Here is a 57,069-nt window from a genome sequence, read left to right as displayed (position 1 = left end):
CACTCCCCGCGCTCGGCGCCGTCCCCCGGGCTGCGCCGCCGGCGCCCGGCCCGCGGCGGCCGGGGCGCCCCCGGCCCCCGCCACCCCCCGCCGGCCGGGCCGGTCGCCGGAGCGGTCGAGCTGCCGGAGGGCAGCTGGTGGGACCGGGACGTGTGGTCCTGGCGACCCGGTGAGCTTCAGGCGGCGCCGTGCGAGGCGGTCCAGGTCAGGCCGGTCAGGTAGGACGGGGCGTCCGGCGGCAGGTGGACGGTGTGCAGGGTGGTGCGGTCGTCGCCGCTGGTGTAGCCGATCAGGCCGTCGGTGAGGTTCTCCAGCGCGCCGAGCCGCACGCCCCACTGGTCGTCCAGCCAGGCGGGCCGGGGCGGATCGGTGCTCGGGTCCAGGGCAGCCAGGCCCACCCGGGCATGCCGCAGCCACAACGGCAGCCCGCACCAACGCCCTTGCCTCACGAGCCTCGAAGTGCACGCCCGGCGCGGGGAGTGCCGCAGCGCGTCCGGAGCGTGCGCGGATGGGTGACGGAGTGATGCGAGTCTGGCTGATAGGCATCGTCTGCGGCCGAGTTCGACAGGTGCCCCGAGACGCGTTCGGGTCGCCGGCGGCGCGAGTTCCTGGAAGCCGCGGGGGTGGGACGCCGCTCGGGGAGGTGGTGATCGACTCGGCGTGCCCTTCCGTCGGGGCCCGTGCTGCGGGCCCCGGCGGACGACGGGCCGGCGAGGAGGGGGTGAGACGGCCGACCTGGCGGCGGCCACAGCCGTCCTCAAGCAGGGCTACGTCTGCACCCTCGCCCACGTCGACCCCGAAACGGGCGGGCCGAGGTGCGTGTCCATGGTCTACGCGTACCACGAGGAGGGGGACGAGCGGCGCCTCTATCTGCACGGCTCCATCTACTGGCCGCCGCAGGCCGAGCTGGCGCCCTCGCTGCGGCAGCTGTGGAACGACGCCGGGGTCCACGTCTGCCTGGCCGTCACCCTGCTCGACGGCCTCATCGTCGGGCGGCGATCAGTACCTCCCTCAACTACCGCTCCGTGGTGGTGGACGGCATCGCGCGGAAGGTCGATCCGGCGGACCGGGCGAAGGCGTTCGAGGCGCTCAGCAACCAGGTCATCCCGGGCCGGTGGCCCGAACTGCGCCCGATCAAGGACGGCAAGGGCGGCAAGGGCGGCGAACTGGACTCGGACGGGGAGCACATCCCCGCCACCGAGGTCCTCTCCGTCAGCCTGACGGAGGACGCGACGGTGAACGTCAAGCGGCACCACGCCGCCGAGCCGGAGCACGAGAACCAGCAGGACTGGGACCGGGACCACGGCAACGCCTGGGGCGGTGTGCTCCCGATGCGCCAGGTGTACGGGCCGGCGGTCCCCGACTCGCACGTCAAGGACAAGGACGCCGACCCGCCGGACCCCGCCCGGCGGGTCATCGGCAGGACCACCTGGGTTCTCCTCGTTCCGGTCACGTCGGATCAGCGGGCGTCGTTGGCATGCGTGCATTCGCGGTGCGGAGGGGGGAGTCCACGCGGAGCATCGGCGACCGACGACAAGCCGTCGAGGTGCGTGCTCCGGCGACGCCCGCCCGGCGTGATCCGAAAGAAGAAGATCTTCATATTCCGGTTCAGGCTGCGGCCTTGGGCAAAGAGCTCAACTGGTCGGGGGACGGTCCGGGCGCGAAATCCGCTGGCCGGAGGGCATCGTCGCCGCGATGATGCGGACATGCGCACCTTCGAAGAGCTGATCGCCGAGGCCGAGGCCGTGTCCGTGGACGGCTGGGACTTCTCCTGGCTGGACGGCCGGGCCACCGAGGAGCGGCCCTCCTGGGGCTACCAGCGGCTGCTGGCCGGGCGGCTGGGCACGGCGACCGCGGCCCTGGACGTCCAGACCGGTGGCGGCGAGGTGCTCGCGGGCGCCGTACGGCTGGGCGGGCGCCCGCCCGTGCTCGCGGCCACCGAGTCCTGGCCGCCCAACGTGGCCCGCGCCACCGACCTGCTGCACCCGCTGGGCGCGGTGGTGGTCGCGGACCCCGACGAGCCGCCGCTGCCGTTCGCCGACGGGGCCTTCGACCTGGTCAGCAGCCGGCACCCGGTGCGGGCCCGGTGGACGGAGATCGCCCGGGTGCTGCGCCCCGGCGGCACGTACTTCGCCCAGCACGTGGGCCCGGCGTCGGCCTTCGAGCTGGTCGAGTACTTCCTCGGGCCGCAGCCGGAGGCGCGCGAGGGCCGCCGCCCCGAGCGGGAGAGCGCCGAGGCGCGGGCGGCCGGGCTGGAGGTGGTGGACCTGCGGTCCGAGCGGCTGCGGATGGAGTTCCGGGACATCGGCGCGGTGGTGTACTTCCTGCGAAAGGTGATCTGGATGGTCCCGGGCTTCACCGTGGCCGGGTACCGGGACCGGCTGTGCGAGCTGGATGCCCGGATTCGGGCCGAGGGGCCGTTCGTGGCTCGCTCGGCGCGCTTCCTGATCGAAGCGTGCAAGCCGTAGCCGGCCCACCGGACGCCGGCGCGCAGGGCAGGGGCCCGGCGGGCCGGCGTCGACGCTCAGGACTGTGCGACCAGGTCCAGGTACGCATCGTGCCAGAGGTCCTCGTCGCCGTCCGGCAGGAGCAGAACGCGGTCGGGCCGGAGGGCCTCGATGGCGCCGGGGTCGTGGGTGACCATCACGATCGCGCCCGGGTAGCTGCCCACCGCCGTCAGGACCTCCGTGCGGGAGGCCGGGTCGAGGTTGTTGGTCGGCTCGTCCAGCAGCAGGACGTTGGCGCCGGAGTGCACCAGGGCGGCCAGGGCGAGCCGGGTCTTCTCACCGCCGGACAGCACCCGGGCCGGCTTGTCGGCGTCGTCTCCCCGGAAGAGGAACGCGCCGAGCACGTGCCGCAGTTCGCCGTCGGTCAGGCCGGGTGCGGCCGCGGCGAGGTTGTCGCGCACGCTGAGTGCCGGGTCGAGGGTGTCGTGCTCCTGGGCGAAGTAGCCGAGCCGCAGGCCGGAGCCGGGGACGATGCGGCCGGAGCCCGGTGTCTCCCGGCCGGCCAGGACGCGCAGCAGGGTGGTCTTTCCGGCCCCGTTCGGGCCGAGCACGACCAGCCGGCTGCCGCGGTCCACGGCCAGGTCCAGTCCGGTCAGCACCGGCCGGCCGCCGTAGGACTTGGCGAGGCTGATCGCCCCGAGCGGCATCCGGCCGCACGGGGCGGGCTCGGGCAGCCGGATCCGGGCGGTGCGCTCGGCCTGCCGGACGGGTTCGAGTTCGGCGAGCATCCGGTCGGCCCGGCGGGCCATGCTGCGGGCGGTGGTCGCGGTGGCGACGTTGGCCCGCATCCGGTCGGCCTGCGCGTGCAGGGAGGCGGCCTTGCGTTCGGCGTTGGCCCGCTCCCGGGTGCGGCGGCGCTCGTCGGCGGCGCGCTGGGTCAGGTAGGTCTCCCAGCCGGTGTTGTGGACGTCGATCGTGGCGCGCTGCGGGTCCAGGTGGAAGACCCGGTTGACGGTCTCCGCGAGCAGCCGCAGGTCGTGGCTGATCAGTACCAGCCCGCCCTGGTGGGTGGCGAGGAAGCCGCGCAGCCAGGCGACGGAGTCGGCGTCCAGGTGGTTGGTCGGCTCGTCCAGCAGCAGGGTGCCGTGGTCGGCGAACAGGATGCGGGCCAGCTCGACCCGGCGGCGCTGGCCGCCGGAGAGCGTGCCGACGGGCGAGCCCATCAGGTGGGCGGGCAGGCCGAGCCCGGCCGCGACCCGGGCCGCCTCGGCCTCGGCGGCGTAGCCGCCGCGGGACTGGAACCCGGCCTCGGCCCGGACGTACGCGTCCATCGACCGGCCTTCCTCGGCCGGTGACCCGGCGCGGGCCATCGCCGCCTCGGCGGCGCGCAGCGTGCGGACGGCGGTGTCCAGGCCGCGGGCGGACAGGATGCGGTCGGTGACGGTGACCGACGGGTCGGCGGCGCGGGAGTCCTGCGGGAGGTAGCCGACGGCTCCGGTTCGGGTGACGGTGCCGGCGGCGGGTGCCAGCTGCCCGGCCAGGGTGGCGAGCAGTGTGGTCTTGCCGGCACCGTTGCGGCCGACCAGGCCGATCCGGTCGCCGGGGGCGATGTGCAGGGTGACGTCGGACAGCAGGAGGCGGGCGGCGACGCGCACGTCGACACCGCGGGTGGTGATCACGGGATAACGCTCCGAAACGGCTAGCGAACAGACGGGTGGCGTGGAAGCGGTCCGTCGGCTAGGAAATTCGGGGCGTAGACATGGGGCCACAGTAGTGGGAGGGGTGGACCGGACGCATCCGAATTAACGGGGCGGTGCGGGGTGGTCGGCCGCGGCGGGGCCCCGGGTGCCACCCCCTCCGCCCGGGGCGGTTCGGTTTCGGCCATGCCGGAGGCGGATGGCGCATGGGGCCTCCTTGTCATGGTCGCGGCGCAATCGCTTGCATGTCCGCATGGGCCGACGCGATCTCGTACTCCTGACCGACCACAGCTCGACCGAAGGCAGCCGGCAGGTGCTCGCCGCCGCCGCGCGGACGCTGACCGGCCGGGAACCCGTCCAGCTGGACGCCCGGCACTTCATGACCGGCGGCAGCGGGCTGATCGAGGCCGACGACGCGGGCGGAATCCGGCTGGAGGCGGGCGGCCGGGCGGTGACCGCCGACACCGTGATCGTCTACGAGATCCCGCCGCACCGGCGCCGCGCGTTCGAGGACTGCCAACGGCGGCTGCGCGGCTTCGGCGCCCGCTCGCTCGGTACCGACGCCGAGGCGTGGCGGGCGGCCACCGAGAAGGACGCCACGGTCGCGAGCTTCGTCCGGGACGGCGTGCCGCACATGCCCAGCATCGCGCTCTCCAGGCCGAGCCCGGAGGCCGCCGTCGACGCCTTCGCGGCACTCGGCGGCGACGTCTGGGCCAGGCCCTGCATCGGGATGGGCGGCGACGACGTCTTCCACCTCACCACCCGCGCTCAGCTCGACGCCGCCGCACGGCACTACGCCCGGGCGGGCGCGGACTGGCTGATCGCCCGCGACGCCCGGAACCTCCTCCCGGACGGGCGCCGCCACCAGTACCGGGTGGTGGTGCTGCAGGGGCGCGTGGTCCGGGTCGTCGAGCACGTCCAGGCGGACCCGGACGCGCCCTGCAACGAGAGCCGGGGGGCCGTCTCCACGCTGCTCGACTACACCGAACTGCCGGACGGACTCGCGGAGTCGGCCATCGCGGCGGCCGCCTCCACGGGCCTCGACCTCGCCGGGGTGGACCTCGCCGCCGAGAGCGGCGGCGTGGTCTTCGAGGTCAACGTCCACCCCGCCTTCGGCCGGCGCGGCCTGGAACAGGTGGCGTTGCCGTACGTCGCCGCGCACCTCGGCGAGTAGCGCCGGGGCATCCCGCCGGCGCCCGGGGCATCCCGCCGGTGCCCGGAACGCCCCGGTGAAACACCCCGCCGGTGCCCGGAAGGCTCCGGTGCCTGCCTCAGGCCCGCAGGACCGCCGCGAGCACCGACGGCCGGAACAGCGCCGACGGGGGCGCCACCAGCGACATCACCTCGTGGAACACCGCGGTGACCGCCGTGTCCAAGGTGCTGGCCGCCAGCACCTTGTCGAAGAAGCTGTGCTGGAGCCCGATCAGGGCGCCCGAGGGCGCGCCGGTGGTGGCGGGGAAACGGGCGTCCTCGGCGCAGGAGATCACCCAGGGGATCTTGGACGCCACGGCGACGGCGCGCCGTGCGGCCCGGGCGGTGGCGTGTCCGATGCCGCCGTGCCGCTTCGCGGTGCGGCGGAGCTCCCGGGCGCAGAACAGCGCGACGGTGACGCCCTGCCCGTACACCGGGTTGAAGGTGCTCGCGGCGTCGCCGACCACCACCAGCCCGTCCGGGCAACTGCGCTCGTAGTGCCGGCGCACGCCCGGGCCGGGGTGGAAGCCGCGGACCTCGCCCGCGGGTTCGGCGTCCCGCAGCATCTCGTGCAGGAGCGGGTCGCGCAGCAGGCGCAGGTGTTCGGTGAACCCCTCCTCGCCGGCCGCCGGCTCGGCGCCGCGCATCCCGGCGAGGCTGACGATCCAGCGGTCGCCCTCGACCGGCAGCAGCACGCCCATGCGCTGCGCGTCCGGCGCCTTGGTCTGGAGGTAGGCCGCCCGGCCGACGGTCTCGGACCCGTCCGGGCGGTGGAACATCCGGGAGACGTACGCGACGCCCGCGTCCACCCGCTCCTCGGGCACCGGCGGGCAGCCCAGCTCGGCGAGCCACTTCGGCACCGAGGTCGAGCGGCCCGTCGCGTCCACCACCAACTCGGCGGGTATCTCCCGGACTTCGCCGCGCTCCTGGCCGCGCTCGCGGACCTTCACCCCGGTCACCGCGGTCGCCGTGCCGAGCAGTCCGACCGCGTCCGTGCCCTCCAGGAACTCGATCGCGGGATGGGCGCGGACCCGGTCCAGCACGAACGAGTCCAGCAGCGACCGGGTGCAGGAGAGGAAGCCCACCTGCGCCGGGTACTCGGCCAGCCACCCGGCGGAGCAGAGCCACTTGACGTCCGAGGCGGCCACCCGCTGCGCGCCCGCGGCCATCAGCTCCTGCTTGATGCCGGGCATCATCTCCTCCAGTAGCCGGTGCCCGGCCTCCAGCACCAGGTGCGCGTGCCGGCCCTGCGGCACCCCCGCCCGGAACTCCGCCCCCGCCGGGTACCGGTCCCGCTCCACCACCACGATCCGCTCGGCGAACCCGCGCAGTGCCCACGCGGCCGCCATTCCCGCGAGCCCGCCGCCGATCACCACTGCCGTACCCCGCCCCGGGGCCCTGTCCGAAGAAGTCATGACACGTAGCGTAGTGGCGTGCTCGCCTCCCTGTGATCACTTCGCTGCCGATGAACAGCCCTGCCCAGTGGGGCCGTTGACGGCGCACGGCGGCACCGGACGGCCCGCGGGGCGTGCGTGGGGCGTGCGCGGGGGCGGCCTGCGCGGGCGCGGACACGGTCCGGGGGCACGGGCCACGGCGGGCCCTGGATGCGACCCCGGCCGTAACCCCGGTCGGGGCCCGGGTCGTGCGGGTACTAGACTCGACGGGATTGTGCTGGCGCCCCTCCCGGTGCGCAGGCGCGCGGAGGCGAGGAGGTGAGGGCCGTGGAGTGCAGTAGTACGGGTCGAAGTCGGCCCCGCCCCCGGTTGTCCCGCACCACTCGCGGCCCCCGGCACACCTCCTCCCGTACGGCTCCCGCGCGGCACTGACCTCGTCCTCCCGGCGAGGCGCCGCCGGTCGCGCCGTGCGCGTGGCGGCCGGCCGGGCGCCTCCGGTCCGCCGTGTCCCCTTGCGGCGGCCGGGCATCCACCGTGGAGGTCCCGCCATGTCCGACTGGCGTGTGCGCGCCGTGCGCGCGAGCAAGCGTCCGTTCTCCCGTTCCGTCGTCCGGCCCACGGACACCCAGCCCGCGCCCGAGCACTCGATGGACCCCCGGCCCGACCAGCCCGTCGAGCCGGTGACGCTGGAACGCTCCGTGGTGGACGCGGCCGTCTACCGGGACGGCCGCCGGACGGACGCGCCCACGGACCTCGCCGACATCTACCGCACGCTGCCCGACCGGCCCGGCACGATGGCCTGGATCGGCCTCTTCCGTCCCGCCGAGGCGCAACTGCTGGAGGCCGCCGACCGGTTCGACCTGCACGAGCTGGCCGTCGAGGACGCCATCGTCGCCCATCAGCGGCCGAAGCTGGAGCGCTACGGCGACACCCTGTTCGTGGTGCTGCGCGCCGCCCGCTACCTGGACGAGGCGGAGGAGGTCGACTTCGGCGAGATCCACCTCTTCGTCGGCCCCGACTTCGTGCTCACCGTCCGGCACTCCCAGGCCCCGGACCTGTCGGCGGTGCGCCGCCGGCTGGAGGCCGACCCGGAGCTGCTGGCGCTCGGCCCGGAAGCGGTGCTGTACGCGGTGCTGGACGCCGTGGTCGACGGCTACGCGCCGGTGATCGCCGGCCTCCAGCACGACATCGACGAGATCGAGACCGAGGTGTTCGGCGGCGACCCGCAGGTCTCCCGCCGCATCTACGAGCTCTCCCGCGAGGTGATCGAGTTCCAGCGGGCCACCCGCCCGCTGCTGGAGATCATGAAGAGCCTGGAGGCGGGGTTCGGCAAGTACGGCACCGACGAGGAGCTCCAGCGCTACCTGCGCGACGTCGCCGACCACGCCACCTACGCCGCCGAGCGGGTGGACGGCTTCCGGCAGATGCTCCAGAACATCCTGACCGTCAACGCGACACTGGTCTCGCAGCGGCAGAACGAGGAGATGAAGCAGCTCGCCGAGGCGGGGCACGCGCAGAACGACGAGATCAAGAAGATCTCCTCCTGGGCGGCCATCCTCTTCGCGCCGACACTGATCGGCACGGTGTACGGGATGAACTTCGAGACGATGCCGGAGCTCAAGTGGGTCTTCGGCTACCCGTTCGCGATCGGGCTGATGGCGCTGGTGTGCACCGGGCTGTACCTGGTGTTCAAGAAGCGGGACTGGCTGTAGGCCGGAGCCCCGGGCCCCGCTGACCCGGGCCCCGCGCCCCCGGGGCCGCTTCCGTGCGTGGGCACCGCATCCCGCTTTCCTCACCGGACGGTGACAACTCGGCCTCGTTCCAAGGACGTTCGGTGCCGACGCGGGATCGGAGGGGGACCCTTCCCCGGGAGCGGGGAGGAGGTCCGGATGCGGGCGATCGCGGGGATGATGACGGCGGCCGTGGTGATGGGGTTGCTGCTGGGTGGGGCGGTGAGCCTGCTGCTGTTCGCCTTCACCGACTGGTTCGACCCGATCGCGCGGTGGGTGCACGTGCACGGCTTCCTCCTCTGGGGCCACGGCAGACCTTAGACATCAGCCGGGCAGCAGTCGCTCGTACTCGGCCTCCGGGTCCAGTTGGCGCCGGTACTCGACGTGCAGCCGGACGGTGCCGTCCGTTCCGGCCAGGCGGTCGAGCGGGCCGTCGCCGGCCGGGAGCGGGTGGGGCTGCGGCCACTGCTGTGCGAGGACGGCCAGCGGGGTGCCGTCGGCGGTGCGGACCACCCAGGTGGCGCGGCCGCCGCCGATCAGCGGGAGCCGGGGCCGGGGGAGGCCGAGGGCGGTGAGCGCTGCCGGGGTGTCCAGGTGGTCGGGGAGGGTGAGGGTCTCGGCGTGCGGGGCGTCGGCGTCGTCGCCGGCCGCGACGCTGTCCCGGGTGAGGAGGATGCGCATGGCGGGAGGATAGGCCGGAGCCGTGGGCGAGCGCTCGGAGTGTGGCCCGCGGGGGTGGCGGCGGGGCCTCACCCGTGTGCCGGATTGACAATGGGCATTGCCGTACCGGCAAATGGCAGGCATGGCCGACGAAGACTTCGAGAACGTCCTCACCACGGTGGGCCCGCGGCTGCGGGCGCTGCGGCGGGAGCGCGGCACCACGCTCGCCAAACTGGCCGCCGTCACCGGCATCTCGCTCAGCACGCTGTCCCGGCTGGAGTCCGGGCAGCGCAAGCCGACGCTGGAGCTGCTGCTGCCGCTGGCCCGGGAGTACCGGGTGCCGCTGGACGAGCTGGTCGGCGCCCCGGCCACCGGCGACCCGCGGATCCATCCGCGCCCGGTGACCAGGAACGGCCAGACCATCGTCCCGCTCACCCGCCACCTGGGCGGCCTGCACGCCTACAAGCACATTGTGCCGCCGGGCCGGAACGCCGGACCCGAGCTGGAGCTGAAGGTCCACGAGGGGTACGAGTGGCTGTACGTGCTGTCCGGACGGCTGCGGCTGGTCCTCGGCACCCACGACCTGGTGCTGACGGCGGGTGAGGCCGCCGAGTTCGACACCCGCACCCCGCACGCCTTCGGCAACGCGGGGCAGCAGCCGGTGGAGTTCCTCAGCCTGTTCGGGCCGCAAGGGGAGCGCATCCACGTCAGGGCGCGCCCGGGAACCTCTGTTCGGTAGGTTCGTTCCTGACAGGGGGTCTTCCTACCGGCTCCCGCCAGGCCATCGGGAGGGGCCGAGGAAATGACTGTGCAGCAGAGCGCGGAGTCCGGCGAGAGCGGCGGAGCCGGGGAGCGTGCGGAGGCCGGGTACGGCCGGGCGGAGTCGGGTGCGGGCAGCGCGGTGGCGGAGGGTGCGGACGCGGGCGCCGGTGCTCCCGGCGGGACCGGTGCACCCGGGAGCGCGGGTGCTCCCGGGAAAGCCGCTCCCGGGGAGGGCGGCGCCTCCGGGAAGGCCGACGCTCCCGGGAACGCCGACGTTCCCGGGACGGCCGACGAGGAGGCCGAGCGCCCCCGGAAGAAGCGCCCGTTCTGGCAGGAGCTGCCGATCCTGCTGGTGGTCGCGCTGCTGCTCTCGCTCGGGATCAAGACCTTCTTCGTACAGGCCTTCTCCATCCCCTCCGGCTCGATGGAGCAGACCCTCGCGATCGGCGACCGGGTGCTGGTCGACAAGTTCACCCCGTGGTTCGGCGCCAAGCCCGAGCGCGGCGAGGTGGTGGTGTTCCGCGATCCGGGCGGCTGGCTGGAGGGCACGCCGACGGCCTCGGGCGACTCCGTGATGGGGACCGTCCAGAAGGCGCTCAGCACCGTCGGCCTGATGCCCTCGGCGGACGAGAAGGACCTGATCAAGCGGGTGATCGCGGTCGGCGGTGACACCGTGGAGTGCGAGGCGGGCTCGCCGCTGAGGGTGAACGGCGTCGCGCTGGACGAGCCGTATCTGTTCCCGGGTGCGACGCCCTGCGACAACGACCCGGTCGGCACCGTCACCGTGCCCAAGGACAAGCTGTGGGTGATGGGCGACCACCGCAACAACTCGCGAGACTCCCGGTGGCACCACAACGAGACCGGCGACGGCTTCGTGCCGGTGGACAACGTGGTCGGCCGGGCCTTCGTGGTCGCCTGGCCGTTGTCCGACTGGTCCACGCTGCCGGTCCCGGACACCTTCGACAAGGTGCCGGCCGGGGCGGCGGGCGCGGCCGGCGCGCCGTTCGGGACGCCGCCGGCGCCGGAGGCCGCCGCACTGGCCGGCGTCGTGCCGCTCGCCCTGTGGCAGCGGCGGCGCTCGGCGCGGAAGGACCGCTGAGGCCGGCTCGCCCTCCCGGAACCCGGCCGATCGGCTTCGATCGGGTTCGATCGGCTTCGACGGAACTCCTCCCACTGACATCTACACGCCTGTAGAGTTCAGGAGGTGAGCTGAACGCCCGGCGGCCGGCCGCCCCGAGCGGGGCGCCCGGCGGCCGGGTCCGGGTCGGGAGGCGGAGCCGTGATGGAGAATCAGTGCAGCCCCGGGGATGCCGGAGGTCCGGCGGGGCCGGAACCGGCGGGAACGGATCAGGCAGGACCGGAAGCGGCGGCCCGGGACGTCCACTGGGTCTACCAGCCGGTCGAGGTGGACCTCGGGGACGGCGGCTGGGCGCTCGGCCGGATCAGCGCGTGGTGGCAGGACGCGGCCGGGCAGCGCTGGTGCCGGCTGCGCATCGGCCGCGGCGGACAGCCCGCGCTCTGGCAGCCGTTCGACCCGGCGCGGGTGCTGCTGCTGCCGGTGTCCGGGCTCTGAGCAGGCCGGTCGGGCGTTCCCGGTGGAACCGTTCGGCGGGCCCCGTCGTCCCTGGGATCGACCGCTGACAGGCCACTTAGCGACCGGGGACGACGTGACTTCGGAGATCTACTTCAGCAGCAACTACCGCGACCTGTGCGAGCAGCACGGCACCGGCGCGGGTTTCCAGTTCGAGTTTTCCTGCTACCGCTGCTCGGACACCTGGCGTTCGGCGTTCGAGCCGTTCCGGACCGGCCAGATGGCGGGCTGGATAGGCAAGGGCGTCAGCGCGGCCTGGAACCTCATCGGCGGCAACGCCAACACCATCAGCAACGCCGCCGACGGTCTGGCCGGCCAGACCTGGGGCACCTCGCGGGACGAGGCCTTCCAACGGGCCATCACCAACGCCCAGTCCCACTTCAACCGCTGCGCCCGGTGCACCCACTACGTCTGCGGCCGCTGCTTCGACCCGGCCCAGGGCCTGTGCCACACCTGCGCCCCGGACACCGCGGCCGAGGCGGTGGCGGCGCAGCACCGCGGCCTCAACGACACGGTCACCGAGCGCGCGTACAAGTCCGGTCAGCAGTCCGGGGCCGAGTTCGACGTCACCGCGCCGCGTCAGCTGGTCTGCCCGCAGTGCCGCACCGAGACCCACGGCACGCCGTTCTGCCCCGGCTGCGGCTTCCGACTGGCGCAGCCCGTCCAGTGCACGAGCTGCCACAAGGACGTCCCGGACGGCGCCGCGTTCTGTCCGTCCTGCGGGACGAGACGCTGACACCTCGTCCGCAGGACGGCGGGGCGCCCCCGGAGCGACGGGCCGGAGGCGCCCCGCCGTCGTGTGCGCGGGACGGACCGGCTCAGCCGTACGAGAGGTTGGCGCAGGGATCGTCGTCGGCCGAGCGGGCGGCGCCGCTGACGCTGGTGGGCAGCGGGGCCGGGGCGGTGGGGGCGCCGCCGGGGGCCGCGGTGGCGGGGCCGGCGGGGTTGGCGGCGGCGAAATCGTGGCCGAGGACGACGCTGACGCCCCGGCCGCCGGGCTGCACGGTCGCGCCGGGGAACAGCTTGGCGACCGCCTCGGCGGCGGTGCGCTCGCCGGTGCCGTACTCGACGACGGTGGTGCTGCGCGGCTTGCCGACCGCGTTGCCGACGCCGGCGACGGTGTAGCCGGCGCCCTTGACGGTCTCCGCGGCCCGGCCGCCGAGCCCGGACTCGCCGGTGCTGTTGAGCACGGAGACCTTCACCTCGGCGGCCTTGGCGTCCGGGGCAGGCGCAGGCGCGGCCTCGGCGGCGGGAGGGGCGGAGGGGGTGGCGGCGTCGGCCGGGGCGCTCGCGTCCTGGCCGTCGATGGTGCGGTCGGCCTTGAGCGCGGCCCACAGCTGGTCCACGTCGGGGTGCACCAGGGCGACCCGCGGGCCCTCGTAGCGCCAGGGCACGGTGAGGAACTTGATGTCGTGCAGGTTCACGTCCTTGAGTTCCATGGCGAAGGAGAGCAGCTTGGCGGCCGAGCCGAGGCCGGGGTCGACGGTCAGCGACCTGGTGGCCGCGTCGGCCAGCGGCAGCAGCGTGGTCGGGTCCATGCCGCGGGACTTGACCTCCTTGATGAGGGAGGACATGAAGGCCTGCTGGCGCTTGGTGCGGCCGATGTCGGAGCCGTCGCCGATGCCGTGCCGGACCCGGACGTAGTCCAGCGCGGCCTGGCCCTCGACCTTCTGTTTGCCCTTGGGGAAGAGCAGCTTCCCCTTGTGGCCGAGGTTGGGGTTGAGGTCCCCCTCGTGGATGTCGTTCGGCAGGCAGACCTCGACGCCGCCGACCGCTTTGGTCATCGCGGCGAAGCCGTTGAAGTCGACCACGATGGTGTGGTCGACGCGCAGGTTGGTCAGCTTCTCGACGGCGTTCTGGGTGCAGGCCGGGTTGCCCTGGTCGCTGTCGCCGACCGAGAAGGCGCTGTTGAACATCACATTGCTCTGCTCCTTGGTCCACTTGCCGTTGGGGAGCTTGCACGGCGGGATGGTGACCAGGGAGTCGCGGGGGATGGAGATGCCGACGGCGTGCTTGTGGTCGGCGTAGACGTGCAGCAGGATCGCGGTGTCCGAGCGGGCGCCGCCGTCCCCGCCGCCGCCCAGGTCGCTGTTGCCGTTGCCGCGGCTGTCCGAGCCGATCATCAGCACGTTGACCGGGGTGCGGCCCTGGGCGTCCGGGGTCGCGGCCTCCGGGCGGTCCTTGCTGAGGGCGTCGCCGTCGAAGGTGTTGATGTTGCTGTTCAGCCGGTAGTAGAGGCCGGCGCCGCCGAGGACGGCGAGCGCGGTGCAGCCGGCGGTCGCCCAGAGCACCTTCTCCTTGGTGCTGCGCTTGGGCTTCTTGCGCGCCCGGGCCGCTGAACGACCGTCCGATATGCTCGCACTGTCCGGGTTCCGGTCGTTCTTCTGGCCGGTTCTCCGGCCGGTGGCCCGGCGTCCGCCCGCACGGTGCGGCGAATTCTCGGCTTCGGGGGAACCCTTTCGGCCAGACACGTCGTCATCCTCCACAGTTGCCACGCGAGCCCCCGTCGAAAAGCGGCGGGTTCGCGTGGCCCGGGGCCGGAGCCGATCCGGGCGTGACCCGTCGCTAAACTTTTACACCGCTGTAGAACTTCAGTGGAGCATACTAGGCGCGGATGGGAAAACCAGCTGGTCAGACCATGAGAAATTGGTCAGAGCGGCTGTTCCGCGCTGCTCCGGACCCGTACGAGGAGCACGATGACTGATCGGATAGCACGTTCGATAGCCGGCGCCCTGGTGGCCCTGCTGGCTGCCGCCGGCCTCACCGCGGCGGCATCGGGCGCGGCGGCGGTGGCCGCACCCCGAACCCTCGCGGCCGCCGCCGCGCATCCGGGAGCCCCCGGGGGTGCCGCCGCCGCGGACGGCGGCGCGCAGATCGGCACGGAGGCGCGCGCCGCCTCCGCGGTTGCCGCCACCTCCGCCACCTCCTCCGCCGCCGATGTCGCGCACCTCGCGGCCAAGGACGAGAAGAAGAAGAAAAAGGGATTCTTCGCCAAGCTGGGCAAGTTCCTGCTGGTCGTGGTCATCCTGCTCATCCTGCTCGTCGTCCTGCTGATCGTCGGGATCGTCTACGCCTCCAAGCGGATCTTCAGCCGCCGCAAGTAGCCGCGGGCCGCCACCGTCGGCCGTGCACCGGCCGTGCACCGGCCGTGCACCGGCCGAGTACACCGCGCAGCGCGCACGGCCGCGACCCGGGCGTTCGCCGCCGCCCCCCGGGCGGCGGAGCCGGAACGACCGCCCGGGGCAGGCCACTTGACGCCGATTGGCCCTGGCCGGGGTGCCGGGGCCGCCCGAGGATGGGCGCCATGAACGACTTCCACACCCAGGAGAGCCCCGAAGGGCTGCGCCCCGAGAGCCGGGTCGTCCACCCGCCGCTCGCCGAGGTCACCGGCAGCCGTCCACTCGGCGTCCCGCTGCACCAGGGCCACCTGTTCGCCTTCGACACCGGCGACGCACTCGCCGGGGCCCACGACGGACCGGACGGCGCCTTCCTCTACAACCGCTTCGGCAACCCCACCGTCCGCTCGCTGGAGCAGGCTGTCGCCGGACTGGAGGGCGGCACCGGCGCCCTCGCCACCGCCTCCGGCATGGGCGCGATCAACACCGCGCTGCTCTCCCTGCTGCGCGCCGGCGACCACGTGATCGCCCAGCGCAGCCTGTACGGCGGCACCGTCGGCGCGCTGACCGACCTCACCGAGCGCTGGGGCGTCGAGGTCGACTACGTGAGCGGCGACGACCCCGCCGGGGTGGCGGCCGCGCTGCGGCCCCGCACCCGGGTGCTGCTCCTGGAGACCGTCTCCAACCCCACCACCCGGGTCACCGACCTGCCCGGGCTGATCGCCGTCGCCCGGCGGGCCGGGGTGGTGAGCGTGGTGGACAACACCTTCGCGACCCCGCTGCTGTGCCGCCCGATCGAGCACGGCGCGGACATCGTGATCCACTCCGTGACCAAGTACCTGGGCGGGCACTCGGACGTGCTCGGCGGGGTCGCCGTCTTCGCCGACCCGGAGCTGCACCGGCGGGTCTGGCGGCGCTCGCTCGAACTCGGCGCCTCCGCCGACCCGTTCGCCGCCTGGCTGACCCTGCGCGGTATGCAGACGCTCGCCCTGCGGGTCCGCCGCCAGTGCGAGACCGCGCTCGACCTGGCCGGCCGGCTCGCCGCCCACCCCGCGGTCACCGCCGTCCACTACCCGGGCCTGCCCACCCACCCCGACCACGACCTCGCCCGCCGGCTGCTGCCCGACGGCCACGGCGGCGTCCTGGCCTTCGACCTGGCCGGGGGCCGGAAGGCGGCCGGCACGTTCACCGAGTCCGTCCGGCTCGCCTCGCTGGCACCGTCCCTGGGCGACGTGCACACCCTGGTGATCCACCCGGCCAGCACCTCCCACCGGCAGCTGTCGGACGAGGAACTGGCGGCGGCGGGCATCGGGCCGGGGACGGTGCGGCTGTCGGTGGGCATCGAGCACCCGGAGGACATCTGGGCGGACGTCGCGCGGGCGCTGGCGAAGGTGTGAGCCCGAGCGGTGCGGCCGTCGGCACGGGTGGGTGCGGGCCGGCCCGGGCCCCGTGCTCGACGACCGGGGCGCCGCCCGGGTCCGGAGCGCGGGGGAGGCGGGCGCGCCGCCCGGCCCGTCAGCGCTGCCGGGGCCGGGCCACCAGGAGCGCGATGTCGTCCTCGGCGGCCGGGGCCGGCGGCGGGGCGAGGGAGCGCAGGACGGCGTCGAGCAGGTCGTCGAGGTCTCCGGCGGCGGGCAGCCGCAGCGCCGCGAGCCGCTCCAGCGAGACGTCGATGTCCTCGCCCCGGCGCTCGACCAGGCCGTCGGTGTAGAGCAGCAGGGCCTGCTCCGGCAGGAGCGGGTGGGCGGTCTGCTCGTAGCCGCCGAGACCGGTGCCGAGCGGCGGGCCGGTGGGGACGCGCAGCAGCTCGGTCGGCCGGCCGGGGGTGATCAGGGCGGGCGGCAGGTGGCCCGCGCTGGAGAGGGTCCAGCGGCCGCGGCCCGGGTCGGCGAGGGCCAGGAGGCAGGTGGCCGGGCGGGCGGAGTCGTCGGCGGAGATGATGTTGTCGAGCTGACGCAGGATCCGGTGCGGGGGCAGGTCCATCCCGGCGAGGTCGCGCAGTGCCGAGCGGTAGTGGCTCATGTCGACGGCGGCCTCGACGCCGTGCCCCATGACGTCGCCCATGGCGAGCAGGGTGCGCCCGAACGGCAGCCGGACCGTCTCGAACCAGTCGCCGCCGACCACCGACGCGCTCCCGGAGGGCAGGTAGCGGGAAGCGAGGACGAGGTTCTGGTGCGGGTTGCCGGGTTCGCTCAGCAGCGCCCGCTGGAGTTCGAGGGCGATTTCCTGGGAGCGGGCGAAGCGCCGGGCGTTGTCGAGGGCGGTGGCGGCGCGGGCGGCGAGGTCGCCGAGCAGGGCGGCCTCGTCGGGGGTGAAGGCCGGGCCGGCGGCGGTGCGGCCGAGGGTGAGCAGCCCGATCAGGCGGCCCCGGGCGGCCAGCGGCAGTACCAGCAGCGAGGCCGTCCCCGCCGGACAGCCGTCCTCGGGGCCGGGCTCGGTGAGCACGGCGACGCCGTCGGCCAGGCTGCGGGCGGCGGCCGAGCCCTCCCGGTGGCGGATCGATTCTCCGTACCGGGGCAGCTCGGCGAGGGCGGCGGCCAGCGCGGGAACGGACCGGGCGCCGGCGCGGCGCAGCCGCTGGGGCGCGCCGTGGCCGGCCCGGGCGGGTTCGGCCTCGGGCGGCAGCAGGTCCACGACGGCTAGTTCGGCGAGCCGGGGCACGGCGAACGCGGCGAGCTCAGCGCCGGTGGTGGCGATGTCGAGGGTGGTGCCGATCCGTTCGGTGGCGGCGTCCAGCAGGGCGAGCCGGGCCCTGGCCCGTTCCAGCTCGCGCAGTTGGTCGCGGGCGGGGTCGGGGTCGTCCAGGACGACGACGACCACCCCGGTGGTCCGCCCGGAGCGCCGCAGTGCCCGGTAGCGCACCCGCAGTCCGGGCGGCACGGGGGCACCCGCGCCGTCCGGGCCTCCGGTGGCGTGCTCGCGGGCGAGCCCGTCGGCGAGCACCCGGCGCAGGATGCCGAGGGCCCCGGCGAAAGCGGTGGTCCCGGCGGCCCGGCCGAGCAGGTCCGCGCGGCGCAGCCCGGTGGCGGTGGTGAACGCGGCGTTCAGGTACTGCCAGCGCAGGCGCTCGTCGAGCAGCGCGACACCGACGGGGGCGGCGGCCAGGACCTCGCGGAGCCGCTCCGGATCGTCGCCGCCGGTGTCGCCGCCGCTGTCACCGCCGGTGATCGCGCCGAGCCGGGCGGCGAGGGCCGCCGCGGTCGCCGCCAGGGACCGGGTGTCCGGTGTCGCGGGCCGCGGACCCTCTGCTCGGTTGCCGTGCCGGAAGTGCATACGCCCATGATCACGCGCCCGCGCGCGGCACGCCCACAGGTGGGTGAAACGTTGACCGGCCGGAGACGGTGCTGTAACGGACGGCCCGGGCGGCTGCGGGGCCGACCGCGCGGACATCCGCGCCGCCGTACGGATACGGCAGGCGAACGGCGGATGATCACCGGTCATACTTGGGCGGCGGCGCCCGACCCCGGACGCCGCGGGCCGGGCCGGGCCCATCCGGCCGTACCGACCCGGCCGTACCGACCCGGCCGTACCGACCCGGCCCGTGCCCGAGCACCCAGACCGGAGGAACCCGATGAGCCCCCACCAGCCGACCAGTCGCCCGGCGGCCGGGGCCCCCGGGGTGCCGTGGAACCGGCAGCGGCTGCGCAGCAACAACGAGTGGCTCCTGCTGGAGCTGCTGCGCACGGGCGGCGGCTCCTCACGCGCCCAGCTGGCCCGGGACACCGGGCTGTCCAAGCCGACGGTCTCGGCCGCCCTGGCCGAGCTGGAGCGGGCGGGCCTGGTCCGGGAGGCCGGGCGACTGGCCCCCGAGCGGGGCCGTACCGCCGTGCTGTACGAGGTCGACCCGACGGCCGGACACGTGCTCGGCGTGGACATCGGCCGGGCCCGGCTGCGGGTGGCGGTGGCCGACCTGGCCGGGACGGTGATCGCCCGCCGGGACGTCGCCAACCGGGGCCGCTCGGCGAACGCCGTCGCGCACGCCGTGGTCGCCGCCGCGCACGAGGCGATCGCCGAGGCGGGCCTGGCCGCCGGGGACATCGTGCACGCGGTGATCGGTACCCCGGGGGTGTGGGACGAGCAGCGGCGCGGGGTGCGCTACGCCAGCAGTCTGCCCGGCTGGGGCAGGCCGGGACTGTTCGACCGGATAGGGGAGGGCCTGGGAACGGCCGTCTCGGTGGCCAACGACGCCAACCTGGCGGCGCTCGGCGAGTACACCCTGGGTGCCGGCCGGGGCAGCCGGATGTTCGCGTACCTGCTGGTCGGCACCGGCCTCGGGCTGGGTGTGGTGAAGGACGGCGAGCTGCTGCTCGGCGCGCACGGCGCACTGGGCGAGATCGGCCTGGTCCCGCTGCCCGGGCGGCCCGGCGAGCCGGGCGCGACCATCGAGCAGGACGCCGCCGCGGACGCCGTGGTGCGTGCCGCCCGGGACTTCGGGCTGGACGGGGAGTCCGCGACGCGGCAACTGACGGCGAAGCAGGTGTTCGAGCGGGCCCGGGCCGGGGAGCCCGCGGCGGTCCGGGCGGTGGAGCGGGAGGCCGAGCGGCTCGCCTACGCGGTGGCCGTGCTGTCGGCCGTCCTGGACCCGGACCTGGTGGTGCTGGGCGGCGGGATCGGCAGCAGCGCCGACCTGCTCCTGGAACCGCTGGAGCAGGCCCTGCACCGGCTCGCCCCGATGCGTCCGACGCTCGCGCCGAGCCTGCTGGGGGAGGAGGCCGTACTCCTCGGCGCGGTCTCCACGGCACTGGAGACCGCCCGCCCCGAGGTGTTCGAGCGCCGGACGGCGGGGCTGCGCTGACGGTCGATCGGCGGGGCCGGCCGGGCGGCCGCGGCGTCCGGCCGGGTTGTCCGGCCAGTGTCTTCGGCTGCTGCGTTTCGGCCGTTGCGCCCGGCCGGTGGCCGGAAGGTCTCGATCTGCCAACGAGTGGGGGTTCGGTGGACGGTGCGTGTGCGGTTCCTGCTTGAATCGCACGACTCATCCATACGGAACGGAGCGTTCTCCTCCCATGCCTTCACGGATAGCCGGTCGCCGTCGGGCCGGCCTGGCCGGATTCGCCGGACTCGTCCTCACCGTCGGTCTGGCACTGACCGGGTGCGACCCCTCGGCGGCCGACGGCGGTGCCACGGCCTCGGCCACGCCGACCGTCACCACCACCACGACCGCGGTGACCACCCCGCCGGCGGCGCCCGCCGCCCCGGCCCCGGTCAGCAGCCCGCCGGCCCAGCCGACGCCCGCGGCGCCGGTGGCCACGCCCCCGCCCGTCGCGCCTCCGGCCCAGCCGAGCGCCCCCGCGCAGCCGCCCGTCACCAAGGCGCCGCAGCCGAAGGTGACCACCGCCCAGCCGCCGACCGACCCGGAGCCTCCGGCGGCGGCCGGCGCCGGGTGCGACATCCGCTCGGCCGCGGGCAACTGCTACGAGGCCGGGCAGTTCTGCCGCACCGCGGACCTGGGCAAGAGCACCCACGAGGCCGGCGGCCGGGTGATCTACTGCCGGATGGTCAGCGGGAAGCCGCACTGGCAGGCCTGAGGCCCCGCGGGCCCGGGGCGCTCCGGGCTCGGGCGCCGATGACGCCCGGGGTGTCCCAGAACAGGTGCTCGTAGGCCTGGAGCAGCAGCCCGTACTCGTGTGCGGCGGCCAGGGTCGGCCCGTCCAGTCGGTCCGGGCCCTGGGCGCCGGCGGCCTGCTGCTCCAACTCGGGCGCGGGCCGGGCGAAGAAGTTGAAGAACGCGCAGGCCTCGTCGGAGAAGCCGGACCGGCTGCGCGGCGCCTGCGCGATTGTGGCGCAGTAGCCGCCCCAAGGCGACCTGCTGCACGAGGTCCGCCACATCCTGGCGGTGCGCTGCTGTACCCGCAGCTGGAGACCCGCACCGACGAGGTTCACGACATCGCCACCGTAGCGCTGGGATCAGCCCTGAAGGGCTTGAAACCACCAGACAAAAAAGCCGAGGCGGACGGTGATCAGTAGGGTCGTGGTGGCCTGCCGGCCTCGGGGCACCCCGCCGCCCGTCCGCGCTGCCGGCCCGTGCGCCGGGCCGCCGTCCCCGCTCGCGGTCCTGGCCGCCGCCACACCGCTGTCCCGCTGCGCCGGGTCGGCGTCCAGACCGTGGTGGCCCTGGCCGTCCGGGTGGCCGTCAGGCCATCGTCCACGGCGTGCCGCCGCGCCCGCCGAGGCGGGCAGTGCTCACCCGGTCACCGCGCCCATGACGCCTGTGCCTGCCCCGAGCACGGCCAAGGCGTGTCCCGGGCGCACCCGGGACACGCCCATCGCTTCAACTCGCACAGCCGCCGATCTGCCGCCTCAGCCCGCCAGCAGCGCCTTCGCGGCCGCGATCACCGGCACGCCCACCTCGCCGACCAGCGCCGCGATTCCGGAGATGCGCTGAACCAGGCCACGCCGACGCTCCGCAGACGTCTCCTCGGCGATCGAGCCGGCCGCCGTGTCCACCTCTGCCCGGTCGTTCTCGTCCAGGTGCGGGCGTAGTTTCTCGATCTCCCGCAGGAGGGCCTCCACCGCGGGTCCTCCTGCGGTCGCGCCGACGGTCTTGCCGCCGGCCACGATGTCACCGGAACCGGTGTGCTCGGCCTTGCCGATGCTGCCCGAGCCGTACTGCTGGATGTGGTCGCCGCTCATGATCCTCCGATGTTCCCGCTGCCGCTGTGCTGGGCCTTGCCGATGCTGCCGTCGCCGTACTGGTGGATGACGTCCCCCTGTACCGCGTGGGCCACGTTGATGACTGTCTGTGCGACGTCGGGATTGCCGATCGCCTTGGTGATCTCGTAGATCAACTGCTGGATCTCCTCCTGCCGCGTGGACCAGACGGCCTCACGCTGGGTGCCGGAGGTGTTGAGGACCAGGCCGTACACCGGGGGCTTCTGCAGGGCCGAGACCAGCCTCCAGACCAGAAGTGCCTCGACGGCGAGGAAGACGATCGTTCCCACGGTGCCGGCGAAAGAGGCGAATATGCCGCCCAGGATGAACCAGCCGATGCTCTGCAGGATGAACTTCCTCCACGCGGCACCCTTGTCGACGGTCAGTCGTCTCTGGCCGACATGGGAGATGTTGCGCAGCGGATAGGCCTCGCCACCTACCCACAACACACCTTCATTGATTGTTACTTGGGCCACCAAGGGACCCTCCTGCCCACTCCCGGACGATGAGGTCTGGAGCATAGCGAAGCCGATGGCGGACACGAGACGGAAATCACACTTCCCGCCCGTCACTTTCGAGTGACCGTCGTGGCGACAAGCCGAGTTCGAGCGAGATCCAGTGGCAAAGAGGAGGATCGACCGTCACGGGGCACGTGTTGCACCCGCTGCGCGGTCCACCGGCTCCGGCGATCAAGATGCGCAAGCGCCAGATGTTCGGCCGGGTCGGCCTGGCACGCGTCCCCTACGCGCCCACCCGAAGCCACTCCTTCGGGGAGGCGCGGCACGAGTTCCGTCTCGGCCCCGCCTCACCGAAGGGCAGGCGGACGCCTTCGAGGCCGAGTGCGACGTGGAACTTCCGCGGCCCTATCGGGACTTCCTCACCAACATGGGCGGCAGTGGCGCGTCTCCGTACTACGGACTGATCCCGCTGGAGGGCTGCATGCTCTTCACGACGAACCCGAGACGCCAGCGCGGGCCCGAGAGGATTCACCTCACCTCACCTCACCTCACGGGACCGGCTGTTCCAGGACGTCGACATGATCGCCGCCCTGAGCGTCCCGCTCACCGCCGCCCCTGCGGGCCGAGTCGAACATGTTGACCGCGATGCCGCCCTCCGGGGCGATCACCACGTAGAGGTCGGGCCCGACCCGGCGGGACAGCCACCGCTCGACGCCGTCGTCCTGGGGCTCGCCGCGCCGCCAGCCGCGCCGTTCCATGCCGACCAGCCGGGTGGTGGGCAGCACCGGACGGTTCTCGAAGTGGGTCAGGCGGCGGCCGGCCCGCTCCTCGTCGGTCAGCGCGTACACCGGGCGGCCGAGCTGGCGGAATGGCTGCGGATCTCGTAGTCGGCGAACAGCTCCGACCAGTCGGCGAGGTCGTCGCCGAGCAGGAGCGGGTGCGCCAGCCGGACGGAGGCGGTGGCCGGCAGCGCGAACGCCTGGGCCCGGACGTCCGCCAGGGTGCGGTCCTCGGCGATGCGGAACGCCGTCATCCCGCCGTCCGTCTCGGACAGCCACAGCAGGCGGCGCACCAGGTGCCACAGCAGCGGATGCCCGACGAAGAGCTGGTCGAACTCCTGCGCCGTGCGGAATTCCACCCCCTGGACAGGGGCCTTGGGCCGCTGTGGTTGCCCGTGCTCACCGACAAGGAGCGCACGCCCTCCAGCAGGCCGTGCGCCGTGAGCGTCACCAACGGGAGATCGCCGACCGCGACCGCGAGGCCGCCTTCCAGGCCCACGCCTGGATCCACCGGTCGCGGCTGATCGCAGCCTGTGTGAGACTTGTCCGCATCTGGTCACTGAGAGTGACTTTCTTGTATCGCGCAGCGACATCCGGTGAGAAGAGTGGGACCGTGTCCGATATCCAGGCGTTCGACGTCATCATCGTCGGCTCCGGGGCTGCCGGCGGAATGGCGGCGCACGAGCTCTGTGCGGCGGGCGCTCGGGTCCTGATGCTGGAGGCGGGCCGGGACTACGATCCCGGGACCGAGACGCCGATGTTCAACACGCCGCAGGACGCGCCGCTGCGGGCGGCCTCGACGTCGGACAAGCCGCAGGGCTTCTACGACGCCACCGTCGACGGCGGCTCGCAGATCGCCGGTGAGCCCTACAGCCAGGCGGACCCCCCGAATCCGGACAAGTCGAATCAGTTCAGCTGGTGGCGGCCGCGGATGCTGGGCGGCCGCACCAACCACTGGGGTCGGGTGGCGCTGCGCTTCGGACCGTACGACTTCAAGCCGAAGACCCGTGACGGACTGGGCTTCGACTGGCCGATCGAGTACGCCGACCTGGCGCCGTGGTACGACAAGGCCGAACGCCTCGTCGGCGTCACCGGCCTTCCCCACGGGATCGAGAACGCCCCCGACTCCCCGCCCGGCGTCCAGCTCCCACCGCCGTCCCCGCGTGCCTTCGAGATCGTCCTCGGCCGGGCGTTCGAGCACCTGGGCATGAAGGTGGCGGCGATCCGGGCGGCCGTGCTCACCCGCCCGTTGAACGGCCGCGCGGCGTGCCTGTACTCGACCCAGTGCACCCGTGGCTGCGCCAGCCGCTCCAACTTCCAGAGCACGACCGTCCTCATTCCCCCCGCCCGCGCCACCGGCAACCTCACCGTCGTGTGCAACGCCATGGTGTCCCGGGTCGACGTCGACGCGACCGGGCGGGCCACAGGGGTCACCTACAACGACCGGGTGACCGGCTCCGAGTTCTCGGTCACGGGGCGAGTGGTGGTGCTGGCGGCGGGAACCTGCTCGTCGGTGCGCATCCTGCTCAACTCGCGAAGCGCCGCGTTCCCCAACGGGATCGGAAACGGCCACGGGCTGGTCGGCAAGTACCTGATGGACTCGGTCGAGTTCTCGCGCTCGTCGCGAATTCCGATGCTCGAAAAACTCCCCGTGCTGAACGACGACGGCATCTTCACCCCGCACATCTACGTGCCGTGGTGGCTGCTGCCCGAGCAGGCCGCCGGGCAGCTCGGGTTCCCGCGCGGGTACCACATCGAGCCGCGCGGGGGCCGCAGGATGCCGACCACCGGCGTCAAGAACCTGATCGACGACGGCAGCGCGACCTACGGCGACGCCCTGCGGACGGAGGTCCGGCGGAAGTACGGCACGGACGTCACCCTCATCGGCGAAGGCGAGATGATCCCGAACGAGGACTCCTTCTGCGAGCTCGATCCGACGGGCAAGGACAAGTGGGGAGTTCCGGTCCTGCGGTTCCACTGGAAATGGGGAGATTCGGAAGTCCGGCAGGTCACGCACATGCACGACACCTTCAACAAGGTCTTCAGCCTGCTCGGCGGCGCACCGGACACCAGTCCCGTCGCGATGCCGCAGGGCGGCGGAGCGGTCCACGAGGTCGGCGGCGCGCGGATGGGGACCTCGCCGCAGAACTCCGTGCTCGACGCCTACAACCAGTGCTGGGACGTGAGGAACCTGTTCGTCGTCGACGGCGCCGCGTTCGCGTCGAGCCCGGACAAGAACCCCACGCTCACCATCCTCGCCCTGGCCGCGCGGAGTTCGGCCCGCATCCTCGAACTGCTGCGGAACGGCGGGATCTGACCGCACCAGGCGCCCAAAAGCCGAGCGAGGGCGACCGGATGACGGTACATCGGAAGCGAGAGGAAGAGATGGACCAGCACAGTGCCGCCGGGGTCGGTGTCGCACCGCAGGGCTACGGCACCGACCCCAACCTCGTGACGCCGCACACACCTTGGCCGCGCACGCTCTCGGAGCGCGAGCGCGCACTCGCCGCGGCCCTCGCCGACATCGTTCTGCCGGGCACCGCCGAGTACCCGGCGCCGAGTGCGATGGGGATCGCCGACTTCCTCGACGACTGGGTGAGCGCTCCCTACCCGACGCAGCAGGGCCACAGGACCGTCATCACGACCGGCCTCGCCATGGTCGACGCGGAGGCGCGGCGCCAGTTCGGGACGGGGTTCGTCGAACTGGACGGCTCCCGGCAGCGCACGATCGTCGACCAGATCGCGTCGACCACCGCGACGGACCGGAGCTTCTTCATCAGGTTCCGGGCCCTGCTGCTCATCGGCTACTTCACCTCCGACGTCGGCTTCAAGGCGATCGGCTATCCCGGGAACGTGCCGTTGCTCGCCTTCCCGGGCATCCCGCCGGAGGCGCAGCGCATCATCGACGACGAATTCAGGAAGTTGGGGCTGTAGCGTGAATCCGGCGGCTGCGGGCACTCCGCGCATGAAGACCATCAGGGAGTACGTCGAGACGGGAGTTCTGCCGCTGGACGACCTCAAAGGCGCCTTGCACCTCGCGATGCGGCTGGAATTCGCCACCATCCCGCCGTACCTGTGTGCGCAGTGGTCGGTCAAGGTCGACCCGGACCGCACCGAGGGTGTGCTGCACAGAATCGTCAGCCAGGAGATGAACCACTTCGCGCTGGCCGGCAACCTGCTGGCCGCGATCGGCGGCCGGCCGTCGATCGCGCACCCGGACTTTCTGCCGACCTATCCGGCCGACGAGCTGCCCGGCGGCATTCCGCAGCGGCTTCCGGTCGATCTGAAGCCACTGGTCAAGGACCAGCTCGCGGTGTTCATGCAGATCGAGTACCCGGAGTTCCCCCCGATCGCCCTCCGCACCGGGCGGCCGCCGGCCACGATCGGCGCCTTCTACGACACGATCATCCAGACGTTCCAGAAGCTCGAGCCGGCGATCGACCCGAAGGCCCACGCGGTGGAGGTGCCTTTCGCGAAGCCGATCAGAACCGTCGCCGACGCGATCGACACGATCGACCGGATCAAGACCGAGGGGGAGGGGACGCAGGGCTCACCCGATCAGCCGCCGGGGGAGGGGGACAGCGGCCACGCGCACTACTACTTGTTCAAGGAGCTCTACGTCCAGAAGCGGCTGGTCAAGACCGGCGACAAGTGGAGCTTCGGCGGATCTCCTGTCAACCTGCCGGAGGTGTACCACTTCGCGCCGTCCCAGGATCGGCCGAACCCCTCGACCGAGTTCAACCGCACCCTGTCGAAGCTGCTGGTCGACCTGGAGACGTGCTGGACGTCCGGCGCGCCGCCGAACGTGGCGGCCATGTTCCAGCTCCAGATCCTCGGGCGGGACCTGATCAAACGGGGGATCCGTCCGGAGTTCCGGTGGGATGACGCAGCGGCCTGAGCGCGCACTCCAACGGCGTGCTGACCATCGTCGTCCTCGCCCGAGAAGCCGACGGCCGTCTACCGGGTGCGGCCGATCTCACCGTCCGAAGCGAGAGTCCCGGAGATGACGAAAGACGCCCCGACGGGCAGGCCGAGCCTCGCCGCCCAGGACAGCGTCTCGGTGCGGGACGCGTCGCGCTCGGCCAGGCGGGCGGCGGCCGAGGAAGGAGGCACCTTGTCCTCGTCCAGCAGGACGGCCCACTGGCTGCCGGTCAGGGCCGGGTAGCGCAGGTGCGGGAAGTCCGCGAGCACGGTCAGGTCCTGGACCACGGCCTGGGAGAGATCCAGGCCGTGCAGATTTGATGCCGTGCGCAGTGGGGTGAGGTCGGTCGTGGCGGTGGTGGCGAGGTCCAGCGAGCGGAGGTGCCGGTGGCCGTTGAGTGGTGTCAGGTCGCCGCCGTGGAGGTCGACGGCCAGGGACTCGACGGGCAGGTCCCGGATGGGGGCCAGGTCGGTGACGGGGCGGCGCTTGAGTTCGAGTCGCCGCAGGTGGGGGGCGGCGGCGAGCGGGGTGAGGTCCATCGGGCTGGTGGGGGCGTTGGTCTGGATCAGGACGGCCTGGAGGCCGGGTGGCATGTCCTGGGGGACTCCACCGGACCGCAGCTCGGGATCGGCATAGCACTCGTCGGGGCGGCCACGGGCGTCGTCCCCACTGCCGTCGGCGAACAGGTACCGCGCCCGCAGGTCGGCGGGCAGCGGTCGGCCGAGGCGGCGCTCGGCGTCGGCGAGGGACGCCTCGGTCACGGGCGGGGGTAGCGTCTCGGAGCCTCCCAGGATGTCGGCACGCCGCTGCAGGTAGGTGCGGAGCCGGGCGAGCGCCAGGTCCGGGTCGCCCGCCGGGCCGGCCGTGCCCTCCTTCTGGGCGTACCCCGCCGAGGAGAGCCGGTAGCCGTGATCCAGGACAGTCAGGAAGCCCGGACGCTCTCCGTACAGGCGTGAGAGGTCACCTGGCCGCTAGACCACTCACTCTCCGAGCAGGCGCCGTTCCGGCACCGCCGGTGGACAACGGCGCCGACGGGCGCATTGCTGAAGAACAGCAGGGTGCCCTGGGCCGCGCTGTTCGGCTCGTGCGCACTCCTGTTCATCGGCCTCGCCGTCGGCGCACAGTTGTCCTGGCCCGTCCGGCCTGTTGCTGGCCATTACCACGGTTGTAGCCGTGGGCAGTTGGTTCGGTGCGGTGCAGTCCGCCCGGGGCGCGGCGGCCCGCCGGCTGCCGGAAGGCGACTGAGCCCCTTCCCCGGTGCCACCCGGATCCGGAACGGACGGCTGACCCGGCCCACGGGGTGCGCGCGGCTCTCCCGCTGCGCCGCGACCCGCCCGCTCCCCGTACCCGCACCGTGTCGCGGCCTGCGCTATCGGGACGCTATGCGACTTGGGCAAGATCGACGTCGCACGTCCGGTGGCGGTACACGCCGGGCATGACGAAGGCGTCCCGGTCGGCGCGCGACCCGTGGGAACGGGCGCCCCGCCACGGTCCGGCGACTGATGGTCCTGATCGCCGTGAAGGAGTCCGAAGTCACGATGACGCACCCCGACGGTACGGAAGCACCGCTGCTGTGGACACTGGCCGGCAGCGGCAAGGAGTCGCTGGCGGCCGGCGCGCGCGGCCTGCACGCGTACCTGGCCGGTCGTGACGACTGGAGCCCCCAGGACATCGCGTTCACCCTCGCGCGCACCGCTTCCGAGGGGAGCCGGCGGGCGGCAGTGGTGGCGGACGGCCGTGACGGATTCCTGCAGCGGCTGGACGCGCTCGCCGACGGCAGGAGCATGCCCGGCCTGCTGGAGGGCGCCGCAGGGGCAGGCGGGCGGGTCGCCTTCGTGTTTCCCGGGCAGGGCGCGCAATGGCCCCGGATGGCGGTGGACCTGTTGGACACCTCCACGGTGTTCCGCGACCGGATGGACGCGTGCGCGCAGGCCCTGGAACCGTTCGTCGACTGGTCGCCGATCGACGTGCTCCGCGCCCCGGACGCGTCGGGCGCACCCGCGGGGGACCGGGCCGACGTGGTGCAGCCCCTGCTGTTCGCCGTGACGGTGTCGCTCGCCGCGCTGTGGCGCTCCCACGGCGTGGAACCGGCCGCGGTGCTCGGGCACAGCGTCGGCGAGGTCACCGCCGCCGCGGTCTGCGGCGCGCTGTCCCTGGACGACTCCGCGCGGGTGGTGGCCCTGTGGAGTCAGGCCCAGGCGACCCTGGCCGGGCAGGGCGACATGGTCTCCGTCATGGCCCCGGCCGGCGAGGTCGAGCCGCGGTTGCGCCGCTGGGACGGCCGCCTCGTCGTTGCCGCGCACAACGGCCCGCGGTCCGTGATCGTCTCCGGCGACCGCGACGCCGCGGCCGAACTCCTCGCCGACCTGGCCTCGGACGCGGTGCACGCACGGCGGATCGCGGTGGGCCTGGCCGCCCATTCCCCCCACATCGACGCGATCGTCCCCCGGATGCGCGCCGACCTCGCACCGATCCGCCCCCGCACACCGCATCTGCCCTACTACTCCGGACTGACCGGGGGACGACTGGACGTCCCGCTCCTGGACGCCGACTACTGGTGCCGCAACCTGCGCAACACGGTCAGGTTCCATCAGGCGGCCGGGGCCCTGCTGAGGGACGGGTACGGGGTCCTGCTGGAGGTCAGCCCGCACACCGTGCTGACCTCTGCCCTCGCGGACTGTGCGGAGGAACACGGCACGCAGGCCGCCGTCCTCGGGACGCTGCGCCGCGACCAGGGCGGTCCGGGCCGGTTCCTGACCTCGCTCGGTGACCTGTACGTGCACGGGGTCACTCCGGAACGGGAAGCGCTGTTCTCCGGGCAGCACGCCCGGGTGCGGGAACTGCCGGCGGCTGCCCTGGCGGCGCTCGCGGAGCCCGGCCCGGCGGACGTGAACGGGCCGGACGGCGCGGGCGGTGACCGGGATGCCGGTGCCGCGTTCCGCGCGGAGCTGGCCGGATTGGACGTACCGGAGCGGCGTGCCGCGCTGGCACGGCTGGTGGGCGAGGAGATCGCCGCGCTGACCGGCCGGTCCGGTCCGGTCCCCCCTGACCTGGCCTTCCTCGACCTGGGATTCGACTCCGTCACCGCCGTGGAGCTGCGCAACCGGCTGAGTGCGGCGACGGCGCTGCGCATCCCGGCGACGGTTGCCTTCGACTGCCCGACCCCGATGGCCCTGGCCGAGTATCTCTGCGCCGCGATCGGCGGCGACCGAGCCGACAGGAACACGGACGCGGACGAGCCGGTGCGGCGGGCCGAGGACGACGACCCCGTGGTGATCGTCGGCATGGGCTGCCGCTACCCCGGCGGGGTCGGTAGCCCCGACGAGCTCTGGGAGCTGGTGTCGGCAGGTGCCGACGCCGTCTCCGCGCTGCCCGACGACCGCGGTTGGGACACCGCCGGTCGGTACGACCCCGCACCGGGGACGCCGGGCCGGTACTACCAGCGGGAGGCGGGTTCGCTCGCCGGCGCGGCGGACTTCGACGCGGAGTTCTTCGGCATCTCGCCGCGCGAGGCCCTGGCCATGGACCCGCAGCAGCGGCTGCTGCTGGAGACGACCTGGGAAGCGCTGGAGCGGGCCGGGATCGACCCGGCCACCCTGCGGCGGACCCCGGCGGGCGTCTACGTCGGGGCGATGACCATGGACTACGGGCCCACTCTCGAACAGGGCGCCGACGAGGGCGGCCACCTGCTGACCGGCAACACCGGAAGCGTCGCGTCGGGCCGACTGGCCTACACCCTCGGTCTGGAGGGAGCGGCGGTCACCGTCGACACGGCGTGCTCGTCCTCGCTGGTGGCCCTGCACCTCGCGGTACGGGCGCTGCGGTCGGGTGAGTGCTCGCTGGCGCTGGCGGGCGGCGCGACCGTGATGTCCACGGTCGGCATGTTCGTGGAGTTCAGCCGTCAGGGCGGTCTGGCCCCGGACGGCCGCTGCAAGGCCTTCTCGGCAGCCGCCGACGGCTTCGGCCTGGCCGAGGGCGTGGGGATGCTGCTGCTGGAGCGTTTGTCGGACGCGCGGCGCAACGGGCATCCGGTGCTGGCGGTGGTGCGGGGTTCGGCCACGAACCAGGACGGTGCGAGCAACGGACTGACCGCGCCGAACGGCCCGTCGCAGCAGCGGGTGATCCGGGCGGCGCTCGCGGACGCGGGGCTGGTGGCCTCGGACGTGGACGTGGTGGAGGCGCACGGTACGGGGACGCGGCTGGGCGACCCGATCGAGGCGCAGGCCCTGCTGGCGACGTACGGGCAGGGCCGTCCGGCGGACCGTCCGGTGTGGATCGGCTCGCTGAAGTCGAACATCGGCCATGCCCAGGCCGCGGCGGGGGTGGCCGGTGTCATCAAGTCGGTGCTGGCGCTGCGGCACGGCGTGATGCCCAGGACGCTGCACGTGGACGGTCCGACGCCCGAGGTGGACTGGTCGGCGGGAGCCGGGCGGTTGCTGACGGAGGCCCGTGCGTGGGACGACACGGGCCGCCCGCGCCGGGCGGGTGTGTCCTCCTTCGGCATCAGCGGGACCAACGCTCACGTGATCTTGGAGTCTGCGCCGGCCGAGGCTCCGGCCGGGGCGGTGGAGGGTGCCCGGCGTCCTGGGCCGGTGGTGTGGCCGGTGTCGGCGCGCAGTGCGCAGGCCCTGCGGGCGCAGGCGGGGGCGTTGGCGGCGCGGGTGGTGGCGGAGCCCGGGCTCGACACGGCAGACGTGGGCTATTCGCTGGCGGTGGGGCGTGCGTCCTTCGAGCACCGTGCCGTGGTGGTGGGCGGGGACCGGAGCGAGTTGCTCGACGGCGTGAAGGCGCTGGCGGATGGGCGTTTGGCACTGGGGTCGGTGTCCGGCGGCGGGTTGGTTTCCGGTCGGGTGGTGCTGGTGTTCCCGGGTCAGGGTTCGCAGTGGGTGGGGATGGCTGCGGAGCTGTTGGCCGAATCGGAGGCGTTCGGGGAACGGATGGCGGAGTGCGAGCGTGCGTTGGCGCCTTACGTGGACTGGTCGTTGGCGGAGGCGCTGGGTTCGGAGGCGCTGTTGGCGCGGGTGGATGTGGTGCAGCCGGTGCTGTGGGCGGTGATGGTGTCGCTGGCGGAGGTGTGGCGTTCGTTCGGGGTCGTTCCGGACGCGGTGGTGGGCCACTCGCAGGGCGAGATCGCCGCGGCGTGCGTGGCGGGTGGCCTGAGTCTGGAGGACGGGGCGCGGGTGGTGGCGTTGCGTTCCCGTGCGGTGGGTGCGTTGGCGGGCCGTGGCGGGATGGCCTCGCTGCCGCTGCCGGTGGAGGCGGTGCGGGAGCGGATCGCGGGCCGGTTGTCGGTGGCGGCGGTGAACGGTCCGTCGTCGACGGTGGTGTCGGGTGACGCGGACGCGGTGGCGGCGCTGGTGGAAGAACTCGTGGGGGAGGGGGTGCGGGCGCGGCTGATCGAGGTCGACTATGCGTCGCACTCCGCGCACGTGGAGGAGGTCCGCGAGCAGCTGCTCGCCGACCTGGACGGCATCGCTCCTCTCGCGGGTTCTGTGCCGTTCTTCTCGACGGTGACGGGCGGCTGGCTGGACACGGAGGTCCTGGACGCCGAGTACTGGTACCGGAATCTGCGGGAGACGGTGGAGTTCGGGCAGGCCACGGCGGCGTTGTTGGGGGAGGGTTTCCGGTTCTTCGTCGAGTCCAGTCCGCATGCGGTGCTGGGTGTGGCGGTGGGGGAGTCGGTGGAGGCCGCGGGTGTGGAGGCCGTGGTGCTGGGGACCTTGCGTCGTGGGGAGGGCGGCCCGGCGCAGGTGTTGCGTGCGGTCGGCCGTGCCTGGGAGTGCGGGCTGGGGGTGGACTGGCCGGGTGCGTTCCCGGGCGCGCGGCGGGTGGACCTGCCGACGTACGCCTTCCAGCGCACCCGCTACTGGCCCGAGCCGGCGCCCACCGCGGCGGCCGATGTGGGCGCGGCCGGGCTCGATCCGGCCGACCACCCCGTCCTCGGAGCGGCCATCGAACTGGCCGACACGGGTGAACTGCTGCTCACGGGCCGGATCTCGCTGCGTACCCACCCCTGGCTCGCCGACCATGCGGTGGCCGGTACGGTCCTGCTGCCCGGCGCGGCCTTCGCGGAACTCGCGGTACGCGCCGCGGACGAGGCCGGCTGCCGCACGGTGGAGGAACTGACGCTCCAGTCACCGCTGTTGATACCCGCCGATACCGCCGTCCGCCTGCAGGTCCGGGTCGGCGCCACGGACGCGCACGGCAGCCGCTCACTGGACCTGTTCTCCTGCCGCGAGGACGCGGTGACCCCGCACTGGACCGCGCACGCGACCGGCAGGCTCACCGCCGACGCCACGACCCGCGAGCCGTCGTCCTCGGCCGTACCGGACGACGCCGGCTCCTGGCCCCCGCCCGGCGCCGTCCCGATCCCCGTCGACGACCTGTACGAGCGGTTCCGTGCCTCCGGTTACGGCTACGGACCCGCCTTCCGCGGGCTCACCGCTGCCTGGCGCCGGGGTGACGAGATCTTCACCGAGGTACGTCTGCCCGAGGACCAGCACCGGTCCGCCTCCGCCTTCGGCGTGCACCCCGCCCTCCTGGACGCCGCCCTCCAGGGGCTGTTCCTGCGGGCTCGGCCGGACATCGAATCGGGCACGGACCGGCCGTCCGCCGGACTGCCGTTCTCCTGGAGCGGAGTCGGGCTGCACGCCTCCGGAGCCACCGCGCTCAGGGTACGGCTCGGCTTCCGGCCGGACGGATCGGTGTCGATCGACGCGACCGACTCGAACGGCCTCCCGGTCGCGTCGGTCGAGGCGCTCGCCGTCCGCTCGATCGACCTCGACACCCTCCGCCCGGGCGGCGGCCCGGAATCCCTCTACCGGGTGCAGTGGTCGGCGGTGCCCGCCACCGCACCCGCCGACCCCCTCGGACACTGGGCTGTCCTCGGCGGCCGGGAACTCTTCCCGGACAGCCATCCGGACCTGGCCGCGCTCGGTGCCGCGCTGGACGGGGGAGCGCCGTCGCCCGCCGCCGTGCTGGCCTGGTGCGACCACACCCCGGACCTTTCGTCCCCGCCCGACGCCGCATCCGTGCACACCGCACTGGACGACGCCCTGCGGCTCGTCCAGGACTGGCTGGCCGACCCGCGGTGGGACGACGGCACCCGGCTCGTGCTCGTCACCCGGGGTGCGGTCTCCACGGCAGCCGGCGAGGAGGTCACCGACCTCACCGGCGCCGCGGTCCGCGGCCTCGTCCGCTCCGCCCAGTCCGAGCACCCGGACCGCTTCCTGCTGATCGACACCGACGACCCGGCCGCCGTGGCCGGCCTGCTGCCCCGGGCACTGGCCGGAACGGAACCCCAACTGGCGATACGCGGCGGAGAGCTCCTCGCCGCCCGCCTCACCAGGGCCACCGTCGCCACGGACCCGAACCCGGCCCCGGACGCGCTCTCGGGCTCGGACCCGGACACACCGTCCGGTATCGCCGCGGCCGGGGGAACCGTCCTCGTCACCGGGGCCGGCGGCGCGCTCGGCGGCCTGGTGGCACAGCACCTCGTGACCGCGCACGGCGTACGGAACCTGCTGCTCGTCGGCAGGCGCGGCACGGACGCCCCGGGCCTGACCGACCTCGCCGCCGAACTGCGCGGCCTCGGCGCCCGGGTGGACGTGGAGGCCTGTGACGTCGCCGACCGGGACGCGCTCGCCGCGCTGCTCGCCGGCATCCCCGCCGACCGCCCGCTGAACGCGGTCGTCCACGCGGCCGGCGTCCTGGACGACGGGACGATCGAGTCGCTGACCCCCGGGCGGATGCGCCACGTCCTGCGGCCCAAGGTCGACGCAGCCCTCAACCTGCACAACCTCACCCGTGACCTCGCGCTGTCGGCCTTCGTCCTGTTCTCCTCCGCGTCCGCCACGGTCGGCAACGCCGGGCAGGGCAACTACGCGGCCGCCAACGCCTTCCTCGACGCGCTCGCCCAGCACCGCCGTGCCCTGAAACTGCCCGCCCAGTCGCTCGCCTGGGGCCTGTGGGCGCGCCGCAGCACCATGACCGGCACGCTCACCGCCGCCGACCTGCGGCGGATGTCCCGGGGAGGCACCGCGGCCATCGGCAGCGAAGAGGGCCTGGCCCTGTTCGACGCGGCGCTCACCCTGGACGAACCGCTGCTCGTCCCGGTCAAGATCGACCTCGGCCGGCTCCGGACGGCAGCCCGGACCGGACCCGTCCCGGCCCTGCTCGCCGCCCTGGTCCCCGGTACCGCACGCCGCCCCGCCTCCGGGGCGGACGCCGCCGAAGCGGACTCGCTGCGCCGCCGGCTGACCGGCCTCACCCCGGAGGAACGCGTCGCCACCCTGCTCGACCTGGTACGGAGCCGGGTCGCCGACATCCTCGGCCACGGCGGACCCGAGGCCGTCGACCCGGACCAGGCGTTCAAGGACCTCGGCTTCGACTCGCTCACCTCCGTCGAACTCCGCAACCGGCTCGGCGCCGCCACCGGCCGCCGGCTGCCCGCCACCCTGGTCTTCGACCACCCCACCCCGGCCGCCGTCGCCGCCCACCTCACCGGGCGCCTGGTACCCGACGGGCCGGGCGACCCCGCCGGCACCGGGAAGGCCGCCGGGGCGCACCTCGCCGACCGGCCGGAGACACCGGACACGCCGGCTCCCGCCGCCGACATCAACGCCATGGCCGTCGACGAACTCGTCCGGATGGCCCTGGGCGGCGAACGTGACTGACCGACAGCCGCAGAAGGAGAAGCCCAACCCCATGCCCACCGACACGGACCAGGTGGTCGCCGCCCTGCGCGCCTCGCTGGTGGACAACCAGCGCCTGCGGCAGGAGAACCGACAGCTCCGCGACGACTCCGCCGAGCCCATCGCCATCGTGGCGATGAGCTGCCGCTACCCCGGCGGCGTACGTACCCCGGAAGACCTGTGGGAGCTGCTGGTCAAGGAACGCGACGCGGTCTCGCCGTTCCCCACCGACCGCGGCTGGGACGTCGAGGGCGGCTTCGACGCCGACCCCGACGCCCCCGGCACCTTCTACGTCCGGGAAGGCGGCTTCCTCCACGACGCGACCGGCTTCGACCCCGGCTTCTTCGGCATCTCGCCGCGCGAGGCCCTGGCCATGGACCCGCAGCAGCGGCTGCTGCTGGAAGCGTCCTGGGAAGCGGTGGAACGCGCGGGCATCGACCCGGCGACCCTGCGCGGCAGCCGCACCGGTGTCTACACCGGAGTGATCTACAGCGAATACGGGTCCCGGCTGGGCCGGGTGCCCGACGAAGTGGAAGGCTTCCTCGGCACCGGCACCATCCCCAGCGTCGCCTCGGGCCGGATCGCCTACACCCTGGGCCTGGAAGGCCCGGCGGTCACCCTGGACACCGCCTGCTCGTCCTCCCTGGTCGCCGTCCACCTCGCCTGCCAGGGGCTGCGCTCCGGCGACACCACCCTCGCCCTGGCCGGTGGGGTGACCGTGATGTCCACCCCCGGCCTGTACGTCGGATTCAGCCGCCAGCGCGGCCTGGCACCCGACGGACGCAGCAAGTCCTTCTCGTCCGCGGCGGACGGAGCCGGGTTCGGGGAGGGCCTGGGCCTGCTCCTGCTGGAACGGCTCTCGGACGCCCGGCGCGCGGGGCACCCCGTCCTGGCCGTCATCCGCGGCTCGGCCGTCAACCAGGACGGCGCCAGCAACGGGCTGACCGCCCCGAACGGGCCCGCGCAGCAGCGCGTCATCAACGGGGCGCTCGCCCGGGCCGGACTCGACCCGTCCGAGGTCGACATGGTGGAGGCGCACGGCACCGGCACCGTCCTCGGCGACCCCATCGAGGCGCAGGCGCTCATGGCCACGTACGGGCAGGACCGGCCCGCCGGGCGGCCGTTGCGGCTGGGCTCGCTGAAGTCCAACCTGTCCCACACCCAGGCCGCCGCGGGCGTCGGCGGGGTGATCAAGTCGGTGCTCGCGATGCGGCACGGCGTGATGCCGCGCACCCTGCACGTCGACCGTCCCTCGCCCCAGATCGACTGGACCGAGGGAGCCGTCTCCCTGCTCACCGAGGCCGCCCCCTGGCCGGAGACGGGACGTCCGCGCCGGGCCGGGGTGTCCTCCTTCGGCGCCAGCGGCACCAACGCCCACGTCATCCTCGAACAGGCCCCGGCCGACCCGGCAGCTTCCGACGGGCCCGCCACGCCGGAACCGGTGCCCGCCGCCGTCCCCTGGATCCTGTCGGCGCGTACTCCGGATGCGCTGCGCGCCCAGGCGACGGCGCTGTACGAGCGGGTGGTGGCGGAACCGGGCTTGAGCGTGACGGACGTCGGCCATTCGCTGGTGGCGGGGCGTTCGCGGTTCGCGGAGCGCGCGGTGGTGGTGGGGGCGGACCGGGGCGAACTGCTGGCCGGTGTCGCCGCCCTGTCGCGGGGCGTGCGTGCGGCGGGCGTGACGGTCGGCAGCGGGCTGCCCCCGGGCCGTTCGGTGCTGGTGTTCCCGGGTCAGGGTTCGCAGTGGGTGGGGATGGCCGCGGAGCTGCTGGCCGAATCGGCTGTGTTCGCGGGGCGGATGGCCGAGTGCGGGCGGGCGCTGGCGCCTTACGTGGACTGGTCGTTGGCGGAGGCGCTGGGCTCGGAGCGGTTGCTCGCCCGGGTCGACGTGGTGCAGCCGGTGCTGTGGGCGGTGATGGTGTCGCTGGCGGAGGTGTGGCGCGCGTTCGGGGTCGTTCCGGACGCGGTGGTGGGCCACTCCCAGGGCGAGATCGCCGCCGCGGTGGTGGCGGGTGGCCTGAGTCTGGAGGACGGGGCGCGGGTGGTGGCGTTGCGTTCCCGTGCGGTGGGTGCGCTGGCGGGCCGTGGCGGTATGGCGTCGGTTCCCCTGCCGGTGGACGTGGCACGGGAGCGCATCGCCCCGTGGGCGGGCCGGCTCTCGGTGGCGGCGGTGAACGGCCCGTCGTCGGTGGCGGTGTCGGGCGACGCCGACGCGGTCACGGCCCTGGTGGAGGAACTCCTGGAGGAAGGGGTGTGGGCGACTCGCATCGAAACCGACTTCGCGTCGCACTCCTCGCACGTGGAGGAGATCCGCGAGCGCCTGCTCTCCGACCTGGACGGGATCACCCCCCTCGCGGGTGCGGTGCCGTACTACTCCAGCGTGACCGGCGGCCTGCTGGACACGAAGTCCCTGGGTGCCGAGTACTGGTACCGCAACATCCGGCAGACCGTCGAGTTCGAGCGGGCGACCCGTTCGCTCCTCGCGGCCGGGCACCGCGTCTTCATCGAGTCCGGCCCCCAGCCCGCCCTGATGTACGCGATCGAGGACACGGCCGCCGACGCGGGCGCCCCGGAGACGCTGGTGCTCGACACCCTGCGGCGCGGGGCCGGAGGGCTCCGCCGACTCCAGCTCGCGCTCGCCGAGGCACACGTCCGGGGCCTGCGCGTCGACTGGGAGCGACTGTTCGCGGGAACCGGTGCCCAGCGGGTGGACCTGCCCACCTACGCCTTCCAACGACGCCGCTACTGGCTGGACGCCCTGCCGGCCGACCGGGACCAGGCGGCCGCCGGCCAGTCCGCCGCGGACCACCCGCTGCTCGGCGCCGCGGTCGAACTGCCCGACGACGCGGGCACCCTCTTCACCGGCCGGCTCTCCTCGGCCACCCACCCCTGGCTCGCCGACCACGCCGTGGCCGGAGCCGTGATCCTTCCCGGCGCGGCCCTCGTGGAGCTGGCCGCGCACGTGGGCCGCCGCCTCGGCTGCGCCCTCGTGGAGGAGCTGACCCTCGCCGCCCCGCTGCTGCTGCCCGACGATCAGGCCGTGCAACTGCGCGTACGGGTGGGCGCCGAGGACGGCACGGGACGGCGCCCGGTGGAGTTCCACTCCCGGCCCGAGGCCGCCCCCGGCTCCGCCGACCGGCCCTGGACCCGGCACGCGACCGGCGCGGTCGGCCCCCGGGACCCCTCGGCCGACCGGGACGACACGACCGAACCGGCCGGCACCTGGCCCCCGCCCGACGCGGTCCCCCTCGACGTGGACGAACTGTACGGGCTGCTCGAAACCCGGGGCGTCGCCTACGGCCCGGCGTTCCGGGGCCTGCGCGCCGCATGGCGCACCGCAGACGCGATCCACGCAGAAGTGGCCCTGCCCGACGGCCTCCCCGCCGGCGGAGCGGGCGGCTTCGGCGTGCACCCGGCCCTCCTGGACGCGGCCCTCCAGACGACCGGTCTGCGTGAAGGCGCCGCGACCGCGGAGCCCGCCGACGGCGTCCCCCTGCCGTTCTCCTGGCAGCGCGTCGCGATCGAAACCTCCGACGCGCCGGTCCTGCGCGTCCGGCTGCGCCCCGACGGCCCGGACGCCGTCAGCGCGCGGATCACCGATCCCTCGGGGCGCACGGTGGCGACGGTCGGCTCGCTCACCCTGCGCACGGCGTCCACCGCCGCACTGCGGGCGTCCTCCGATTCCGTCCTCCACGTCGGCTGGACGCCGGTCACTGCCGGGCCCGGCCCGCGCCCGGTCACCCGCTGGGGCCTCCTCGGCCCGCGGGACGAGCGGCTGCTGCCGGCCGCCTTTCCCACCGAACCCCCGTCCGCGACACCCGACGCGATGCTGCTGACCTGCCCCCCGTCCGCCGACACCGTGACCGCGGACGCCCCCGCCCGGGACACGGACCCCGCGGCGGTGCACGCGGTCGCGTCCGGGGTCCTGGAGCGCGTCCAGGCCCACCTGGCCGACGACACCACGGCCCGGACACCTCTGGTGGTGCTCACCCGGGGTGCGACCGGCCCGTTCGGCGCGCAGCCGCAACCGGCCGACCTCGGCGCGGCGGCCGTGTGGGGCATGCTCAGGGCCGCTCAGCTCGAACACCCCGACCGGTTCGTGCTGCTGGACGTCGAAGGGCCGGAGCCGGACGGTCTCGGCGACGCGCTCGCCGACCTGCTCGCCACGGGCGAACCACAGGCGGCCCTGCGCGGCGGCGTCCTGTACACGCCCCGACTGGTACGGCCGCCGGCCGGCACCGCCACCGCCACTGCCCCCGCGAGCGGCACCGCCACCGACACCCGGCCGGTCGGCGCGTTCGGGCCGGCCGAGGGGACGGTCCTGCTGAGCGGCGGCGGCGCTCTCGCGGCCGTCCTGGCGCGCCATCTGGTCGCCGCGCACGGGGTGCGCCACCTCCTCGTGCTGAGCCGCCGCGGCACCGACGCCCCCGGCATGCCGGAGCTGACGGCGGAGCTGGCCGAGGCCGGAGCCGAACTGGCCGCCCTCAGCTGTGACGTGTCCGACCGTCAGGCCCTCGCCGCCGCCCTGGCAGGCATCCCCGAACGCCATCCGCTGTGTGCCGTGGTCCACACCGCCGGAGTGCTCGACGACGGCCTGCTGGACGGGCTGACGGGGGAGCGGATGACCGCCGTCCTGCGGCCCAAGGTCGACGCCGCCCACCACCTCGACCGGCTGACGCGCGGAGCGGACCTCGCCGCGTTCGTCGTCTTCTCCTCCGCCGCGGGCGTGCTGGGCAGCCCCGGCCAGGCGTCCTACTCGGCCGCCAACGCCGTGCTCGACGCCCTCGCCGCGGAACGCCGACGGCTCGGGCTCCCCGGCCTGTCCCTCGCCTGGGGGCCCTGGGAGCGGGTGAGCGGAATGACGGCGGAGCTCGGCGGCGCCGAACGGCAGCGCATCGACCGGCGCGGCGCCCGCGGCCTCTCCGACCAGGAGGCCATGGCCCTGCTGGACACCGTGTGCGCCCCGGACGCCGCCCCGCCGGGAGACGGGAGCCCCGTCGTCCTGGCCCACCTCGACCTCGCCGTGCGCGGCGACGGCCCGGTGCACCCGATGCTGCGCTCCCTGGTCCGGCGCAGCCCGACCGCGACGACCGGGGCGAAGGGGACGCCGACCGCCGCCGCAGCGCTCCGGCACCGGCTCGACGCCGCCGCCGACGAACAGGGACGCGAGCTGGTCCTGCGCGAACTCGTCCTCGCCGAGGCCGCCGAAGTCCTCGGCCACACCGACTCCGGGGCGCTGTCCCCGACGGTGCCCTTCCTCTCCGTCGGATTCGACTCGTTGACCGCTGTCGAACTCCGCAACCGGCTGGCCGCCGCCACCGGACTGCGGCTACGGCCCTCCGCCGTCTTCGACAGCGGCACCCCCGCCGCGCTCGCGGCGCGCCTCGCCGCCGAGGCCCGGGCGGAAGACACCCCCCGGCCCGGAACGGCACCCGCGGCCGGAACCGGAGCAGCTGCGTCCGACGCCGACACCGCCGACACCGCCGACACCGACCCGGTGAGCGTGCTGTTCCGCCAGGCCTGCGCACTCGGCCGGATCGACGAGGGCATCGCCCTGCTCAAGAACGCCTCCGCCCTGCGCCCGGCCTTCCACAGCGGCAGTGACCTCGCGGCCGCCGGCGCCGGCCCGCGGCTGCTGCGCCTGAACGAGCGCGCCGACGCCCCCGTACTCGTCTGCTTCGGCTCCATCGTCGCGCTCGGCGGCGCCCACCAGTACGCCCGCTTCGCCGCCCGCTTCCGCGACCGCTACGCCGTCGCCGCCCTCGACGCCCCCGGATTCGTCCCCGAGGAGGAACTGCCCGCCGACATGTCGGCCCTGCTGGACTTCCAGGCGACGACACTGCTCCGGGAACTGCCCGGACGGACGCTCGTGCTGGCGGGCTCCTCCTCCGGCGGCACGCTCGCCCACGGCGTGGCCGCCGCGCTGGAACAGCGCGGCGAGGGCCCGGCGGCCGTGGTGCTGCTGGACACCTACCTCTCCGACAACCAGGGCATCACCCAGTTCAACGACGTCCTGCTGGGCGGCATGTTCGCCCGCGAGGACCGGGCGGCCCCGATGGACGGGACCCGGCTGACCGCGATGGGCGGCTACTTCCGTCTGCTCGACGACTGGAAGCCCCCGGCGGTCCGCGCCCCGCTGCTGCTGGTCCGCGCCTCCACCCCGCTCGGCCGCCCGTCCGCCGAAGCCGGCGACTGGCGTTCGACCTGGGCCGGCGCCGACACCGTCGTCGACGTCCCCGGAGACCACTTCTCGATCATGGAACAGCATGTCGCGACCACCGGCGACGCCGTCGCCGACTGGCTCGACAGCACCCTGCGCACCCCCGGTGCCCGGTGAAAACGAAGGAGAACCCGTTGACCACAGCCCCGTACGACGATTCCCCCCCGCGACAGGCCCTCACCGTGCTGGGAGCCGGGGTGATGGGCATCGGAATCACCGTCCTCGCCCTCGGACACGGCCTGCCGGTCCACCTGGTCGACATCGACCGGGAACGGCTCGACCGGGCCGCGAACCTGATCGACGGCGAACTCCGGCTGGCCGAACTGATGGGCGCCCTGCCCGCCGGGACGCCCCTCGGCGCCCTGGCCACCGGCACCTCGCTCAAGGCCGCCGCCGGAGCCACCGCCGTCGTCGAGGCGGTCACCGAGAACGCCGCGATCAAAGCCGCCGTCCTGTCCGAGGTCTCCGGACTGGTCCGGCCCGGAACCCTGCTGATCACCAACACCTCCTCCATCCCCGTCAACGAACTGGCCGGGGCCCTGGAACGGCCGGAGGAACTGGTCGGCACCCACTTCATGAACCCGCCCTACCTGATCGGAACCGCCGAAGTGGTCCGCGGCGCCAGGACCGGGGACGCCGCGATGGCCGCCGTGGCGGCCCTGCTCACGGCGCTGCGGCGGCGGGCGGTGGTCGTCCGGGACGCACCCGGCTTCGTGACCAGCCGCATCCTGCACCCGATGATCAACGACGCGGCCCGGGTCGTGGAGGAGGGCACGGCGAGCGCCGAGGACGTCGACGCCCTGATGCAGGGCTGCCTGGGACACCCCACCGGCCCGCTGCGCACCGCGGACCTGATCGGCATCGACAACCTCGTCGACTCCCTCACCGTGCTCCACGAACGCACCGGCGACGACGGCTGCCGCCCCACGGAACTGCTGCTCCGACTGGTCCGCGAGGGCCGGCTGGGCCGCAAGTCCGGGCGCGGCTTCTACGACTACACCTGATCACCCCGACTGATCACCCCGACGATGGAGACAGCCATGACCGCAGCGAACACGCCCAACACCCACGACCTGGAGAAGGAACTGCTGGGATTCCTGGAAGGACGCACCGGAACCGCCTGGGACGCCGACACCGACCTGTTCGGCGCCGGCGGCCTGTCGTCCCTCTTCGCCATGCAGGTGGTGGTGCACCTGGAGAAGACCTACGCCATCGCCGTCCGCGGCGCGGACCTGCGGCTGGACAACTTCCGCACCGTACGGCGGATGGCGGAGCTGGTGGACCGGCTCCGGGTGCCCGCCGCCGGGGGCCAGCATGGGTGAGGACCTGAGCAGCGCGATGACCTCCGTCACCCTGCGGGTCGGCGACCTGGCGGGGGAGTGGGACCGGACCGGCCTCATCCCGCTGGACCTGCTCCGCGAACTGGGCGCCGAGGGCCGACTGTGCGCCGAAGTCCCGGAGCAGTACGGCGGCCGGGGGCTCAGCAGCATGCACAGCGGCGCGTACACCGCCCACGTGGGAGGCCTGTGCAGCTCGCTGCGCAGCGTGATGACCTCCCAGGGCATGGCGGCATGGACCATCCAGCGCCTGGGCACCGCCGAGCAGTCGGCCGCCCACCTCCCCCGGCTGACCGGCGGCGCACTGGCGGCGGTCGGCTTCAGCGAGCCCGGCGCCGGCAGCGACCTCGCGGCGATGACGACGACCGTCCGCCGCGACGGTGGCGCGGTCGTCGTCGACGGACACAAGAAGTGGGTGACCGCCGCCCACTACGCCGACCTGCTGGTCATCGTCGGCCGCTACGAGGACGGCGCGGCGGCCGTCGTGGTGCCCGCCGACACGCCCGGCGTCCGGATCGAGCGGATCGCCGACCCGCTCGGCTGCCGCGCGGCCGGACACGCCGACGTCCACCTCGACGGAGTGCGGCTGCCGGCCGACAGCGTCCTGGGCGGTCACGGACTGCCGCCCGCCCTGCTGGTGACGACCGCGCTGGCCTACGGGCGGATGTCCGTCGCCTGGGGGTGCGTGGGCATCCTGCGGGCCTGTCTGGCGGCGGCCACCGCGCACGCCGCCGGACGGGAGCAGTTCGGCAGGCCGCTCGCAGAGCACCAGCTCGTCGCCGGACACCTCGCCGACCTCTACACGGCCGAGCAGGTGGCCGCGCGGGTCTGCGAGCACGCCAGCCGCTGCTGGGACGAAGGGTCGCCGGACCAGGTGGTGGCGACCGTACTGGCCAAGCACGTCGCCGCGACCCAGGCCGCCCGGGGCGCGGCGACGGCCGTCCAGGTACTGGCCTCGGCCGGGTCCCGGGACGGGCACGCGGTGGCCCGGGCATACCGGGACGCCAAGCTGATGGAGATCATCGAGGGCAGCAACGAGCTGTGCCGGCTGATGCTGGCACAGCACGCGCTCTCCGCTCCGGGGGCACCGTGAGCGGGCCTGCAGCCGACGAGACGAGGAAGGACGACATGGCTGAGACCGTCAAGTGCCTGGTCTGGGACCTGGACGACACCCTCTGGCAGGGCACCCTGCTGGAGGACGGCGAGGTGCACCTGCCGGACGAGGTGCGCAAGGTGGTGATCGAGCTCGACTCCCGCGGCATCCTCCAGTCCGTCGCCAGCCGCAACGACCACGAGCACGCCTGGGCCCGGTTGGAGGCATTCGGCGTGGCCGAGTACTTCGTCCTGCCGGAGATCGGGTGGGGCGCCAAGTCCGAGTCGGTGCGCCGGATCGCCGATCGGCTGAACTTCGCGCTCACGGCCATCGCCTTCGTCGACGACCGGCCCGCCGAACGCGCCGAAGTGGCCTTCCACCTGCCCGACGTACGGTGCTACCCGGCCGAGCAGGTCCTCGCCCTCCCCGAACTGGCCGAGTTCACCCCCGCGACCAGCACCGTCGACTCCCGGCGGCGGCGCCAGATGTACCAGGCGGGCTTCCGCCGCGAGGCCGAGCGGGCGGCCGCCCCCGGCCCCGACGAGGAGTTCCTGCGCTCCCTGGACCTGCGGATGCGCATCGGCCGGGCCACCGGCGAGGAGCTGTCCCGGGTCGAGGAACTCACCCTGCGCACCAGCCAGATGAACGCGACCGGGGTCCACTACCCGGACGCGGTGCTGCGCGGCCTGATCACCGACCCCCGGCACGAGGTCCTGGTGGTCACCCTCACCGACCGGTTCGGCCCGCACGGCGCGGTCGGCGTCCTGCTGCTGGAGCGGCACCCGGGCCTGTGGCACCTCAAGCTGCTCGCCACCTCCTGCCGGGTCGTCGCCTACGGCGCCGGTGCGACCCTGCTGAACTGGCTGGCCGACGCCGCCGCCCGGTCCGGAGTCCACCTGGTCGCGGACTTCCGGGCGACCGAACGCAACCGGATGATGGAGATCGCCTACCGGTTCGCGGGCTTCGAGGGCCTGGACGAGGCCCCGTGCCCGTGCGCCGCCGTCCTCGCACCGGCTCCGGAGGACACCGGACTCCAGCGCCTGCACCTGGTTCCCGGCCCGCGTGTGGTGTCCACCGTCATGAGCGTGGACGCACCCGACCTGAACGTGCCGGAAGGGGGCCTGGGAACGTCGTGACCGCCGCGGGGCCCGGAAGCGCCGGGCCCCGGCGCTCCCGGGCCCCGGCCCGCCGTCCTCAGCGCTTGCGGACGAGTGTGATCCCGTCGGCCATCACCAGGAGCGACAGCTCCACCCGGGGGTCCTCGTGCAGCAGCCGGTTCAGAGCCCGGACCCCGGCGGTCTCCGGGTCCACGGCGGCCGGATCGGCGACCCGGCCGAAGAAGAGGGTGTTGTCGACCACGATCAGACCGCCGGCACGCAGCAGCGCCAGCGAACTCTCGTAGTAGCGGACGTAATTGGTCTTGTCCGCGTCGATGAACACCAGGTCGAAGCTCTCCGGTCCGCGCTCCGCCAGCAGCGCGTCCAGGGTCGCGGCGGCATCGCCGATCCGCAGGTCGATCCGCGAGTCGACCCCGTCCCGCTTCCAGAAGTCGGCGCCGATGGCCGGCCACCGGTCGTCGATGTCGCAGGACACCAGCATCCCGTCGGCCGGGAGGGCGCGGGCCATGCACAGGGTGCTGTAGCCGGTGAAGGTGCCGATCTCCAGAACCGCCCGCGCCCCCGTCAATCCGACCAGCAGGGAAAGCAGTTGGCCCTCCTCCGCCATCACCTGCATGGCGGTCCCGCCCGGCAGGTCCGCGGTGGTCTCCCGCAGCTCCCTGAGCAGATCGTCGTCACGGAGGGAGACCTCCCGGACGTAGGCGAGCAGGTCGTGGGTGGCTGCTGTCTGGTCGGCCATGGCGAGGGGGTCCTCTCGGAGGAGATCGGGCAGAAAAGGATCGGGCAGAAAAGGATCGGGTCGAAAAGGATCGGGGCGAAGGCGGACCGGGCCGCCGGGTGCCCGTCGCCGGGCCGCCGGGACGGTCACCCGGCGCGCATGTACGGGTGACCGTGCTGCCGTACGGCGACCGCCTGCGCCCGCTCGCGGGCGTACGCCCGCAGCAGCGCGTCCAGCCGGTAGCGGCCTCCCGCCGGCGCACCCAGCAGATTCGCCTCGACCAGGGCGTCCAGGGCTTCCTCGGCCTGCGCCTCGGAGCAGCCGAACATCACCGCGACCCGACTGCTGGAGACCGAGGACGCTCCGGCAGTCCCCAGCGCGGTGAACACCTCGGCCGGGTCGACCGCGGCCGGAGCCGTCCGCCGGAGCCCGGCGTGCTCGGCGTCGAGGCAGGGCCGGACACCGAGGTCGCCCGCGCACAGTTCGTCCAGCAGCTGCGGGGCCTCCGTGAGCCGCTGGGCGAAGCGACCGATACTCCAGTGCGGGCGCTCCAGCAGCCGGGTCCCCGCGATCCGGATCGCCAGCGGCAGGCCCGCGCAGACCGTCAGCACCGAACGGGCCGACCGCGGTTCGGCACCCACCCTGGCCGGGCCGACGATGCTGCCCAGCAGCTCCAGCGACCCGGCCTCGTCCAGCGGGCCGAGCGAAATGGGGCACGCCCCCTCCAGATCGGCCAGCCGCCGTCGGCTGGTCACCAGCAGCCTGCTGCCCCCGCTGCCCGGTATCAGTGGCCGCACCTGCGCGGTGCTGGAGGCGTTGTCGAGTACCACCAGCAGACGGCGGCCCGCGGTGAGCGAGCGGTAGAGGCTCTCCCGTTCCGACTCCTCCTCGGGTATCTCGTCCCGGGGCACACCGAGGTCCGCCAGGAACCGCGGCAGCACCGCCCGGGCGGTCAGCGGCCGCGCGGCTCCGCCGAGATCCGCGTAGAGCTGGCCGTGCACCGAGGAACCGCGCACGGCGTGCGCCGCTTGCAGGGCCAGCGCGCTCTTGCCGACACCGCCCCGGCCGGTCACCACCGCCGTCGCCACCATGCCCGCGGGCATCGTGCCGGTCGTGAGGAAGTGCTGCAGCCGCGCCAGCGCACCGGAGCGGGCCGACAGTGGCAGCGGCACCGAGGGCAGCTGCGCCGGGCTCGGCCAGGAGGACCGTTCCCAGGCAGCGGGCGGCGCCGGCGCGACGGCCGCCGCCGGGGCCTTTTCGGGCTGCTCCAGCTGGTCGGGCGCGCGGGGCCGGTCGTGGGCCGAGAGGATGTGCTGGTGGACCTCGCGCAGATCGGTGCTCGGCTCGGCGCCGAGTTGCTCGACGAGCAGCGCCCGGGTGCGCTGGTAGAGGTCCAGGGCCTCCGACTGCCGTCCCGAGCGGCCCAGCGCCAGCATCAGCTTGCCCACCAGGGCCTCCCGTAAGGGGTGCTTCCGCACCAGCCGTACCAGTTCCGGCACGACCTCGGCGTGCCGCAGCAGCGCCAGCTCCGCGTCGAACCGCAGCTCCAGGGTCTGCAGGCGAAGCTCCTGGAGGTAGCGGCCCTCCACATCGCGCAGCGTCTGCGACGGGATGTCCGCCAGCGGCTCCTCGCGCCACAGGGCGAGCGCCTCGGCCAGCTCGGCGGAGGAACCCTCCAGGTCTCCGCGCTCGGCCAACTCCGCCGCGCGCCGGCGGTGGGCCGTGAACTGCCCGAGATCGCTCTCGTGCTCGCCGAGTTCGAGGAGGTAGCCGGGCGCCCGGGTGAGGATCCGGGCGGAGGCGTGCTCGCCCAGCGACTGCCGCAGGCGCATCACATAGGTGCGGACGGTCGCGGCGGCACTCGGCGGCGGGGCGCCGTCCCAGACGTACTCGGCGATCCGGTCGACCGAGATCACCCGGTTGGCGTTGAGGAGGAGCGCTGCCATGACCACGCGCTGCCTCGGCGCCGACACGTGCACCTCACGCGCGTTCAGCCGGACGGAAAGCGGGCCCAGCAACAGGAAGTTCAACGGAGTCCTCTTCATCACACGACCGGTGGGCAAGACTGCCTCCAGCGTCTTGGGTGGCTGTGTACGGGTCAACGCGGTCCTGCCGTATCTAGATGTATTCCTAGAGTGCAGGTCTTGCGCTCATGTCGGGTTTACGCTGCGCGGCACCATCACGGCGGTCAGGACCAGGCCCGCCCACCACGGCCCACCGGCCGGTGAAACCGATCGCTGCGGCACCGCCGTTGACCGGGGGTGACCCGGCACCGCCGGCGCGGCCTGGAACGCCCCCTCCGGCAGCGGCCCCTCCGGCTCCGCGTCGATGCCGCGGACGTCACTGACGGCGTGCAGCCTTGTCATGAGGTGCCCTCGCCTCCTCGGTCGGATCCGCGGTGCGCGGTCCGGCCGGACCGTTGCCGCCGAGTCGGAGCCAGGTAAATCCCACAGGATTGCTCCGCACCGCAACGTCCTCACCGTTCACGAAGGGATGGCCGGAATTGAACCCGGACATGAGCGGACGGGCGCGATCCGGTGCGTACTTGCTGACATTCCGAGGGGTATGGCAGGCTGTCATATGCGGTGTCCGTGACTCGCTCGCCGGTCGCTGTCGATCGGGGCTCCCCGTATTAGCGCGCACCATACAGCCTGCCGGTGCGGATGATGTCCCGCGTGATCACCACACCCCGCCCGTCGGCACTGCGCGGATTTCGAAGGGAATGAAAGGCCGCTATGACCTCCCTCTCTTTGGACAGCGACCTGTGGTGCCGTCGCTTCCATCCCTCGCCTATGGCCACGCGCCGACTGGTCTGCTTTCCGCACGCCGGCGGCTCGGCGAGTTTCTACCTTCCGGTATCCGCCGCACTGTGCGGCCCGGTCGACATCCTGGCCGTGCAGTACCCCGGCAGGCAGGACCGCCGGAAGGAAACCGGGGGCCAGGACCTGCACCGCATGGCCGACGAAGTGTCCGAAGCGCTGCGCCGCTGGGACGACCTCCCCCTGACCCTCTTCGGGCACAGCATGGGCGCGCTCGTCGCCTTCGAGGTGGCCCGGCGGATCGAGCGCGCGGGCGGCCGGATCGACCACCTCTTCGTCTCCGGCCGCAAGGGGCCGTCCGCGGACCGGCCCGAGCACTCCCACCCACTCGACGACGAGGGCATCGTGGCCGAGGCCAAAGCCATGGGCGGCACCGACGCCCGGCTCCTGGAGGACGAGGAACTGCTGGGGATGGTGCTGCCCGCGCTGCGCGGCGACTACCAGGCCCTGAGGGCCTACCGGGCCGACCGTGACGCCGTGGTCACCTGCCCGGTCACCGCCGTGGTGGGGGACCAGGACCGCTGGACGCCGGTCCCCGAGGCCGGGCACTGGCGCGACCGCACGATGGGTGCCTTCGACCTCAAGGTCTTCCCCGGCGGGCACTTCTACCTCAGCAGTCGGGCGAACGAGGTGATCGGCATGCTCCGCGACCACCTCGCCGGCACGCTGCGCACCTGAGAGCACGGACGACAGGGAAGGGGGGACCGAGAAGTGACACCGTCAGCGACCTCCGAGGAGGTCAAGCCCGCGCAGCGGCCGTCGCGGTCCGAGTCCGCCGCCCGTCCTGCGGACGGGGGCCCTGCCCGCGGCGCGGGCGTCCGGCGGCTGACCGACGTGGACGTCCGCATCCTGGAAGGCGTCGCGGTCGGCATCTCGACCGCCCGGCTGGCGGCATCGCTCTATCTGAGCCCGCAGGGCATCGAGTACCGCATCGGGCTGATGATGCGCCATTTCCAGGCCGCGAACCGGCCCGCTCTGGTCTCCCGGGCGCACTCCCTCGGCGTTTTGAGCGTCGGGACATGGCCACCTCGCGTTCTCCCGGAATTCCTTGAGTCCTAGCAGAGGGCGGGGCGCACTGTTCCCTGATCTCCCCCGCGAGTTCCCTGCCGGAGGGCGGGTCGAAAAAGTCCATTCCGAATGCGGGGAATGAACTCCGCCGGTATGCTGGCAGATATTTTCCCGGATCCGGATACCGTATAGATATCGTGCCGCAAGACGGGTTCCCGAGCGTCCGGTCGAACGCCGGATTCTGCGGCATTGTGCTGTCGGGCCCACGTCTGCTGCACTACGCCCGGGCCGCACCGCCGTCCCCTCCTTTCACACTACTTCACAGGAGTAGTCATGAGTTCGGGGTACCTGTTCGGCGGCGTCGGGACCGAGCCGCACGGCCTGGAGCTCTACCGGGCCTACGAGGTCGTGCAGGGCCGGCACGAGCATGGCTCCGGGTCGCCGGGCTGACGGTCGGAGAGATCCTGGAGGTAGACCTCCCGACCGCCCAGGAGGAGCGCCGGCGCCCGGCACCCGGAGGCCCCGATGGAGCGACTGTCGGCGAGGAACTCCCCGAGGCGGCCCTGCCCGGATCGCCCGCACACCGCCTCTCGGATGCCTGACAGCTCATCAAGAGATGTCATTGCGGCACGTCTTGGCCTCTCCTCAGTCGATGCAGAACTCGTTGCCCTCGATGTCCTGCATCGGGATGCACGCGTCGTTGCCGTCGTACAGCGTCCGCACGTGTACCGCGCCGAGCGGGACCAGCCGTGCGCATTCGGCCTCAAGCACGGCCAGCCGCTCCTCACCCACCAGCCCGGTACCGACCCGCACGTCGAGATGCAGCCGGTTCTTGGCGGCCTTGCCTTCGGGAACGCGCTGGAAGTACAACCGCGGCCCCACGCCCGACGGATCGACGCAGGCGAACCACGCGTCCCGCCGCTCGGCCGGCTGCGCGCTCCTGTAGTCCTCCCACGTGGTGAACCCCTCCGGTGGCGGCGGCACGACGTACCCCAACACCTCGCACCAGAAACGGGCGAGGCGCTCGGGTTCCGCACAGTCGAAGGTGACCTGGAACTGCTTGATCGATGACATCGGCCCACCCTAGTGGCGTGCACCGCCCACCGGGCCCCCCGGGCGGCCGTTGATCGTTCCGCTTCTCATCGGGGACGCCGGGCCCTGCGGTGGGATCAGGTCGTGCGCTTCAGATAGGCCTCGATCTCGTCGGCGGCGCGGGTGGCACCGCCCGCTTCCCGGGTGAGCCGCTGCGCCTCGATGCCCCGCTCCTGCACGGCCGCGTCGGCGGTCACCTCGGTGATCGCGGCCCGCAGCAGGCTCACGTCGGCCTCCGCCGGCAGCAGTACCCGGCCGAGGCCCAGCTCGGCCACCCGCGCGGTGTTGGCCGCGACGTCCGGCCAGGACGGCACTCCGAGCATCGGGCAGCCGGCGTCCAGGGACTCCAGCACGCCGCCCATGCCGCCGTGGGTGATCACCAGCCGGGCGTGCCGGAGCACCGCCAGGTGCGAGACCCAGCGGTGGACCTCGACGTTGTCCGGCAGCGGGCCGAGGTCGGCCGGGTCCATCCCCCCGCCGACCGAGATGACGGCGTGCCAGGGCAGCTCGGCGAAGGCGTCCACGCACAGCCGGAAGAACTCCGGATGCTTGTTGTGCACGGTCCCCATCGAGACCAGCGCCACCGGCAGGCCGCTCGCCGGGGGCTGCCACTCCCCCAGGAAGGAGCGGTCCGTCAGGCACGGCCCGACGAAGGCGAAGCGCTCGTCGAAGCTCTCGCCGTGCGGCTGGAAGAACCGCGGCACGTGGACGAGGTTGAGGCGCTCGGTGCGCATCATGAACTCGTGCGCCGGCTCGTCGATGCCGTGCGAGGCCAGCAACTCGGCCATCCGGACGCCGAATTCGACCATCACCTCCTCGGTGAGCGGGACCGCGCCGTCCGCCTCCATCATCTGCTGCACGAAGGAGTAGGTGTCGTTGGAGGCGAAGAACGGCGTCGACTGGACGGCCGGGATCCCCCAGGTGTGGGCCAGTATCCGGCCGGCCTGGAAAGCCACGGCGTCGTAGACCACCGCGTCGGGCCTGGCGTCGTCGAACCACTCCTGGACCGCGCGCAGGACGGCGACGTTCTCGTCCAGGAAGATCAGCGGGGTGCGCCCGTTCTCGGGACCGCCCACGCTGTCCAGCGGCTGGGTGGAGTCGTAGCGAAGGTGTTCGGCGCCGACCTCGGCCAGGGCCTGGGCGAAGTCGTCGACGGCCGCGTAGGTGACCCGGTGCCCGCGGCGTACCAGTTCACCCACGACCGCCAGGGTGGGGAAGACATGGCCGTGGGCCGGGATGTTGACCATCAGGATGTGGCTCACTGCTACTCCTTCGGTATCGGGAAGAGGAACGCGGGAAGAGGAACGCGGGAAGAGGAACGCGGGAAGAGGGAAGCGAGAAGCGCGATGTGGGAAGGGAGAAGGGGCGCGGCAGGCCGCGCGGCTCAGCTGGGGTCCTGGTCCGGGCCGGCCTCGGGCTGCGGCTCGGACTGCTGCTCGGCGGCCCACTGGGCGCCCGCGATCTCCTCGGCGCTCAGCTGCCGGCGCGGGATCCAGGCGGGGACGGTGCCCTCCTCGTTGCGGCCTTTGTCGAGGATCGCCAGGTTGTGGTAGAAGTGCGCGCCGGCCAGTGTCCGGTCGGTCCCGCTCGGGCGGTGCGCGGTCGGCGGCTCGTGCTCCTCGTGGTTGAGGCCGTCGAGCAGCTGCTTGAGGAAGCCCATGCTGGTGGTCGGGTCGTCGAGCCGCTCCGAACTGCCGCCGTAGCCCGGCCAGTAGGAGGTCTGCAGGTCCTCGATCACATAGAGCCCGCCCGGGACCACATGCGGGAAGAGCGCGCCGAAGGCGGCGATGACGTCCGGGCAGTAGTGGCTGCCGTCGTCGATGACGATGTCGATCGGCCCGATCCGCTCGGCCAGCGCGGTGAGGAAGGCCGGGTCCGCCTGGTCGCCCCGGACGGTGTGGATCCGCTGCTCGCGCAGCGCCGCCTTGTCGTAGACGTCGACCCCGTAGACGAGGCCCCGCCGGAAGAAGCGCTTCCACATCCGCAGCGAGCCACCGCCCGCCGCCGGGTCGGCGTAGCCGCCGATCCCCAGCTCCAGGATGGTGAGCGGCCGGTCCCGCAGCGGGGCGAAGTGCCGGGCGTAGTGCTCGGTGTAGTAGTGCAGCCCCCACTTGTCCGAACCGTGGCGCAGCGACAACTCGGCCAGGTCGAGCGGCTGTTCCGCCAAGCCGCGGAGCAGCTGCTGGACGACCGGGAAGGCCGCCAGTGCGGGCATCAGCCGAGCCGGGTCCTCGATGCCGTGCCAGGTGATCCGGGGCGTGCGGTGGCCCGCGGTGTGCCGGGCGCCGAAGACGGCGCGGGCCAGGTCGAGCAGATCCAGCTCGACGGTGGCGCTGGGCTCGTCGGCCGGCCCGGTGCGGTGCTCGGCCTTGGGGCCGGTCAACAGGTGGCGCCGGAGCACCTGGCCGTCGAAGGCGAGCTCGAACTGCACCACCGCCGCCGCGGCGGCGAGTTGCTCGCTCAGGTCGGCCCGGCTGACCAGTTCGTCCACCAGGTCGGCGGCCGTCTGCTCGGCGCCCGCCGACCTGATCACCGCCGCAAGCTGCTCCTCGGGCCCGTCCGCCGCCAGGATCAGGGCGCGGATCCGGCGCAGGTCGGTCTCGTGCGGGTCCGAATCGTGGTCCGACGGGCTGTTCACGTGCGGGCCGTTCTCGTGCTGTCCGGTGAGGGCGGTCATGCGTGAGCCTTTCCACGAGGGATTCGAGAGGACGGGGAACGGATCGGGGCATCTACCAGGCCGGGGTGACGCCGTCGGTCATCGCCGGCGGCGGGATCTCCACCCGACCGGGGAAGAGGGCGTTGTCCACCACGATCGGACCGCCGGGCACCGAGTTCACAGCGGGACGCCGCTGCCACTCTCAGCTACTGGATCGACACGTCGTGAATCTAGGTGCGCATCCCTCCCGCCACAAGCACTACCTGGGGCCACGGGGCACCGAGTGCGGGAAACGAGCCAGAATCGGGGCACCGCTGTTCCGCATGTTTGGACCCGTCACCCCGGTGTCGTTCGTGGCAGCGATGGAGTCGGTGATCGTCGGGCGACCGGGCCCGGCGCCGGATCCACCGGCCCCGCGGCCGGCCCCGGGCGGGACCGTCCCGCCGGCCGGGTCGGCCCGCAGGGACACGAGGGGCAGTTCCACCCCCATGACCAGTGACCGAGCCGCCCGGGTCCGGCCCGGCCCCGAGGCCGGAGCGCCGCAGGTTCGGCTCCCGAGTCCGCACTGTGGATCGTGGCCGAGTACGACGCCGCCGGGAACGAGAAGGGCGCGATCACGCGGTGCGGGAGCTCCACCGGTCCTCGAGGAATCCGGGGGCGTAGCCGCCGGTGCGGAAGCCGTACGGTTCGGATCCGAGGTCGAAGGCGATCATCAGCTCGTAGTCCGGGAGCGCATAGGAACGCTCCTGCTGCGGCGGAGTTCTGACGCACCGTTCGAAGGAGTCGGCCCGGTTTGCGCTGGTGGAGAGCCGGAACAGGTAGTCGTACATCAGCAGGGAGCGCAGGTCCTGGATCCGGTCGAGGATCGGGTGGTTCACCGGTGGCTCCGGGGTGCGGTACGGTCCGCTGCCATTCCTGACGTCCGCCGGTGCCGGTGCGGCGCCGCTCTCCCGGCCGGGCTGTGTGCCGGGCCGGGAGCCGGTGGAGCGGTCGGCCGCCCCGCACCCGATCCCCCCGGCTGCACGCCCTACTGCGGGGTGGGGGCGGTCAGCGGGGCGAAGGTCTGTCGGAGGTCGACGACCGTGGTCGGGCCCTTCACCCAGGCGAGCGGGGCATGGTGCACCCGGACCCCGGCCGGTTCCCGGAGCAGCGCTTCGCCGGCCGTGTTCTGCGGCCACTCCACCGAGCCGGTGGCGGTCCGTGCGGGGATGAGCCAGTAGTTGCCCCGGGTGTACGCGCCGCCCGGTCGGAAGTACACCTGGACGCCGTCCTCCAGGTCGAGCCAGGCGCCCTCCTTGAGCTGCAGGGCGCCGCCGGCCAGCGGCAGGGCGTCCCGGCCGCGGGGCGCCCGGTGGTCCCAGCGGCGCAGGAACGGGTGACGCTCGGCCAGCCGCCCGACCTCCGGCACCGGTTCGGCGGACAGCCGCACCCGGCGCCCCGGCAGGTCGGTCTCCTCCACCTGGAGCAGGTCCGCCGCCTCGCCCCGGCTGATGTACGCGCTGTCCGCGACCTCGACCCAGTCTCCGACCGAGAGGCTGAGCTTGTCGTCGTCGCCCAGCGTGGTGAGGTCGACCCAGACGCCCTCGATCGAGGCGATCGGCAGGACGACCGAGCCGTTCTCCCGGGACCACTTGAACGTGGCGCAGCCCTCCGCCGAGCCGCCGTGGTGGACCTCCACCCGGTACAGCTGGTTCTCCGGGCCCCGGTAGCCGGCCTCGGGGTGGGCCAGGCACGGGTCCTCGCTCGCCCGCTCCGGCCGCCTGGCGCGTGCGGCCAGCAGCGCGCCCGGCCGCTCGTGCGCCCCGGCCCACGCGTCGAAGGCCTCCCGCACCCGGGACGCCCCGCCGTCCGGAACGCTCAACTCCGAGGCGGGCAGGGCGAGTACCTGCCAGACGAGCTTGGCCCGGGCCGCCGTGTCGGGCATCGCCGCACCGAGCGCGACCTCGCGGATCCCCGGGTCCTCGACGGCGGTGACGCTGCGCTCCCAGACCTTCAGGTAGACCAGGAACGGGAACTCGCCGGGCAGCCGGTCGCCGTCGCGCTCCTGGTCCCGGTAGGCGTCCGGCTGGTCCCAGTACGTCCAGCCGGCTGGCGCCTCCCGGGCGTCGCCGCCGTTGCCCTGGCCGCCGTCGTCGGGCACGGCGATGCCGGGCTCGGGCCGGTCGGCCTCGCACAGGATGCCGTCCACGTAGTAGCGGCCGCCGCCGATGGTGAGGCCGTCCACGTCGTGGTTGCCCGGCACGTAGCCGATCGCGAATCCGGCCGCCCCAGCCGGTCCGCCGCGGCGGCCGATCAGGTCGGCGGCGAGCGTGCGCAGCTGGTACCGCTCGATCGCGGCCTGTTCGTTGGCGTCGGCGTCGAGCTGGACCCGGCCCTGCTGCGTCAGCACCGCGGAGTAGTGCTTGCCGGGCCGGAAGGTCAGGCGCGAGAAGTCTGCGTGCACGGTTTCCCTTTCGGAGTCATCAGGGCGGGTCAGGAGACGAAGAAGATCCCGGCGTCGGTGCCGGCCGGGGTGTACTCGGCCAGCCGCGCCCGCAGGTTGTCCTCGCGCTGGGGCTGGAACAGGTCGTGGAAGGCGCCGAGTTCGGAGCGGTCCTCGGCACCGCGGGTGATCTCCGGCGCGCACCCGGCGGCCAACTGCCCGTAGCCGGGCGTGCCGTAGCGGAGGCCGGTGAACAGCGGGCGGACCCGCTCGGCCTCCAGCTCGCGCAGCCGGGCGGCCTGCGCCGGGTCCAGTTCGCCGCGCTCGACCAGCTCGGTCACCGCCGAGCGCACCAGGTCGGGCTGGCACTCGTACCGGCGCGGGGTGCGCGAGCACGGCGGGACGTAGCAGAACCGCAGGCAGCCGAGCGAGCGGCGGGCCACCCGCAGCCGCCCGGTGAACACGCAGTCCTCGGCGATCGGCACCGCGTGGGTGTGTACCTCGCCGACCACCGTGGAGCGGTGGGCGTGCAGCAGCGCGTGGGCGTGCTCGCAGTCGGGCCCGGAGAGCGCCGGGCGCTCGGGCCCGGTGGCGTCCAGGATGCTGTCGGCGAGGTGGATCTCCAGCGGGTCGGTGTCCACCTCGTCGCCGACGACCTGGATCGTGCCCAGGATGCTGTTCTCGATCGTCACGCAGGCGGTGGTGTGGTCCAGCACCAGGCTGGGCTCCTGCGGCGAGTGCGGTTCGCAGTGCGGCTCCAGCGACCAGCCCGGCACCAGGGTGCAGTGCCGCAGGGTGACGGAGGCCAGCGGTCCGGTGACGTTGACCCCGCGACCGGTGATCAGCAGCCCGTCCAGGACCAGCCGCCCGCCCGGGCGGATGCCCCGCACGTTGAGCGCGTCCGGCCGGTTGCTGTACCAGTCGAGCAGCCGGATCACCGGCCGGTTGCCCTCGGCGGCGCGCAGTTCGAGGTGGTCGTTCTCCGCCAGGTCGAAGTCCAGCTGCTCCTGGTAGGCGCCGCTGTGGGTGATCTCGATGACGGCGGCGCCGCCCGCGCTGCCGTCCTCCTGGTCGGCACGCCACTGCTGGTAGGCGTCGTTGATCCGCTCGTACGGCCCGCCGGGGCCGACCCGGTAGAGCGCCCGGTGCCGGGCCTCCGGGCGGTCGCGCGGGTACTCCCCACCGCCGGTGTCGCCGCCGAACGCGTAGTGGTAGTCGACCCAGACTCCGCGGCGCGGGGCGGAGCGGGCGCCGAAGGCGATCCGGCCGAGCAGCGGGTCGATGGCGACCTGGCCGCGCTTGGGCCGGTACGTCCAGTCGCTCAGGTCGGCCACCGTGATCTCGGCGGGCGGGACCGGCTCCTGGGCGCCGTCGCGCCAGATGGCGAAGCTCTTGCCGGGCCCGTAGTAGTCGGCCAGGCGCTCGGCGAGCTGCCGGCGCCGGATCGGGGCCGGCACGTTGTCGATCGCCGCGAGATGGGTGGTCGACGGCTCCGGCT

General features: G+C 73.6%; 41 protein-coding genes and 2 pseudogenes (1 of these 43 cut by a window edge). 24 read left to right on the top strand and 19 right to left on the bottom strand.

The window, feature by feature from the left end; translation table 11 throughout:
* Nucleotides 1-176: 176 nt before the first annotated feature.
* Complete coding sequence (locus tag ACWGJO_RS06025; protein ID WP_452182361.1) at nucleotides 177-398, bottom strand: hypothetical protein; 222 nt, start codon at nucleotides 396-398, stop codon at nucleotides 177-179.
* A gap of 417 nt (nucleotides 399-815) precedes the next feature.
* Here ACWGJO_RS06025 and ACWGJO_RS06020 point away from each other — a divergent pair.
* A pseudogene (locus ACWGJO_RS06020) lies at nucleotides 816-1,124 on the top strand (pyridoxamine 5'-phosphate oxidase family protein); the annotation flags it as partial.
* A 582-nt stretch (nucleotides 1,125-1,706) separates the two neighbouring features.
* Nucleotides 1,707-2,468 (top strand): class I SAM-dependent methyltransferase, encoded by a 762-nt coding sequence (locus ACWGJO_RS06015; protein WP_452182366.1) that lies wholly within the window; start codon nucleotides 1,707-1,709, stop codon nucleotides 2,466-2,468.
* A 56-nt stretch (nucleotides 2,469-2,524) separates the two neighbouring features.
* Here the strand turns inward: ACWGJO_RS06015 and ACWGJO_RS06010 are convergent, their stop codons facing one another.
* Entirely contained in the window at nucleotides 2,525-4,126 is a 1,602-nt protein-coding gene (locus tag ACWGJO_RS06010) for an ABC-F family ATP-binding cassette domain-containing protein (protein WP_452182360.1), read from the bottom strand.
* A 271-nt stretch (nucleotides 4,127-4,397) separates the two neighbouring features.
* On the opposite strand from ACWGJO_RS06010, the gene ACWGJO_RS06005 reads away from it, so the two are divergent.
* Nucleotides 4,398-5,318 carry an ATP-grasp domain-containing protein gene (locus ACWGJO_RS06005; protein ID WP_452182359.1) on the top strand — a complete coding sequence of 307 codons (921 nt, stop codon included), beginning with the start codon at nucleotides 4,398-4,400 and terminating at the stop codon, nucleotides 5,316-5,318.
* Between the two features lie 97 nt (nucleotides 5,319-5,415).
* On the opposite strand, the gene ACWGJO_RS06000 is transcribed toward ACWGJO_RS06005, so the two are convergent.
* Nucleotides 5,416-6,750 (bottom strand): NAD(P)/FAD-dependent oxidoreductase, encoded by a 1,335-nt coding sequence (locus ACWGJO_RS06000; RefSeq protein ID WP_452182358.1) that lies wholly within the window; start codon nucleotides 6,748-6,750, stop codon nucleotides 5,416-5,418.
* 527 nt (nucleotides 6,751-7,277) lie between these two features.
* Here ACWGJO_RS06000 and ACWGJO_RS05995 point away from each other — a divergent pair.
* Nucleotides 7,278-8,441 carry a magnesium and cobalt transport protein CorA gene (locus tag ACWGJO_RS05995; RefSeq protein ID WP_387687645.1) on the top strand — a complete coding sequence of 388 codons (1,164 nt, stop codon included), beginning with the start codon at nucleotides 7,278-7,280 and terminating at the stop codon, nucleotides 8,439-8,441.
* A gap of 177 nt (nucleotides 8,442-8,618) precedes the next feature.
* Nucleotides 8,619-8,780, top strand: a complete 162-nt coding sequence (locus ACWGJO_RS05990; protein WP_452182357.1) for a hypothetical protein — start codon at nucleotides 8,619-8,621, stop codon at nucleotides 8,778-8,780.
* A gap of 3 nt (nucleotides 8,781-8,783) precedes the next feature.
* On the opposite strand, the gene ACWGJO_RS05985 is transcribed toward ACWGJO_RS05990, so the two are convergent.
* A complete protein-coding gene (locus tag ACWGJO_RS05985) occupies nucleotides 8,784-9,140 on the bottom strand; it encodes a hypothetical protein (RefSeq protein WP_452182356.1) in 357 nt (118 codons plus the stop codon).
* A gap of 121 nt (nucleotides 9,141-9,261) precedes the next feature.
* On the opposite strand from ACWGJO_RS05985, the gene ACWGJO_RS05980 reads away from it, so the two are divergent.
* The 4 genes from ACWGJO_RS05980 to ACWGJO_RS05965 all read left to right on the top strand — a co-directional run bounded on the left by ACWGJO_RS05980 (nucleotide 9,262) and on the right by ACWGJO_RS05965 (nucleotide 12,208).
* Nucleotides 9,262-9,858 carry a helix-turn-helix domain-containing protein gene (locus ACWGJO_RS05980; protein ID WP_359900727.1) on the top strand — a complete coding sequence of 199 codons (597 nt, stop codon included), beginning with the start codon at nucleotides 9,262-9,264 and terminating at the stop codon, nucleotides 9,856-9,858.
* 63 nt (nucleotides 9,859-9,921) lie between these two features.
* Complete coding sequence (lepB, locus tag ACWGJO_RS05975; RefSeq protein ID WP_452182355.1) at nucleotides 9,922-10,980, top strand: signal peptidase I; 1,059 nt, start codon at nucleotides 9,922-9,924, stop codon at nucleotides 10,978-10,980.
* A 180-nt stretch (nucleotides 10,981-11,160) separates the two neighbouring features.
* Nucleotides 11,161-11,454 (top strand): hypothetical protein, encoded by a 294-nt coding sequence (locus ACWGJO_RS05970; protein ID WP_452182354.1) that lies wholly within the window; start codon nucleotides 11,161-11,163, stop codon nucleotides 11,452-11,454.
* 94 nt (nucleotides 11,455-11,548) lie between these two features.
* Complete coding sequence (locus ACWGJO_RS05965; protein ID WP_452182352.1) at nucleotides 11,549-12,208, top strand: double zinc ribbon domain-containing protein; 660 nt, start codon at nucleotides 11,549-11,551, stop codon at nucleotides 12,206-12,208.
* 82 nt (nucleotides 12,209-12,290) lie between these two features.
* Here the strand turns inward: ACWGJO_RS05965 and ACWGJO_RS05960 are convergent, their stop codons facing one another.
* Nucleotides 12,291-13,763, bottom strand: a complete 1,473-nt coding sequence (locus ACWGJO_RS05960; protein ID WP_452182350.1) for an LCP family protein — start codon at nucleotides 13,761-13,763, stop codon at nucleotides 12,291-12,293.
* A gap of 405 nt (nucleotides 13,764-14,168) precedes the next feature.
* Between ACWGJO_RS05960 and ACWGJO_RS05955 the strand changes: the two genes are divergently transcribed.
* Entirely contained in the window at nucleotides 14,169-14,576 is a 408-nt protein-coding gene (locus ACWGJO_RS05955; protein ID WP_452182349.1) for a hypothetical protein, read from the top strand.
* Between the two features lie 200 nt (nucleotides 14,577-14,776).
* Complete coding sequence (locus ACWGJO_RS05950; RefSeq protein ID WP_452182347.1) at nucleotides 14,777-15,985, top strand: trans-sulfuration enzyme family protein; 1,209 nt, start codon at nucleotides 14,777-14,779, stop codon at nucleotides 15,983-15,985.
* Nucleotides 15,986-16,103: 118 nt separating this feature from the next.
* Here ACWGJO_RS05950 and ACWGJO_RS05945 read toward each other — a convergent pair whose 3' ends face one another.
* On the bottom strand, nucleotides 16,104-17,861 hold the full coding sequence (locus ACWGJO_RS05945; RefSeq protein ID WP_452182346.1) for a SpoIIE family protein phosphatase: 1,758 nt from the start codon (nucleotides 17,859-17,861) through the stop codon (nucleotides 16,104-16,106).
* A 298-nt stretch (nucleotides 17,862-18,159) separates the two neighbouring features.
* Between ACWGJO_RS05945 and ACWGJO_RS05940 the strand changes: the two genes are divergently transcribed.
* Both ACWGJO_RS05940 and ACWGJO_RS05935 read left to right on the top strand, forming a co-directional pair.
* A complete protein-coding gene (locus ACWGJO_RS05940; RefSeq protein ID WP_387687665.1) occupies nucleotides 18,160-19,383 on the top strand; it encodes an ROK family transcriptional regulator in 1,224 nt (407 codons plus the stop codon).
* Nucleotides 19,384-19,591: 208 nt separating this feature from the next.
* The gene (locus ACWGJO_RS05935) at nucleotides 19,592-20,113 is read left to right on the top strand and encodes a hypothetical protein (protein WP_452182345.1); all 522 of its coding nucleotides are present in this window, start codon (nucleotides 19,592-19,594) and stop codon (nucleotides 20,111-20,113) included.
* Here the strand turns inward: ACWGJO_RS05935 and ACWGJO_RS05930 are convergent.
* The 4 genes and pseudogenes from ACWGJO_RS05930 to ACWGJO_RS05915 all read right to left on the bottom strand — a co-directional run bounded on the left by ACWGJO_RS05930 (nucleotide 20,085) and on the right by ACWGJO_RS05915 (nucleotide 22,766).
* Nucleotides 20,085-20,468, bottom strand: a complete 384-nt coding sequence (locus ACWGJO_RS05930) for a hypothetical protein (RefSeq protein ID WP_452182344.1) — start codon at nucleotides 20,466-20,468, stop codon at nucleotides 20,085-20,087. The two genes, ACWGJO_RS05935 and ACWGJO_RS05930, sit on opposite strands and share 29 nt — an antisense overlap.
* Before the next feature lie 417 nt (nucleotides 20,469-20,885).
* Nucleotides 20,886-21,218 (bottom strand): hypothetical protein, encoded by a 333-nt coding sequence (locus ACWGJO_RS05925; RefSeq protein WP_449807809.1) that lies wholly within the window; start codon nucleotides 21,216-21,218, stop codon nucleotides 20,886-20,888.
* Nucleotides 21,215-21,757 carry a DUF6232 family protein gene (locus tag ACWGJO_RS05920; RefSeq protein ID WP_452182365.1) on the bottom strand — a complete coding sequence of 181 codons (543 nt, stop codon included), beginning with the start codon at nucleotides 21,755-21,757 and terminating at the stop codon, nucleotides 21,215-21,217. Before ACWGJO_RS05920 ends, ACWGJO_RS05925 begins: the two co-directional genes overlap by 4 nt.
* Nucleotides 21,758-22,242: 485 nt before the next feature.
* Nucleotides 22,243-22,766: pseudogene (locus ACWGJO_RS05915) on the bottom strand (DUF4132 domain-containing protein).
* Nucleotides 22,767-22,906: 140 nt separating this feature from the next.
* Here ACWGJO_RS05915 and ACWGJO_RS05910 point away from each other — a divergent pair.
* The 3 genes from ACWGJO_RS05910 (at nucleotide 22,907) to ACWGJO_RS05900 (ending at nucleotide 26,371) form a co-directional block, all read left to right on the top strand.
* Nucleotides 22,907-24,790, top strand: a complete 1,884-nt coding sequence (locus tag ACWGJO_RS05910; protein ID WP_452182343.1) for a GMC oxidoreductase — start codon at nucleotides 22,907-22,909, stop codon at nucleotides 24,788-24,790.
* Between the two features lie 68 nt (nucleotides 24,791-24,858).
* Nucleotides 24,859-25,407, top strand: a complete 549-nt coding sequence (locus ACWGJO_RS05905) for a gluconate 2-dehydrogenase subunit 3 family protein (RefSeq protein ID WP_452182342.1) — start codon at nucleotides 24,859-24,861, stop codon at nucleotides 25,405-25,407.
* Between the two features lie 31 nt (nucleotides 25,408-25,438).
* Nucleotides 25,439-26,371: a ferritin-like domain-containing protein gene (locus ACWGJO_RS05900; protein ID WP_452182341.1), complete on the top strand. Its 933-nt coding sequence runs from the start codon at nucleotides 25,439-25,441 to the stop codon at nucleotides 26,369-26,371.
* A gap of 59 nt (nucleotides 26,372-26,430) precedes the next feature.
* Here the strand turns inward: ACWGJO_RS05900 and ACWGJO_RS05895 are convergent, their stop codons facing one another.
* Nucleotides 26,431-27,156 (bottom strand): hypothetical protein, encoded by a 726-nt coding sequence (locus tag ACWGJO_RS05895; RefSeq protein ID WP_452182340.1) that lies wholly within the window; start codon nucleotides 27,154-27,156, stop codon nucleotides 26,431-26,433.
* Nucleotides 27,157-27,933: 777 nt separating this feature from the next.
* Here ACWGJO_RS05895 and ACWGJO_RS05890 point away from each other — a divergent pair.
* Genes ACWGJO_RS05890 through ACWGJO_RS05865 form a run of 6 tightly spaced genes read left to right on the top strand, consistent with a single transcriptional unit; the run spans nucleotide 27,934 to nucleotide 44,874 of the window.
* On the top strand, nucleotides 27,934-35,070 hold the full coding sequence (locus ACWGJO_RS05890; protein ID WP_452182339.1) for an SDR family NAD(P)-dependent oxidoreductase: 7,137 nt from the start codon (nucleotides 27,934-27,936) through the stop codon (nucleotides 35,068-35,070).
* A gap of 31 nt (nucleotides 35,071-35,101) precedes the next feature.
* Nucleotides 35,102-41,425, top strand: coding sequence for a type I polyketide synthase (locus ACWGJO_RS05885; protein WP_452182338.1), 6,324 nt, complete (start codon nucleotides 35,102-35,104; stop codon nucleotides 41,423-41,425).
* 17 nt (nucleotides 41,426-41,442) lie between these two features.
* Nucleotides 41,443-42,312: a 3-hydroxyacyl-CoA dehydrogenase family protein gene (locus tag ACWGJO_RS05880; protein WP_452182337.1), complete on the top strand. Its 870-nt coding sequence runs from the start codon at nucleotides 41,443-41,445 to the stop codon at nucleotides 42,310-42,312.
* A gap of 36 nt (nucleotides 42,313-42,348) precedes the next feature.
* Nucleotides 42,349-42,630 (top strand): acyl carrier protein, encoded by a 282-nt coding sequence (locus tag ACWGJO_RS05875; protein ID WP_359897831.1) that lies wholly within the window; start codon nucleotides 42,349-42,351, stop codon nucleotides 42,628-42,630.
* Nucleotides 42,623-43,738 carry an acyl-CoA dehydrogenase family protein gene (locus ACWGJO_RS05870; protein ID WP_452182336.1) on the top strand — a complete coding sequence of 372 codons (1,116 nt, stop codon included), beginning with the start codon at nucleotides 42,623-42,625 and terminating at the stop codon, nucleotides 43,736-43,738. Before ACWGJO_RS05875 ends, ACWGJO_RS05870 begins: the two co-directional genes overlap by 8 nt.
* Before the next feature lie 35 nt (nucleotides 43,739-43,773).
* Nucleotides 43,774-44,874 carry an HAD-IIIC family phosphatase gene (locus tag ACWGJO_RS05865; protein ID WP_452182335.1) on the top strand — a complete coding sequence of 367 codons (1,101 nt, stop codon included), beginning with the start codon at nucleotides 43,774-43,776 and terminating at the stop codon, nucleotides 44,872-44,874.
* A 58-nt stretch (nucleotides 44,875-44,932) separates the two neighbouring features.
* On the opposite strand, the gene ACWGJO_RS05860 is transcribed toward ACWGJO_RS05865, so the two are convergent.
* Both ACWGJO_RS05860 and ACWGJO_RS05855 read right to left on the bottom strand, forming a co-directional pair.
* Nucleotides 44,933-45,595, bottom strand: coding sequence for a class I SAM-dependent methyltransferase (locus tag ACWGJO_RS05860; protein WP_452182334.1), 663 nt, complete (start codon nucleotides 45,593-45,595; stop codon nucleotides 44,933-44,935).
* A gap of 125 nt (nucleotides 45,596-45,720) precedes the next feature.
* Nucleotides 45,721-47,619, bottom strand: coding sequence for a BTAD domain-containing putative transcriptional regulator (locus ACWGJO_RS05855; protein ID WP_452182333.1), 1,899 nt, complete (start codon nucleotides 47,617-47,619; stop codon nucleotides 45,721-45,723).
* Nucleotides 47,620-48,309: 690 nt separating this feature from the next.
* On the opposite strand from ACWGJO_RS05855, the gene ACWGJO_RS05850 reads away from it, so the two are divergent.
* Together ACWGJO_RS05850 and ACWGJO_RS05845 are read left to right on the top strand one after the other, a co-directional pair.
* Nucleotides 48,310-49,071, top strand: coding sequence for a thioesterase II family protein (locus ACWGJO_RS05850; protein ID WP_452182332.1), 762 nt, complete (start codon nucleotides 48,310-48,312; stop codon nucleotides 49,069-49,071).
* Between the two features lie 156 nt (nucleotides 49,072-49,227).
* Entirely contained in the window at nucleotides 49,228-49,452 is a 225-nt protein-coding gene (locus ACWGJO_RS05845; RefSeq protein ID WP_380542633.1) for a helix-turn-helix domain-containing protein, read from the top strand.
* Between the two features lie 594 nt (nucleotides 49,453-50,046).
* Here the strand turns inward: ACWGJO_RS05845 and ACWGJO_RS05840 are convergent.
* From ACWGJO_RS05840 to ACWGJO_RS05815, 6 genes are all read right to left on the bottom strand, one after another.
* Nucleotides 50,047-50,475 (bottom strand): VOC family protein, encoded by a 429-nt coding sequence (locus ACWGJO_RS05840; protein ID WP_452182331.1) that lies wholly within the window; start codon nucleotides 50,473-50,475, stop codon nucleotides 50,047-50,049.
* Nucleotides 50,476-50,570: 95 nt separating this feature from the next.
* Nucleotides 50,571-51,755: a macrolide family glycosyltransferase gene (locus ACWGJO_RS05835; protein WP_452182330.1), complete on the bottom strand. Its 1,185-nt coding sequence runs from the start codon at nucleotides 51,753-51,755 to the stop codon at nucleotides 50,571-50,573.
* A gap of 122 nt (nucleotides 51,756-51,877) precedes the next feature.
* On the bottom strand, nucleotides 51,878-53,170 hold the full coding sequence (locus ACWGJO_RS05830) for a hypothetical protein (RefSeq protein ID WP_452182329.1): 1,293 nt from the start codon (nucleotides 53,168-53,170) through the stop codon (nucleotides 51,878-51,880).
* A gap of 593 nt (nucleotides 53,171-53,763) precedes the next feature.
* Entirely contained in the window at nucleotides 53,764-54,027 is a 264-nt protein-coding gene (locus ACWGJO_RS05825; RefSeq protein WP_452182328.1) for a hypothetical protein, read from the bottom strand.
* 149 nt (nucleotides 54,028-54,176) lie between these two features.
* Nucleotides 54,177-55,592, bottom strand: coding sequence for a DUF6519 domain-containing protein (locus tag ACWGJO_RS05820; RefSeq protein ID WP_452182327.1), 1,416 nt, complete (start codon nucleotides 55,590-55,592; stop codon nucleotides 54,177-54,179).
* A 29-nt stretch (nucleotides 55,593-55,621) separates the two neighbouring features.
* Nucleotides 55,622-57,069: the 3' portion of a hypothetical protein gene (locus ACWGJO_RS05815; RefSeq protein WP_452182326.1), read on the bottom strand. The gene runs 772 nt beyond the window's last position; the window shows 1,448 of its 2,220 coding nt (coding positions 773-2,220); its start codon lies beyond the right edge, outside the window; the stop codon is at nucleotides 55,622-55,624.

The organism is Kitasatospora sp. NPDC054795 (assembly GCF_053611565.1).
The sequence above is the reverse complement of the archived record's forward strand: the minus strand, read 5'-3'. Positions and strand labels throughout refer to the sequence as shown.

What these genes read in the sequence shown, in the direction of transcription:
- ACWGJO_RS06015 (WP_452182366.1), top strand. Translation starts at nt 1,707, where the DNA reads ATGCGCACCTTCGAAGAGCTGATCGCCGAGGCCGAGGCCGTGTCCGTG.
- ACWGJO_RS06005 (WP_452182359.1), top strand. Translation starts at nt 4,398, where the DNA reads ATGGGCCGACGCGATCTCGTACTCCTGACCGACCACAGCTCGACCGAA.
- ACWGJO_RS06000 (WP_452182358.1), bottom strand. Translation starts at nt 6,750, where the DNA reads ATGACTTCTTCGGACAGGGCCCCGGGGCGGGGTACGGCAGTGGTGATC.
- ACWGJO_RS05995 (WP_387687645.1), top strand. Translation starts at nt 7,278, where the DNA reads ATGTCCGACTGGCGTGTGCGCGCCGTGCGCGCGAGCAAGCGTCCGTTC.
- ACWGJO_RS05990 (WP_452182357.1), top strand. Translation starts at nt 8,619, where the DNA reads ATGCGGGCGATCGCGGGGATGATGACGGCGGCCGTGGTGATGGGGTTG.
- ACWGJO_RS05985 (WP_452182356.1), bottom strand. Translation starts at nt 9,140, where the DNA reads ATGCGCATCCTCCTCACCCGGGACAGCGTCGCGGCCGGCGACGACGCC.
- ACWGJO_RS05980 (WP_359900727.1), top strand. Translation starts at nt 9,262, where the DNA reads ATGGCCGACGAAGACTTCGAGAACGTCCTCACCACGGTGGGCCCGCGG.
- lepB (WP_452182355.1), top strand. Translation starts at nt 9,922, where the DNA reads ATGACTGTGCAGCAGAGCGCGGAGTCCGGCGAGAGCGGCGGAGCCGGG.
- ACWGJO_RS05955 (WP_452182349.1), top strand. Translation starts at nt 14,169, where the DNA reads ATGACTGATCGGATAGCACGTTCGATAGCCGGCGCCCTGGTGGCCCTG.
- ACWGJO_RS05950 (WP_452182347.1), top strand. Translation starts at nt 14,777, where the DNA reads ATGAACGACTTCCACACCCAGGAGAGCCCCGAAGGGCTGCGCCCCGAG.
- ACWGJO_RS05945 (WP_452182346.1), bottom strand. Translation starts at nt 17,861, where the DNA reads ATGCACTTCCGGCACGGCAACCGAGCAGAGGGTCCGCGGCCCGCGACA.
- ACWGJO_RS05940 (WP_387687665.1), top strand. Translation starts at nt 18,160, where the DNA reads ATGAGCCCCCACCAGCCGACCAGTCGCCCGGCGGCCGGGGCCCCCGGG.
- ACWGJO_RS05935 (WP_452182345.1), top strand. Translation starts at nt 19,592, where the DNA reads ATGCCTTCACGGATAGCCGGTCGCCGTCGGGCCGGCCTGGCCGGATTC.
- ACWGJO_RS05925 (WP_449807809.1), bottom strand. Translation starts at nt 21,218, where the DNA reads ATGAGCGGCGACCACATCCAGCAGTACGGCTCGGGCAGCATCGGCAAG.
- ACWGJO_RS05920 (WP_452182365.1), bottom strand. Translation starts at nt 21,757, where the DNA reads ATGCTCCAGACCTCATCGTCCGGGAGTGGGCAGGAGGGTCCCTTGGTG.
- ACWGJO_RS05905 (WP_452182342.1), top strand. Translation starts at nt 24,859, where the DNA reads ATGGACCAGCACAGTGCCGCCGGGGTCGGTGTCGCACCGCAGGGCTAC.
- ACWGJO_RS05900 (WP_452182341.1), top strand. Translation starts at nt 25,439, where the DNA reads ATGAAGACCATCAGGGAGTACGTCGAGACGGGAGTTCTGCCGCTGGAC.
- ACWGJO_RS05890 (WP_452182339.1), top strand. Translation starts at nt 27,934, where the DNA reads ATGACGCACCCCGACGGTACGGAAGCACCGCTGCTGTGGACACTGGCC.
- ACWGJO_RS05885 (WP_452182338.1), top strand. Translation starts at nt 35,102, where the DNA reads ATGCCCACCGACACGGACCAGGTGGTCGCCGCCCTGCGCGCCTCGCTG.
- ACWGJO_RS05875 (WP_359897831.1), top strand. Translation starts at nt 42,349, where the DNA reads ATGACCGCAGCGAACACGCCCAACACCCACGACCTGGAGAAGGAACTG.
- ACWGJO_RS05870 (WP_452182336.1), top strand. Translation starts at nt 42,623, where the DNA reads ATGGGTGAGGACCTGAGCAGCGCGATGACCTCCGTCACCCTGCGGGTC.
- ACWGJO_RS05865 (WP_452182335.1), top strand. Translation starts at nt 43,774, where the DNA reads ATGGCTGAGACCGTCAAGTGCCTGGTCTGGGACCTGGACGACACCCTC.
- ACWGJO_RS05860 (WP_452182334.1), bottom strand. Translation starts at nt 45,595, where the DNA reads ATGGCCGACCAGACAGCAGCCACCCACGACCTGCTCGCCTACGTCCGG.
- ACWGJO_RS05855 (WP_452182333.1), bottom strand. Translation starts at nt 47,619, where the DNA reads ATGAAGAGGACTCCGTTGAACTTCCTGTTGCTGGGCCCGCTTTCCGTC.
- ACWGJO_RS05850 (WP_452182332.1), top strand. Translation starts at nt 48,310, where the DNA reads ATGACCTCCCTCTCTTTGGACAGCGACCTGTGGTGCCGTCGCTTCCAT.
- ACWGJO_RS05840 (WP_452182331.1), bottom strand. Translation starts at nt 50,475, where the DNA reads ATGTCATCGATCAAGCAGTTCCAGGTCACCTTCGACTGTGCGGAACCC.
- ACWGJO_RS05830 (WP_452182329.1), bottom strand. Translation starts at nt 53,170, where the DNA reads ATGACCGCCCTCACCGGACAGCACGAGAACGGCCCGCACGTGAACAGC.